Genomic DNA, 55,456 nt, shown 5'->3' with positions numbered 1-55,456 from the left:
GCAAGCTGCGCGGGACTCAGGACGGGCGTAACCCCGGCGTAGGTGAAGATGGTGACCAGCCGGCTGCGCAGAAAGCCCAGCTTGCGCGCAAAGGCGTTATTGGCCAGTACCACGTTGTCCGCGGTGAAATCGCCGCCGCGGGTGCGCACGGTGTACGGACCGGCGCCATTCACCGCCAGCACGGGGTTGTTTTCCATCAGCCAGACATTCTCGGGCAGCGTATCGGCCAAGCCTCGGATCAGCGCGGCCGGCTGCACGAAGACGTTGTTCATCGAGTGGTAGCCGAACTCGTAGTAACGGGTGCCCAGCTGTTCGTGCAGCGCGTCCTGGTCCAGTTCGGTATACGCGACGTCCCAGTCGCGGTATTGCGCCAACGATGCGCTCAGGGTGCTGCGCCCGAGCTTCGTTGCCGCGGCGTGATACTTGCCGGCAATGTCCCAGCCACAGTCGAAGCCCCCCCGTTCCGACAGTTCTGCCAGCCAGTCCAGCCCGGACTGGTACATCGCGATCTGTTTGCGCGCCACCTGCAGCGGGCTGTGATGGCCGCTCATGCGAGTGTTGTGCGGCAGGTTGATCAGGAAGCCGGAGTTTCGGCCCGCGGAACCTTCCCCGGCGGCAGTGGCGTCCAGCACCAGGATGCGCTCCTGCGGCTGCAACTCGGCCAGCCGGCGCGCGGCTGCCAGGCCCGTATAGCCGGCGCCGATGATCACGTGCTTGTAACGGGTGTGCGGCGGCGCGGCGGCGCGCGGAGCGCGTACGGGCAACATGGCGTTCCAGCCCGAGCCGCTCTGGTATTGAGGATAAGTCTGCGATTGCCCTGAGGGGTGAGACATGATGGGTTCAGTGTTGCGGTTGGCGAATCATTGGTCGGCGCGGGCCTGGAGGCTGCGCATGACTTCGTTCTGCACGATGCCCCAGATCTGCGACTTGAGCTCGATGTAGCGGGGCGAAAGCTGCACGTCGGCGTTGCGCGGATAGGGCAGGTCGTTGGGAATATCGCAAGCGACGCGGCCAGGCCGCGCGCTCATGATGACCATGCGGTTGGACAGCAGCAGCGCCTCGTCGATGGAGTGCGTGATGAAGATGATGGTCTTGCCGCTGCGTTCGTAGATGCGGGTGAGTTCTTCCTGCAGCACCTGGCGGGTCATCGCGTCCAGCGCGGCGAAAGGTTCGTCCAGCAGGATGACGTCCGGATCGTTGGCCAGCACGCGCGCGATGGACACGCGCTGGCGCATGCCGCCGGACAAGGCCTTGGGATAGGCTTCCTCGAAACCTTTCAGGCCGACCATCTCGATGAACTTCTGTGCGGTCGCGCGGCGTTCGGTGGCGGGCACGCCCTTGAGCGTCAGGCCGAAGGCCACGTTCTCCGCCACGGTCAGCCAGGGAAACAGCGCGTACTGCTGGAACACCATGCCGCAATGCGGATCCACGTCGCGCACTTCCCGGCCGTTGACCACGATGCGTCCGGCGCTGGGCTTTTCAAAGCCGGTGATCAGGTTGAGCAGCGTGGACTTGCCGCAACCCGAGGCGCCGAGCACCACCAGGAACTCGCCGCGCTTGACCTGCAGGTCCACGCCCTGCAGGGCATGAAAGGACCCGAAGGACTTGGAAATGCCTTCGATCGAGATCATCGTATCGTTCTCCGCGTGGTTTATCGCGACCATGCCAACACCCTGTTTTCAATGATTCGGAAGACCACGTCGGTCACCAGCACGGTGACGCTGATAAGCGCCATGCCCAGCACCACGGTGTCGGTCTGGAAGAATTCCTTGCCGTTCATGATGAGAAAACCCAGGCCTTCCTTGGCGGCGACCAGCTCGGCGGAGATGACGCAGGTCCACGACAGGCCCAGGATCACCTTGAAGCCGCTGAAGATCTGCGGCAGGCTCGCCGGAAGAATCACCATGCGCATGACTTGGGGGCCCGTGGCGCCCAGGTTGCGGGCGGCGCGAATCAGCAGCGGATCGATGTTGCGCGTGGCTTCAATGACGTAAAGCAGCGCGGGCGCGAAGGTGCCCATGAACACGATGCTGTACTTCTGCGTTTCGGTGATGCCGAACCACAGCAGCGACAACGGGATCCAGCTCATCGAAGGCAGCGGCCGCAGGAACGACAGGATGGGGTCGAAGGCCGCGCGGGCGCGCAGCGAGGTGCCCAGGAAAATTCCCAGCGGAATCGCCAGCGCCGTGGCGGCGGCAAAGCCCACCATGACCCGGCGCGCGGAGGCCAGGATGTGGTCCATCAACGCCCCCTGCTCCCACATGCCGGCCATGCGGGAGAAAACGGACGAGGGCGGCGGCAGGAACAGCGGATCCACCCATTGCAGGCGGCATACGCCTTCCCAGAACAGCAGCAACGCGATCACGGACACACTGCTGATCAGCAGCAGGTCCGGACGACGCTGACGTTGTGATGCATTCATCATTCAATTCCTGACAGAAAGTAGGGCGGGCGGTGCGCGCCCGCCGTTGACGTCCAGGCGTCTGGCGCCTTCCCGATTACAGATAGGCGGGATCGACCCAGTCGCGCACGGCCGGCGCCTTGTCGATCTGTCCGTAGCGCACCATCATTTCCGCCAGCTTCTGCAGGCCGTCGATGTACTTGCTGCCCGGCGCCAGCAGCTGCCCTTGCTCCGATGCGCCATACCAATCGGCGCCCTTGACCATTTCCAGCTGGTCCGCGGGCGCGAGCTTGGTCAGTTCCACCAAGGCGGCCACCGTGCTGTCGGGCTGTGCGCGCAACTGCTCGTTGGCGCGGAAGTACGCCTTGAGGAAGCGCTTGACGGCCTCGGGATGCTTTTCCAGGAAAGCGCGGCGCGCGACCAGCACGTCGGGCCCCGGCGTGACACCGTATTCCTTGTAGAGCGAGAACTGCGTGTCGTCTGCCAGCAGGCGCGCGCCCGGCATGCTGCGGATGGCGTTGAACTGTGGCGTCCAGGCTGCCGCGGCGTCGATCTGTCCCGCCTGGAAGGCCGCGGGCATTTCCGGCGCGGGCACGTTCAACACCGTCACGTCCTTGCCTGCCTTCAGGCCGGCTTCGTCCAACAGGTTCAGCACCAGCAGATGCGCGCTGGAGGCGAAGGTGACGCCGATCTTCTTGCCCTTCAGGTCCTGCAGGCTTTGCACCCCGTCGCGCACGATCAGCCCTTCGACGCGGCCGAAATTCTCGGGCACGCCGATGATGGCGAAGTGGCGCGAGCCGCGCGACATCACCGCCAGCGCGGCCGGCGCGGCGGTGACCGCCATGTCGATGTTGCCTGAGAGCAGGGCGCTGACGCGAGCCGACGTGGTGCCGAAAGACTCCCAACCCACGTCGAGCCCTTCATTCTTGAAGTAGCCGGCCTGGATCGCCAGCCACGCTGGATAGTGCCCCAGCCAGGCCGAGCCGCCGTAGCGCACGGCCTGGACGTCCGCTGCCCAGGCCCGTCCGGCCATCGGCAGCGCCAGTGCTGCGGCGCTCATGGCGGCGCCTTTGATGAATCTACGTCTGGTCTCCTGCATGTCCTTCTCCTTTTTTGTGATCAACAAAGCCGCATCTGCCGTCCGAGCCAGGGCAGATGCGCACTTACCTGCGGAAAGATCTCCGTCTCCAGCGCCTTGCGGCTGATTTGCCAGAACATGTCGGCCATCTCCTCGAACTCGTCCTGCCGCGACACCTGGTGCAGCGTGCGCGCCAGGCCCGGCCCCGGCAGCGGCAGCACCGCCACCTGGTCCAGCCAGGAGCGCCCCTGCAACAGGCACAGCGGCGTCATCAGCGCCCACCCCAGATTGGCCGCGATCATCGCCATGACCACGTCGCTGGTGTCTATTTCCAGGAACGGCGGCGCGGTGACGCTGCAGCGACGCAGGTGGCGCTCGATCATGGCGCCGAAATGCGAGCGGCCGCTAAAGCGGATGAAGGGCGCGGCCTGGGCAATCTGGCGCAGATCCATGCGCGCAAACTCGTCAGCTCGCGCGGCGGGCACCACCAGCGCAAAGGGCTCGGTCAGGATGGCGCGACGCGCCAGACCGTCCACGTCGTCCAGGGCGTCGGTAGTAACGATGATGTCGACCTGCCGGTTCAGCAGCGCCTGCGCGTGGCCATAGGCCAGCCCCGACCACACCAGCACCTGGCTCGCGCTCTGTGTCAGGCGCTTGACGATGGCCGGGCCGGTGGTCGCCGCGAAGGAATCGATCATGCCGATCCGGATCGCCGGCCGGTTCATCAGATCGGCCTCGCGCACCTGCGAGATCAGGCGGTCCACATCCTCGACGATCTGGCGCGACTGCCGGTGCAGCGTCACCCCGGCCGGTGTCAGCCGGTACGGCCTGCGCGACCGGTCCAGCACGCGCATGCCCAGCGTGCTTTCAATCTGCGAAATCGTCTGCGACACGGCCGACTGCGTGATGTTCAAGGCCTGCGCCGCCGCCGACAGGCTGTCGGCCGCCGCCACCGCGGCGAAGATGCGCAGCATGCGGATATCCAGGCTGGAATCGTTTTTTAGTGCGCCCATGTTGTCTCCTATCAGTGATGCTAAGAATGCTCGGAAGACCGGTCAAAGAACCGCCCGCACCTTAAGCAAATCTAATAGTCGACATTAGAGAGGATGAATTGCCCATGGCCTCCCAGCGTCGCCACGGCCACGCAGGCGTGCCCCTCGCGGCCCTACGCTACGCCGCCGGATATTATTGATACAATAAGAATCATTATCATTTAATTAAAGCCATGCCTATGCGTCCCGGACATTGAACCGGGCGCCGGACATCGACAGGGGCATCATGGGGGAGCGGTTCTTCGGCGTGATCGCCGAGGCATACAAGGCATGGAACGCGGAGCTGGTCGGTTTCCTGAACCGGCAGCTCAAGCGTTCGCCGGAGGCCGCCCAGGATCTGGCGCAGGAAACCTTCGCCAAATGGCTGGCGGCGCACAAGGGCGCCGAGCCGCCGGACAAGCCGCGCGCCTATCTGTATGAGATCGCGCGCAATCTGCTGCGCGACCACTGGCGCCGCGAGAACGTGCGCGACGGGCACGTGGTGGCCAGCCTGGACGACCAGGGCTTTGAGTCCACGGCCATCGGCCTGGCCGCCCCCGCCGGCCTGCAACCGGAAGTGCGCGCAGACGCCAGCCAGCGCCTGCGCCTGCTTCAGGCCGCCATCGACGAGATGCCGCCACGCCAACGCGAGGCCTTCCTGCTTTATCGGTATGATGAGCTGCGTTGCGAGGACATCGCGCAACGCATGGGCATTTCCGTGCGGGCGGTGGAAAAGCACCTGCAACTGGCGCTGGCGCATTGCAAGCGCCGCGTCCACGGCGAAACGCCATGACCCGATCCTCACCCTTGTCCGCTGTCGAAGAGGCCGCGAGCGCATGGTTCATGCGCCGCCGGGCGCGCGCATCCGACGCCAGCGCCGAACAGGCCTTCCAATCCTGGCTGCAAGCAGCGCCCGAGCACCGGCGGGAATACGAACGGCTGGAACAGGTCTGGGAAGACATGGCGGCCCTGCCGCGTCCAGCCGCCGCGCCTGCTCCCAAGCGGGAACCGGCTCAGGTCCGGACGCCTGCCCAACCCCGCCGCCCGGCCTTCCTGCGCTGGGGCGGCGCGCTGGCCGCCCTGGTGCTGACGGCCGCGGCCGCCTACCAGCACGTGCCTGTCAGCTACGAATCCGTGGCCAACGCGTCCACCCAGACGCGCAGCCTGGACCTGCCCGACGGCACCCGCCTGCATGCCAACGTAGGCACCCGCGTGAGCGTGCGCTACACCTTGGCCGAACGTCATATCCGCGTCGACGCCGGCGAGGTCTACATCGATGCCGCGCCCGACCGGCGGCCGCTGATCGTGGCCGCGGGCGAAGCGGAACTGCGCGACATCGGCACGGAATTCAATGTGCTGCTGCTGCCCGACGTGCTGCAGGTGGGGGTGCGCAGCGGCGAAGTCCGGCTGAACGCCCAGGGCGCAAACGCCCCGGCCGCGCAGACCCTGCGGGCCGGCGACACGGTATTGCTGTCGCGCGCGGATGCACGGCTCTTGCGGCGCCAGCAGGTGTCCGCCAGCGAGATCGGCGCCTGGCAGGGCGGCGTGGCGGTGATGCATGAGGCCACGCTGCAGCAACTGGCCGGCTACCTGGCCCTGTATCGAGATGCGCCGCTGCGCTTTGCCGACGAACGCGCCCGCGCGCTGCGCCTGTCCGGCACGCTGGACCTGCGCCAGCCCGACGCCGTCCTGGACATGCTGCCCGGCCTGCTGCCCGTGACGCTGACCCGACGGCCGGATGGCGCCGTGGTGATCGGCAGCCGCTGATCATCGAAATTAAGAATTATTTTTAATTCGACAGGTTCGGGTTTTGGCGACTGGCGCGTCTTCCCCGTTTGAAGATCCACTTCCAGACTGGGGAAAGTCCATGGCGCAGAGCCATTTCCATCGCCGGCTGAGCGCCGGCCGTTACGCGCTGCTGTGCGCGCTGTCCATGAGCGCCGCCTTGGCGGTCCAGGCGCTGGCGCCATCCGCCGCGCATGCGCAAGGCGCCGCCGCGCAAACCTTCGATCTGCCTGCCGGCAGCCTGGCCGACGCGCTGGTGGCGCTGGGCCGCCAAGCGCAACTGCAGGTGCTGTTCAGCCCCGACGCGGTGGCCGGCCTGAGCGCCCCCGCCGTGTCCGGCGCCATGACACCGCAGGCCGCGCTGAACCGCCTGCTGGCGCATAGCGGCCTGGTAGCCGTACAAAGCGGTTCGGGCTTCGTGGTGCGGCGGCCGGCCGGGCAATCGGCCACGGATGCCACCACCCTGGCGCCCGTGACGGTCACCGGCCGCGACCTCGCCGTGACCGAAGGCACGGGCTCGTACGCCGCGTCCGCCGTCACCATCGGCAAGAACGCGCAAAGCCTGCGCGAGATCCCGCAATCGGTCTCGGTGGTGACGCGCCAATTGCTGGACGACCAGAACCTGACCAATCTGGACGACGCCATGCGCACCGTCACCGGCATTACGGTGGAAGCGGGCAGCATCGGCGGCAACCATGGCAATTTCTACTCGCGCGGCTATGCGCTGGACACGATCCAGGTCGATGGCGTGAATACGCCGGCCAGCACCGGCAATGACCTGTCCTCGGGCTTTGGCCTGGCCATCTATGACCATATCGAAGTGCTGCGCGGACCGTCTGGCCTGTACCAGGGCGCGGGCGATCCCGGCGGCACGGTGAACCTGGTGCGCAAGCGCGCGCAGAAGGAATTCGCCTTCAGCGGCCAAGTCATGGCCGGTTCCTGGGACCGCTACTACACCGAAGCCGACATCACCGGCCCACTGGACAGCGACGGCCGCCTGCGCGGCCGCCTGGTCGCATCCTATGACGACCGCAAATCCTTCGTCGATGGCGTCTACACCGAGAAGCCGCTGTTCTACGGCACCCTGAGCTTCGACCTGACGCCCGACACGGTGCTTACCGCCGGCGCCACTTACCAGCAATACAAGGGCCGCCCCTTCTTCGGCCTGCCCGGCTACACCGACGGCCGATTGCTGGACGTGCGCCGGTCCACCAACCTGGACCCCAGCTGGAACCACATCACCGAAGAAATCACCGAGTACTTCGCGGACGTGGACCACCGCCTGGCCAATGGCGGACGCATCAAGATCAGCGGCGTCTACCGCGAACAGGACGAGCCCAGCCGCGAATTCGGCTGGTCCGATTGCGCCGTGGATCCGATCACCGGCGACACCTGCCTGGTCAGCTGGAAGTACCGCAGCCACTGGAAAACCTACGGCCTGGACGCCTTCGTGGCCACGCCGTTCGAAGCCTTTGGCCGTCAGCACGAGCTGACCGTGGGCGCCGACTACCGCAATGTCCACAAGAACTTCCAATACGGCGGCGGCGACAACGCCGACACCAATCTGTACCACCCCAACAACAACATCCCCAAGCCGGACTACCAGTTCACCAACGGCAACGACAGCAAGACCGACCAGTACGGCCTGTATGCGCGCACCAATCTGCGCGTGACCGACGCCGCCACCATCATCGCCGGCGGTCGCTTCACCTGGTGGGAAAACCGCACGCAGAACCGCAACGCCTACTTCAACCAATTCACCGACACCAGCGACAAGATCAATGGCAAGTTCACGCCCTACCTGGGCCTGGTGGTGGACCTGAACGAGCAGTTGTCGGCCTATGCCAGCTACACCAGCATCTTCACGCCGCAGACCACCACCGACGTCAATGGCCAGTTGCTGGCCCCGCGCACCGGCAAGCAGTTCGAAATCGGCCTGAAGGGCGAGTTCCTGGACAAGCGCCTGAACGGCCACGCCGCGCTGTTCCGCATGGAAGACGAGAACCGCGCCATGACGGACCCGGATAATCCGCTGTTCTCCATGGCGGCAGGCAAGATGCGCAGCCAGGGCTTCGAGGCCGAGATCAGCGGCAGCCCCGCGCCGGGCTGGGACATCACCGCGGGCTATGCCTACACCACCACCAAGACCCTGAAGGGCACGGAAGAGCAGAAGTCGCAGCAGTACGCCTTCATTACGCCGCGCCACACCTTCAATCTGTGGACCAAGTACACCTTCGCCACGGGGTCGCTGGAAGGCCTGTCGCTGGGCGCGGGCGTGCGCAGCGTCAGCAGCATGTACCGGCTGAACGGCCCGGTGAAGTTCGAGCAGCGTCCATACACTACCGTGTCCGCGCAAGCAGGCTACCGCTTCAACAAGCACCTGGAAGGCACGCTGACGGTGAACAACCTGTTCGACAAGGTCTACTACCAGCGCGTGTGGGCCGCCTATGGGTCGAACTACTATGGCGAGCCGCGCAGTGTGATGCTGAACCTGCGGGCGACGTACTGATGCGCGAAGGCGGGTTCTTGAAAGGGATGTCCGCCTTACTCGCGCGCCAGCACCCTCAGGAAACTCACCACGCACGCAACGCCCGCGATCAGCGCGCCTATCCATAGCGCGACGCCGGCGCCGCCATCGCCCGCAAGCGTGAAGCACGCGGCCACCAGCGCCGCCCCGCTTGCCTGGCCGATCAGGCGGGCGGTGGGGATGACGCCGCTGGCCGCACCGCTGCGCTCCGCGGGCGCGCTCATGGTCAGCGCCTTCAAATTGGGCGCCTGGAAAAACCCGAAGCCCGCGCCGCACAACGCCAGGCGCCAGATGATGTCTGCGTCCGACGCCTGCGCCGGCAGCAGCGCCACCAGGACCATGCCCAGGCACAGCACGAAAAGCCCGCCGCCGCCCAGCAGCGCCACAGAGCGCTTTTCCGACAGATAGCCGGCTATGGGCGCGACGAACGCCACGACGATGGGCCAGGGCGTAAGCAACAGGCCTGTCTCCACGTCCGTACGGCCCAGGCTCATCTGCAGCAGAAAAGGCAGCGCCACCAGCGCCAGTCCCTGCGACGCATACGACAGGATCGACGTCAGCACCGACATGGCGAAGAGCGGCCGGCGCAGGAGATCCAGCGGCAGCATGGGCGCGGGATGCGCGCGCTGCCGGCGCAAGAGCAGCGCGCAGCACAGCACCGCCGCGCCGGCCTCCAGCAGAACGCGCGGCCAGCCCGCAAGGTGCGCCGCATCGCCAAGCGCCAGCACGGCCAATGCAAAAGTCGCCCCCAGCAACAGCGCGGCCAGGCCATCGAAGCGCGAAGGCGTGCGGCGCGGCGCGTTGTACGGCAACGTGCGCCACGCCATCGCCATGCCCAGCACACCCAGCGGAATGTTGATCAGGAACAGCCAATGCCACGTGCTGACGGCAAGAATGGCCGACGCGACGGAAGGCCCGACGACATACGACACCGCCACCGTCAGCGCATTGAGCCCCTGGGCGCGGCCGATCTGGCTGCTGGGGAACGTCAGGCGTATCAGCGCGGCGCTGACGCCCAGAATGCCCGACGCGCCCACGCCCTGAAAGGCGCGGGCGGCGATCAGCATCGGCAGGGAATCCGCCAGCCCGCAGGCAACCGAAGCCAGCGTAAACACCAGCACCCCATAGAGATAGATGCGCCGATGCCCCACAATGTCGCCTAGCGCCGCAAAAGGCAGCAAAGTGGCTACCATGGCGATCTGATACGCGTTGATGATCCAGATCGAGTCATCGGGCGTGGCGCCCAGATCCGCCGCTATCGTCGGCAATGCGGTATTCGCAATGGAAGTGTCCAGCGTCGCGATCGCGCTGCCCAGAATCAATGTGGAGATCGCCCACAGGCGCTGCCGTACCGGCAGGCCATCGCCAAGCGAGGATGGGACGGTGGTGCTTTCAGCAAGCGATGGCATGCGGAACGGCTCCTGGGCGGCGTCCCGCGCCACGGCAAACGTTGCCGTGCGGGACTCGGGCGTGGCAATCTGCTGTAAGGCTGGACCAGAGCATAGCAAGGCGGGCGCCTTTGCAGTCCGACACAATTGGCAAATTGTTGTCCGATGCACGCAGCGGGAGCCCATTAGCATGACGCCGCGCACAGCGGCACGCCGTCATCAGGACCCACAACGAAAACATGAAAACCACTCTGAAAGCCAACTCCTCCTTCAGCACCCGCGGCCGCCTGCGCCGCACGGCCATGGCCTGCCTGCTGGCCAGCACCCTGGCGGCCGCGTTCGGCCCAGCCGCAACGGCCGCTGAACCGGCCGGCGCCGCCGCGCTGCCGCCCACCGCCAATGCCGCCGCCCTCGCCCCGCCCGATGTGTCCACGGTGATGTATTCCATCTACCAGATCGACGGCAAGGGCGCCGACTCCTACGAAGTCGCCAACGGCAGCATCGCCACCTTCTGGTTCGGCCACGCCTTCGAACTGGGCGGCACCCGCTACTACACCGGCTTCACCTGGGACACTCGCGAAAGATACGGCAAGCCCGGCGAAGACGAGGTCGGCCCCGGCACCCAGGTCAACCTGGCCGAAGCCACCTACACCCAGACGGGCTCCTCGCCCGAACGCCCCTGGCAGTTCCGCGGCATGAAGCACTCCGTCGGCGAATTCGGCGCCTACGAGAAACCCGAGGACCTGGACACCCGCCGCAAGCCGGTGGACTTCCGCACACCCGGCGGCAAGCTGCTGCTTGCCGTGCCCACCGAAGGCTTCGACAACGGCATCAGCTTTACCGGCTATGCCTTGCTGGTCTTCAATCCGGCGGGCCCGGACGAAGGCGCGGGCTGGACCTATGTGGGCAGCATCAATACCGGCGAAGACAATAGCGCGGCCTGCGCCGAAGGCGACGTCATGCCCTGCGTGGCCAGCTCGGGCGAACTGGTCTTTTCCGCGCATGGCGGCAGCGATATGCCTCGCGTGACGGTCAAGCGCAGCGGCACCGAGATCGCCGGGCCGGACAAGACCCGCCAGCTTGGCGCGGGCGATACGCTCACCTACGCCTACGACACGGCCACCAAGAAATACGTAGAAAAGTAGGGCTAGGTCAGGTTGAGTCCGCCATCGGAAAGCAGCACCTCGCCGGTCAGGTAGTCCGACACCAGGGCTTCGCCGGCGTCAACCGAGCGCCGTGAATGCACGAATACCGCATAGCCGTCCCGCGACAGACGGCGGGGGGGACTACAAATTACCACCGTCCTCCCGCGACGCGCTGGACATCGTTTCGCCGGTAACCGCCGTGGTAGAGTCGTGCGTCATTCCCGTCGCACCTCTATCCTTTTGCGGAGCGGAGCATGAACACCCAGACCCCGGCTATCACCCCGGCGCGTACCGCCTTGCTGGTCATGCACTACCAGACCGACATCATGGACCTGTTCCCGTCGGTCGCGCCCGGCTTGCTCAGCAACACGCAGCAACTGTGCAACGCCGCACGGCGCGCCGGCGTCAGCGTCTACTTCGCCAAGATCCACTTCAGCCCGGGCTACCCCGAAGTCAGCCTCCTGAACAAGAATGGCCAGGGCATCAAGCAGCTGGGCCTCTTTGTTCATGACCGCATCTCGCCCGAACTCGGCCGCCGCGAAGACGAACCCGTCATCATCGCCCACCGCGCCAGCGTGTTCTTCGGCACCGACCTGCAACCGCGGCTGTCGGCGCAAGGCATAGACACCCTGATCATGGTCGGCGTCGCCTCCACCGGCGTCATGCTGTCGTCCATCGCGCATGCCAGCGACGCGGACTACCGCCTCTTCACGGTCAAGGACTGCTGCTACGACCCGGACCCGGTCGTGCATGAACACCTGTTCGCCACCGCCTTCGAATCGCGCACCACTGTGCTGTCGCTGAACCAGGCCTTGTCCTTGCTGGCCTAGCGGACTGCCGGAAGCGTATTTCCCTCGGGAATCATAAAGACCAGCCCTCGCCGCAAATCATGCCGCTACCCACCATTCCCGCCGAGCCCTACGCCCCGCGCCGCATGGCGTTCCTTGATCAATGGAACGAAGACGGCCTGGCCATCAAGGCCTATGCGATACAGCGCAATCCGGATCCGACCGTGCCCCTGCTCTCGCCCGAGGTAGCCGCAGCCGCCCGCAAGACCGCAATGGCCACGCTAAAGCACAACGCCCGCGACGCGCGCGCCACGGGCCTGGGCTTTTGCATCGTCCACGTTGGCGAAGAAGCCGTCTGGCTGCTGGTGGACTGGTGGATTTCTGGCGGCATCCTGTGCCAACAGATGTATTCCGCAGCGCTGGACGAACCGGACCGGTTCCGGCCCGTGCAGGGGCCATTCATTGCATGCGTATGGGAACTGCAAGTGACCGCGCACGAGCGTGGGGCCTGGATGCGGCATGTGTTGCGCGAGGATCCGGATACCGCCGCCTATTTGACGGATGTGATGCCTGCGGGCAGTTATTGAAGTAGCTTCCCGCAGCGTGTCGCGGCGCTCATTTCCTGAAATAGGACTTTTTCCCGCTGTCGGTATAGCAAAAGGTTCCACCCCGTGGTCCGGTGCAATATTTGCCGTCACGGCAACTGCACGCGCCATCCGAACCGGAAGCCGAGGGCTTGGATAGGAGTGGCGACGCGCTGGCCTCCGAAGTGGAACAGACGCGTTTTGACGCGCTGATGGACCCGTCGCGGCACAGGAACTGTTCTCCAATGCAACGCTCCACACCGCCCTTCTTTCCGGAGCAGGGATAGTTCGCGGCATGAGCGGCCGTAGCGAACAACGCAACCACCAACAGCAAGCCAAGACGCATCGTCATTCCTATTGCAAGCCGACAAGGACAGTGCCGGGGGCCGGACGACAATCCGCCATCGCAACGGCCCGTGGGCGCAATGTTCTACAAAAATGGTGTCAGACTACACTTTCCCGGGCGCAATCATATTCCGACACCTGACCCATGAACAAAACCGAAGGCGCAACCTTTCTGATGGCGTACGACAAGGGCAACTCGCAGTTCAGCGATCTGCACTTTCACGACTGCGCCTTCGACAATTGCGCCCTGTCCATGGTGAAGTATCCCCAGCGCATGTCGCGGGTACGGAACGTGCGACTGTCCAAATGCCGCGCCGTGAACTCGATGATCCACCCCTGCCTCTTCGAAGACGTGCTGATAGAGGACCTATCCACCAACCCCATCCTGCTGGTGTGGGCCTCGTTCTTCCGGCGCGTCAAACTCACAGGCAAAATCGGCAAGCTCAACCTCAACCTGACGCCCACCGCGTTCTGCCAGGACGAACGCCTTCTCGAACAATTCGCAATCGCGCGCGCCGCCTTCTACGCTGAGACGGATTGGGCCCTGGACATCAGCGAAGCCAAGCTGCTGGGCCTGCGCTGCGAAGGCGTGCCCCTGCACCTGATCCGGCGCGATCCGCACACGCAAGTCATTGTCGACAAACAGGGCCGCTACCGCGGATACCAGACGCTGGGCGCGGACTTCGCCAAGGCATTCCCGGGCACCGCCAGCGTCCTGCAAAGCTTCGACGAATCTCCCCAGCAGTCCATCCTGCTCACGGCATCGCTGGCCGCGCCCAAGGCACGGCGGGACGAAGAGAAAGGCGCAATCACGGAACTCCGCGCGCTGGGATTCGTGGAAGAGGGCGCAACGCCGCCCGGCGCGTAGGCTGCAATCAGCGCGCTATCGAAAGTACGGCGCAAGCCAGAACCACGCCGCAATACTTATCCCCACCCAGAGCAACACGATCATCACCGCCCCGCCCAGGCTGCGCGGTCTCTTGCCCTGCGACTGCATCCAGGCATCCGCCTGGCTCCGGCATTCCTGCAACACGTCCGGCGGCAACAGCTTGATCGCCAGCCAAATCAGGCCGGGCAATAGCAACACGTCATCGACGTATCCCAGCACGGGGATGAAGTCGGGAATCAGGTCGATGGGACTGAGCGCGTAGGCCACCACGAACAGGCCCAGCGCCTTGGCGTACCAGGGCGTACGAGCGTGCTTGCCGGCAAACCATAGCGTCAGGCCGTCGCGCTTGATGCGTTTGGCCCAGGTTTTCAGGCGGTCGCTGAGGTTCATGCGGAAAGCGGGTGCTCGTACCCAATAGCCGTGAATGGGCGTAGTCTGACATACCTTTTCCGCTCATGTGGCGCGCTGCTTCAAGGCTTGCGGTCGATGACAATCCGGTCGCCATCCCGGCTGCACGTCAACGTCTCCCGATGCGCCGCGCATAGTTTGTCCACCAGCGCGGACCAGCAGGCGCCGCTGACCGGTTGAGAGATCACCACGGTCTCAGCTCCCCCCTTCAACAGGATATCGGCGCTGGAGTTCCGGCGTAGCCCTTCGGCGATGGAACCGAGTGTGCGGGGCGCCCCTGAGAATTCTTCCGCGTTGGCGGGGAATCTGCTGTTCAACTGCCAATAAAGCCCTCCAAACAGGGCGATAGACAGAAGTATCAAGAACACGCCGGCAGGCCCTTTCAAGCCATATTTGTCGATGGTCGTTTCCACCTCATGCTTGGTGTTTGGCGTGGGGGAGGGCCTGGGTCGAAGCAACAAGTAAATCCCAAGCACAAACAAGATCAGGCCCACCACCACGGCAACAAGCAGCACGGCCCAATCCAATCCGGGCAATTCTCGCATGCATGTCAAATCCATGGCTGATCACCGTTTCTCGTCGGAGAAGAACAACACTAGCAATTGCGACGCTTGCTTGTAATTCATCAGCACATAGCCTCGCCCGATCTCAAACTGGAAGTCCTCCGTCCATGTCACCGAAAGCGGCGGCCTTTTTCCTTGGAATACTTCCGCTATGACGTTGCTGTACTTCCTGGAGAAAACAACGATCTCGTTATCGATCTGCTTGACTGGCAACTCCGCGATGACGACGGCCTGTCGAAACAAGCTGCCTCGCGCCAGGACTGGCAGGGCACTCTCAATGAAGCCGCTCTCGCTCAAGGCCGACGTGTCTCCCGATTGCGCAAACGCCAGATAGCGGGGGAAGATCTGCGCCGCGGATTGCAGCTGCGCTTGGTACGCGTCCTGTCCAAGGATGGAAGTAAGAACCGCCGGATTGGCCCCGATACCCGAGAAACCATATTCGCACTTGCGTCCGCCGGCATAGCGTTGAACGGTGCATGTCCCGTTGACGCTATAGGCCTCGTATTGCCCGGATGAGAAGCGGCATTCGCAGTATTTCGCTGGCGCCAGCGGCGTTGGAACCGGGGCGTTCTGCCCAGTGCCTTGTGCTTGAGCGGTGGCGCCTAGCGCCATGAGCAAGGCTCCAGTGGTGGCCAAAGCGTGCTGGATGAATCGAGTGTGCGGCATAGGTACACCTCGCTTTATTCAACCACCTGAACGGGATAGTGGGGCTTGCCGCACATTTAATAACGAACCCGCGCGGTCTGGGCGAGGATTAATCCATCAGGAGTGAACCAAGGTGAGCCCCCTGCGCGCATAAGTCCCCCCTTTAGCTTTCCAGAACCCATCATGCAATAATTGATAACGATTCCTATTTATTCACAGCACAAGCCGTGGACTCAACGCGTGACACCTGCTTCTCCAGCATCTACAAAAGCGACCATCCCTGGCTGGAGCGCCGTCTCCAGAACGGCCTGCGCAATCGCGAGGATGCCGAGGATGTCGCCGGAGAGACCTTCACCCAGTTGCTCTGCCTCCCAGCACTGGAGCAATTGAACGAACCCCGCGCGATGCTCATCACCATTGCGCGGCGCATCACATGGCGGCTGTGGCGCCGGCGTGAACTCGAACAAGCGTGGCTGGAGATGCTGCGCTTGCAGCCCGAACCCCTGGAGCCCTCGGCCGAAGAGCGGGTGCAGACCCTGCAGTCCTTGCAGGCGCTCGACACGGCGCTGGACGGTCTTTCTTCCAAGGCCAGGATGGCTTTTCTCTACAGCCAGCTCGACGGCATGACGCATGTGGAGATCGCCGCAAGGCTGAAGGTTTCTCCCACCATGGTCCGCAAATACATCGTCCAGGCCCTGCGCCGTTGCTGCGAGGTGTTTGGCGTATGACACCCTTGGACATGCGCAGCCGCGAGGCCGCTATCGAATGGCAGGTCTGTCTGTCCAGCGGCCAAGCCAGCGATGCCGACCGCAGGGCCTTCGATCAGTGGCTGGCGGAAAACCCGAGCCACGGCGCGGCCTGGCAGCGGCTGAACGCGGCGCTGGACGGCACGCTGCATCGCCTGCGGCCCGGACTGCTGGCCGACGGCAACCCGCTACGGCGTTCGCTGGTCGGGCCGCAACTCGCGCAGCGCCGCAGGCTGGGCAAGCTCGTCCTGGCGGGCGGGACCGTGCTGCTCGGCGCCGGTGCCGCGGACCGCTATGTGCCGCTGCGGCATCTGACGGCGGGCTATGTGACCCGCACCGGTGAACGCCGGCGCGTGGCCTTGCCTGACGGCAACATGATGGAGCTGGACGCGCGCAGCGCCGCCACACTGGACGGGCAGTATGGCGTACAGGTGTCTTCTGGGGCCGCCATCTTTGAGGTGGCGGCAGGCCAGGGGCTGCAAGTGCATCTGCCCCATGGCGCAGTCCGCCTCGCCCAAGGCCGCGCCATGGTGCGCTGCGCGTCCGAACGCAGCTTCTGCCTGGCCCTGAGCGGAACGGCCCAGGTCTCCACACTTGCCGGTATCCACCGGCAATTGGCGCCTGGCCAGAGCGTCTGGTTCGACGCGCAGCAGATCGATGCGGTGCAGGACAACCAGGGATACGCCGCCGCCTGGAGCAACGGCGAGCTTGAAGTCCACGACGAACCGTTGCAGACCGTGATCGCTGCTCTGGCCCGCTATCGGCCGGGTTGGCTGCGAGCCTCACCCCAGGCGTCCCGCCTGCGCGTCACCGGCCTGTTCCCGCTGGACGATAGCGACCGCGCCCTGGCGGCGCTCACGCATACGCTGCCCATCCGGCTGCAACGTCTAAGCAGTTGGTACGTCATGATCGACCTTGCTTGAAAATTTTTCTGCGCCAGGTGTTTTTTTGCCAGCGCCGATGCACATACAGGGAACGCGTGCTCACGCATCCACGGAGTGTTCCATGCTTTCCCTGAGGTTTCCGGCCGCCTGCGTCATCGCAGCCGCCGCCTGCACCGCCCATGCCCAGGCGTTGCGCCAATACGATTTGCCCGCGGGCCGGCTGGATGTGGCGCTGACCCAGATCGCGCGCATCGCGGGCGCGGTGATCTCGTTTCGGGCGGATCTGGTGGCGGGCAAGTCCGCGCCGGCCGTCTCCGGCCAGTTGTCCCTGGAAGAAGCCACCGCTCGCGCCCTGGCCGGCAGCGGCCTGGAGCTGCGGCGCACGCCGGACGGCAGCCTGACGGTGGCGCCGGCCAGCACGACCACGCTGGCGCCGGTGACGGTCGAGGCGGCCACGCTGGGCGTGACGGAGGGCACCCATTCCTACACCACGCCGGTCATGTCCACGGCCACCAAGTTCGCGCTGTCTCCGCGCGAGACGCCGCAGTCGGTCAGCGTGGTGACGCGCCAGCAGATCGAGGACCGGGGGTTTCAGTCGCTGGACGATGTGGCGCGCGACACGACCGGGCTGACCACGCGCCAGATCGGCGGCGGGGAACGCACGCAGTTCTTCTCTCGCGGTTTCGAGATCAGTTCGTTCCTGGCTGACGGGGTGCCGCTGGGCTACGACTACGACACGCAGGGCGTGGCGACGCTGGCCATGTACGATCACGTCGAGGTGCTGCGCGGCGCGGCCGGGATGATGACGGGGGCCGGCAATCCCTCGGGCACGATCAACCTGGTGCGCAAGCGCGCCACGGCGGTGCCGCAGTTCTCGGTGACGGCCAGCGCCGGCAGTTGGGACAATTACCGGGGCGAAGTGGACGGCTCGGGCCCGCTGAACGAGGCCGGCACCTTGCGCGCCCGGGGCGTGGTGGCCTATCAGGATTCGAATACCTTCAAGAAGGCCTACGAGCACCAGCGCCAGCTTTTCTACGGCACCATCGAGGCCGATCTCACGGCCAACACCACGCTCAGCATCGGCGGCTATTACAACCGCGAAGACAATCCGGGCGCGGATTGGAATGGGCTGCCCACGCGCCGGGACGGCAGCTTCTACGACTTCAATCGCTCGATCCGCTTGTCGCCGGACTGGGCCTATTGGAACAAGGAAAACACCAGCTTCTTCGCCGAGCTCGATCACCGTTTCGAGAACGGTTGGTCCGGCAAGCTGACCGCCCGCACGTTGCGCGCCAAGATGAACATGCTGGGCAGCTATCTGTACCCCCTGGAAGACTCGACGTTCTTCGGGCAGGGCCTGGGTCAGTATGCCTATGACAAGACCCAGTACAGCGTGGATGGCTACCTGAGCGGCCCCTTCACGCTGCTGGGGCGCACGCATGAACTGGTGCTGGGCGGCAGCTTCCTGAAGAACGAGGACGACGACGGCCCCGGCGGCTGGCCCTTGGACTACAACATGACGGTCGACCCGGAACACTGGGACTCCAGCGCCGTGGAGAAGCCTGCGTTCGTCTACCCCTGGTCGCGCAAGGGATACCAGCGCCAGATGAGCGGCTACGCTACCACCCGCCTGAGCCTTGCCGATCCGCTGACGCTGATGCTGGGCGCGCGGCTGGACTGGTATGAATACGACATGACGCTGAAGTCCGGCGACTACGTCAGCCCGCCCGCGGCCTACAAGGTCAAGCACGAGCTGACACCCTACGCGGGCCTGATCTACGACCTGGACCGCCACCATTCCGTCTACACCAGCTGGACCAGCGTGTTCCAGCCGCAAAACTACCAATCAGCCAGCGGCGCCCCGCTGGATCCGGTCATCGGCACCAATCTGGAAGCAGGCATCAAAGGCGAGTATTACGACGGCCGGCTCAACGCCAGCGCGGCGGTGTTCCAGATCCGCCAACGCAACCGTCCGGTTGCGTTGGCCACGTCCGCGTGCGGCCCGGGGGTGATCGAATGCTATGCGCCGTCGGGCAAGGTGCAAAGCCGGGGGGTGGAGTTCGAAGTGGCGGGCGCGATCACGCCGGGCTGGCAGGTGTCAGCCGGCTATACGTACAACCAGTCCAAGTACCTGGAGGATTCGGGCAACCTGCGGGCGGGCGCGGCCTACGACACGCAAACCCCGCGCCATCTGTTCAAGCTCTCGACCATGTACACCTTGCCCGGCGCGCTGAATGCGTGGCGGGTAGGCGGGGCGGTGCGCGTGCAAAGCGCGATCAGCTTGCCCGCCTACAACGTGCGCCAGCCCGGCTACAGCGTGTGGGATGCGGTGGTGGCGTATCGGGCGTCGCCGAATCTGGATCTGCGCTTGAATGTGTACAACCTGTTCGACAAGTATTACTACCAGGCGATCGGCAGCAACCAGGACAATAATCACTTCGGCGCGCCGCGGTCGTTTTTGTTGACGGCGAAGTACGCGTTCTAAGCCTTGTTCAGGGACCCGGGATGCAGGTCCATTGCCCGGAAAGCACAAGGGCCGCATAGGCAGGCGGCCCTTGTTGCTACAAACCCCTCAATTCGGCTTCAAATCAATATCCCGAGCCACCTTCCCCAGAAGCTCGTAGTCCGTGCGAGCCCGTTCAGTGGCCTGCTGCGACGTATTCCCCACGATCACCCAGCCCAACTCCTTGAGCTTGCGCTGCATCTCGGCATCCTTAAGGCTCGCAACCACCGCCCCCTGTATCTTTTCAACGACCGCGGGCGGCGTATCCTTGGGCGCCGCCAGACCAAACCACCCGGTCGGAACCAGCCCCGTGATGCCCAGTTCCTTCGCAGTGGGCACCCGGGGATAACCGTCGAACCGATAATCGCTGGTGACGAACAACGCAGTCGTCTTGCCCGACGTGACGTACGGGATTTGCGAGGCGGCGTTGTCCATCATGGAATCCACGTGCCCGCCCAGGATGTCGTTGACGGCGGGCGCGGCTCCCTTGTAGCCCAGGATGCTCAGGTTCACCCCAGCCAGCTTGGCAAAAGCCGCCTGCGTCAGGTGCGCCTGGGTGCCGAGCCCGGCGTTCGCCGACGAGAGCCCGCCGGGCTTCGTGCTGCTTAACGCCTTGAATGCCGCGTAATCCTGCGCCGGGAAATTCTTGCCCACGACAAACACGAACGGGACTTCCACGGCGATCGAAATCTGCGCCAGGTCCTCAACGGGGTTGTAGCGCAGCTTGTAGATATGCGGATTGACGGCGACGGTGCCGCTTGCGCTGAGCAGCAGCGTATAGCCATCGGGTGCGGCGCGCACGACGTGCTCGGTGGCGATCGAGCCGCCCGCGCCGGGTTTGCCGTCGACGATCACGGGCTGCCCCAGGCGCTTGGACATCGCTTCTGCCAGCAGGCGGGTCATCGTGTCGGACGCCGACCCCGGCGCGTAGGGGTAGATTATCGTGATCGGTTTGGCGGGGTAGGCGTCCGCGGCATGAGCCGGTGTCAGCCCCACCGACAGCAGCAATGCGGTGATGGCGGTGCAAAGGCGTGTCATCGTTTTCTCTCCCTACGGGCGGGTGGTATGAATGATCTTTTGAATGAGGGGAATGGCCATCGCGGCGTACCCGCTCAGTTCCGGCAGCATGTCCTGGCGGTACCAGCCGGCCTCGTGCAGCAGGTTCAGCGATGCAATGGTCTGGCCGTCCCATCGGACCGGCACGTTCACGGCGCTCTCGCAGCCGAGTGAATGGATGAGCTCATTGTCTGGAAATGCGCGCGCGCATTCCGCGCGGTCGATGCAGATCCGCGCCTTTCCCTCAAGCACGACCGTGGCGTAGAACTCGCTGTTTTCGCGGATGGGCTTGGCGCCGCCTGGCGGGTAGGCCTCGGGTTGGCTTGAGAAATACCGCAGGCTCTGCTCCGCCTCTCGATCCAGCACCAACACCGTAAACAGCCGATAGCCGATCCGCGCGGCCAGCGCGCGGGCCAGCGCCTGCAGTCCGCATTCGGGTTGGGGCGCGGCGGCCAGGGCCTGCGCCATGTCGCTTAACGCCCGCGTCTGCGCCATGTTTTCTGTTGCGTTCGTCACCGCTTGCCTCGTCTATCGGGAAAGGCATTTTGGCTGCCAACGGCCATACGAGGCTAATGAATAAACCTGAGAGATCCATTACCATTTCCGCATGGACGCCACCTCGATCGACCCGCCCTGGACCCGCCGGCTCAAGCTTCGGCACTTGCAGGTGCTGGCCGCCCTGGAAACCGCGCGCAGCGTCACCGGCGCCGCCAAAGCCATGCACATGACGCAGCCCGCGCTGTCGCATTGGCTGAGCGACATGGAAGACCTGGTCGGCACACCGCTGTTCCTGCGCGGCCGGTCGCTTGAACTGACGGAAGCCGGGCGCGCGCTCTGGCGCTATGCGTGCCGCGTGCTGGGCGACACCGCGCGCACCGGCGAGGAGATCGAAGCGGTCAAGGGAGGGGTGGCCGGCCATCTGCATATCGGCACTATTCTTTCCGCGGCACCGGTCTTGTTGCCGCGCGCCATCGCCGCGCTGCACCAGCGTTCGCCGAACGTGCAGATCGAACTGGTCGAGGGCTTGCTCGAACCCCTGATTGAGCGCGTGGAACGCCGCGAGATCGACCTCATCATCGGGCCGTTGGACGTGCGCGCCAGCCGTTCCGGCCTGTGCACCGAATGGCTGATGACCGACACCTTCAGCGTGGTGGCCAGGCGCGGGCATCCGCTGGCGGAGCTGGATACGCCCTCCTGGGAGGACGCCCAGCGTTATCCGTGGATCTTGCCGCCGCTGGGCACGCTGTCGCGCGCACGGCTGGATCAGGCCGTGGTGGATGCGGGCATGCCGCCCCCGAAGCCTTCCGTCGAGACCAGTTCGCTGGTTGCGCTGTTGTCGATGCTGCAGGACCGCGACTACATCGCCACCTTGGCAAGTTCCGTCGCGCACATGTACGAACGGCTTCAGCTCATCAGCATCGTGCGCGCGCCGTCCCGCCTGGAGTTCGGTCCCATCGGCATGTTGTGGGCGGCCGACTCGCCCAGCATCGTGCTGCCGGCCTTGCGTGAAACGCTGCGCCAGGAGGCGCAGCGCACCTCCCAGGGCAGCGCCGCCAGCGACGCGGCTACTTGACGGTCGCGTACTCCAGCGTCTTGGGCGTGTGGGTCAGCACGCGTGGCGTGCTCCCGACCACGACCGTGTCGTCCAGGCGGAAGCCGCCGATGCCGTAGGCGTAGATGCCCGGCTCGGCCGAATACACCTCGTTCTCCAGCAAAGGACGTTGGTTGAAGGCCATGTCTTCCGGGTACTCGTGGTGAATGATGCCCACGGCATGTCCGGTGCGATGGCGGATGAAGTCCGCGTACCCGGCCTTCTCGATCTCGGCCTGCGCAGCAGCGTCGATCGCGCAAACGGGGTTGCCCGTGCGCGCTGCGGCGATGGCGGCCTCGTTGGCCGCCTTGGCCGCGGACCACAGCCGCACCTGCTCGGCCGAGGGCGTGCCGCAAAACCAGGTGCGTTCGTTCTCGATCGTCAGGCCGTTCAAGCGCGGAATGACGATGTTCACCAGCACGTCGCCTTCCTGGATCCGCGCGCCGCATGACGCGCCATCGCCATGCGGCGAGGCCGACGCGGGGCCGCTCAGGGTCCAGCAGCGGATCACCTCGAAGTGCTCGCCCGGAAAGCGCTCGGCGGCCTCCTGCACGAACAGCGACGCCATGGCGAAGTCCAGTTCCTGCACCAGCCGGCCGGGCCGGATGTTTTCGCGGTAGCGGTCCTGAATCCAATCGGAGATGGACGCGGCGGCCGCCATCACGGCAAGCTCTTCGTCATGCTTCTGCCAACGCAGGGCGCGGCACTCGGGTGTGGCGTTGCGCAAGACGAGGTCGGGCAGGAAGCGCGCCAACTGCGCCAGCACCGGGCTGCCGCCTTCGACAGCGATGCGCGATCGCGCCAGGCCTGCCGCCTTCAACCTGGCCGCCAGCACCTCGGGCAACTGCGTAATCAACGGCAGCCGGTTCTGCACGCGTGGATGCTCGGCGTAGTAGCTGATGTCGGTGATCCAGATCTTGCCCTGTTCCTGCGAGAACTGCATGTGATGCGTGGACAGCTCGTTCATCACCAGAAAGGGCGTGCCGTTGCGGGGCACGACGGCAAAGATCGGCCGTTCCCAGGGCAACACGTCGGTGTGGAAATTGGTGGCGAACTGGAAGAAGTCCGCCGACGTGAAGATGACGGCATCGACGGCGAGCTCGTCCATCATGGACGTCATCTTGTCGAACCGGTACTGCCAGACAGCCTGGGTGAGTTTGGGCATGGTGTGTCCTTTGTCGTGGTGTTCAGTCGTTGCTCAAGCCCAGCTGGCGAATCAGCGGGCCCCAGGTGGCGCTATCGCGCGCGGTCCATTCGGCTACGGTCTCGGGCGACGAGGGCAGGGGCTCAAGCTGAAGCTCCTGCAGACGCGCCTTGACCGCGGGATCGTCGAAGAAGCGCCGTGTCTCGGCGTTGAGGCGCGCAATGGCCTGCGGCGGCGTGCCCTTGGGCGCCACCAGCGCATACCAGCCCGGCATCGGAAAATCCTTGAAGCCAAGTTCGGCCAGCGTGGGCACGTCCGGCACGCTTGCCGCGCGCTTGTTGCCCACCACGGCCAAGGGCACCACCTTGCCCGCGTTGGCCTGCACGGCGCCCGTGTTCAGCACGTCGGCCATCACTTGGGTCTGGTTGGCCATCACGCTGGTCAGCCCGGCAGCCGCGCCGTTGTACGGAACATGCGTGAGTTTCATGCCCGTCTTCTGTGCCAGCATCTCAACGACCAGATGCGTGGAGTTGCCCTTGCCCGCCGACGCGAAATTCAGCGAATCGGGCTCGGCCTTGGCGCGAGCGACCAGTGCGTCCAACGACCGGATCCCCGTCTGCGTACCGGCGACCAGCAAGAAGGGCGTATTCACCAAGAGGCTGACACCGTCGAAATCCCGCGCCGGCTCATACGGCATGTTCTTGTACATGTGCGGATTGAAGGCCAGGTACGACACCCCGCTGACCAGCACCGTGTATCCGTCGGCCGGCTGTTTGGCGACGTAGCTGGATGCCAGGATGCCGTTGGCACCCGGCCGGTTCTCAACGACCACCGGCGTCTTGAGCTGCCGTGCAAGGTAGTCCGCCCACAAGCGGCCGATCACATCCGTGCCGCCGCCGGCGGCCTGCGGCACGACCAGCTTGATGGGCTTGTCCGGATACCCGGCCGCGGCGCCTGCGCTGACGCCTGCGAAAAGCAGGCACGCGATTCCTGCTGCGACGTCGCTGCGTCCCAGTAATGTCCTCAACATGTCATCCCCATGAATCATCAAATGCGTCGCGAATGGACGGCTGGCGTTTGAAGCCTGCGGGATGATTATGGGGAGATCGGGCATGTACGCCCAATGAATAAACCTGAGGTTTCTATAAGTGTTTTGACATGACGGGATAGCGACGGTTCGTCGTAATAATGGTGTCGGACTGGACTAACCCCGATTTCCCGGACACTTTGGTTAAGGCAGAGAGGCCCGGCGGGCCTCGGCTTGTTGGGCCGCCTAGGGTTTGGGCTTGGTTGAGACGGTTGGTAGAAGATTAGACTTCCGCCAGCCGCTCCACCGTGTCGGGAAATTTCGCCACCAGACGAATCAGCAGTGCGGCCTGGGCATTGGGCTTGGCACGGCCCTGCTCCCAATTTTCCACAGTGCGAGGATTGGTGCGCAGGTAGTGTGCAAACACTTGGCGTGACAGATGCAGCCGTTCACGTAGCGCGAGCAGCTCTTCGGCGGTTACTTCGGGGGCCGGCTTGACTTCCACTTTGTGCGTGCGCAGTGTCCGCTTGCCCTTGCGCGCGCTGGACAGTGCGTCAAAGCCCTCGGCAATCTCCGCATAAAGATTCCGTTTTTTCATCGTCTAGCCTCTCGTTCTGCTTCCAGCATATCCTTGAGCGCCTTCTTTTCCCTGGCGTTCAAATCCTGCATTTCATCCTTGTCATACAGGGTGAACAACCAAAACTGCGAGCCACCGTCCCACCAGTAATAGATCACCCGCAAACCACCGCGCTTGCCCTTGCCGCGGCGTGGATCGCCATAGCGCAATTTTCGTAGGCCGCCTGTGCCCTCGATCACGTCCCCAGCGCATGGGTACTTCATCATGGTGGTTTGCAAAACGCGAAAACCGTCGTCGTCGAGATACTCGGCCCGATAGCGGGCGAAGGCGGGTAGCTCTATGAACAGGGCTTCCATGAAATGTACGCAAGTAACGTATAAAAAACAACTGAGATAGAAGGTCGGTCGAGACACGGCAGGAAAGAACCGCCGAGTGGCACAGCACTCGTGCCAAACCAGCATCTGTTTTTCCCGCCCGTCATTGTGTCGAGACGCTCGACGTCCACGCACGAAACAGCATCGATATCAGACGACTGGCTGACAGTCCCAATAGATAAGGGCCGCATTACGCGGCCCTTATCGTCACTGCTTAACGTATCGCTTCGATTACGCCTTACGCACCTGCGCAATCAAGCCATCCAGCTGCGTCAGCATCGTGTCGATTTCCTCAGCCGTCACATTCAAGGCCGGCATGAAGCGCAGCAGGTTGCCGCGCGGCGCGTTCAGCAGCAGGCCGTTGGGCGACAGGTTGCGCGCAGCCTCGACGATGGCGGGGCCGTCGTCGCGGTCCATGACCAGCGCGCGCAGCAGGCCCATGCCGCGCTCGCCCTTCATGCCGTACTTGGCCGACAAGGCCAGCAGGCCTTCGGACAGTTGCTTGGCGCGGGCGTTGACGGATTCCATGAAGCCCGGCGCGGCCAGCGCGTCGAACACGGCGACGCCGACGGCTGCCATCAGCGGGTTGCCGTTGTACGTGCCGCCCTGGTCGCCGTGCGAGAACACGCAGACTTCCTGGCGCGCCAGGAGAGCAGCCAGCGGCACGCCGCCGCCGATGCCCTTGGCCAGCGTCATGATGTCCGGCACCACGTCGGATTGCTGGTAGGCGAACATGGTGCCCGTGCGGCCCATGCCGGTCTGCACTTCGTCGACGATGAAGAGCAGCTTGTGCTCGTCGGCCAGCTTGCGCAGGCCTTGCATGAATTCCTTGCTGGCGGGGATGACGCCCGCTTCGCCCTGAACGGGTTCGAGCATGATGGCGACGGTCTGGTCGTCGATCAGCTTGCGCACGGATTCCAGGTCGTTGATTTCGGCCTTGGGGAAGCCTTCGACTTGCGGGGCGAACATCTTGTCCCAGCCCGGCTTGCCAGACGCGGACATGGTTGCCAGCGTGCGGCCATGGAAGCCGTGGTTCATGGTGATGATCTTGTAGGCGCCCTTCTTGTTGACCTGGCCCCATTTGCGCGCCAGCTTGATGGCGCCTTCGTTGGCTTCGCCGCCGCTGTTGGCGAAGAACACGCGGTCAAACACCGAGGCGCCGGTGAGGCGCTCGGCCAGCTCGATGGAAGGCAGGTTGTAGAACGCCGGCGAGGGGTTCATCAGCAGCTTGGACTGTTCCAGCAGGGCCTTCTGCATTTCCGGGGCGCAGTGGCCCAGGGTGTTGACGGCCCAGCCCTGGACGAAGTCCAGGTATCGCTTGCCCGCGTGATCCTCCAGCCAGGATCCCTGGCCTCGCACGAACACGAGGTCCGGGCGGGAGGTGATCTCCATGAGGGCGTTGGTGTTGAACTGGCTGAATTCCATGGCGGTTCCTGCGGAATGAGAGAACAGGGGGTTAAAAGTGATTGGACGATGCCAATAGGCGAATTTAGCACCGACGGGGGAATGCTATCGTGACGCACCCCCTGCCGATCCGCCCCGGGCCGCCTCAAAAGGGCCGCCAGCGCGGGCGCTCTATTTTATGCAACAGGCGCGCCCCCGCGCGCAGCCCTTTGTCGCTTTTTACTGACCAATCATGAAACGTATTCTTTCCAGTCTTGCCGCCGGCCTGGCGCTGGCGGCGGCTACCGCCACCGCGCATGCCGATTACCCCGAGCGCCCCATCCGCCTGATCGTGCCGTTCCCGCCCGGACAGGCCACCGATATCTTTGCGCGCGCGCTGGCCGAAAAGCTGGGCGCGGCCGTGAAGCAGCCGATTGTGGTGGAGAACCGCGCGGGCGCGGGCAGCAACATCGGCATGGAACAAGCGGCGCGCGCAACGCCGGACGGCTACACCCTGGTGATCGCGGGCAGCGCGGCGGCCGTCAACCAGACGCTGTACAAGACCATCAACTACAGCCTGACCAAGGACTTTGCGCCGGTGTCCGGGGTGTTCTCGGTGCCGCTGATGTTCCTGGCAACGCCGGCTTCGGGCATTACCTCGCTCAAGCAACTGGTGACGCAGGCGCGCGCCAATCCGGGCGAGCTGGCCTACGCCAGCGCAGGCATCGGCGGCACGCAGCATTTGTCGGCCGAGATGTTCAAGGCAGCCGCGAATATCGACATCCGCCATATCCCGTACAAGGGCAGCGGCCCGGCGCAGGCGGATTTCCTGGGGCACCAGGTGCCGTTGATGGTGGATTCGGTGACCGCGGGCCTGCCGCATGTGCAGAACAAGAAGGCGGTGGCGCTGGCGGTCACGACGGCCAAGCGCCTGCCGCAGCTGCCGGACGTGCCGACCGTGGCGGAATCGGGTTATCCGGGTTTCGAGGCCATCGGCTGGGCAGCGGTGCTGGCACCGCGCGATACGCCGGCCGAGGTGACTGGCTACCTGAGCAAGCAGATCGGCCAGGTGCTTAATTCGCCGGACATGCAGAAGTTCTTCCGCGACCGCGGCGCCGAGCCGATGCCGCAGACGCCCGAAGCGACCGGCACTTTCATTGCGGGCGAAGTGAAGAAGTGGGGCGAAGCGGTGAAGCAGTCGGGCGCCCAGGTCGACTGATATAGACGCGCCAGGCGCCACAGCGGGCGCAGGCGCGGGTTGCCGGGCGCGGCGTGACGTAACCGCGCGCCGTGACCTCACGCGACCCAGTCGCATACCGGGGTCGGCCGCGCTCAATGCAGCGCAGCCGCCCCCGGCTCAGGCCGGATCGCCGGGTTGGCCCGGACGCCCGGGCTCACCGGGTTGCCTGGGGGTCTCTGACGGTTGGCCCGGATTGCCGGGCACTTCCGGCGGCGTGCGGCCGGGGTCGGGGTTGGGGTTGGGGTCGGTATCGTCCGGCCCGGGCTTGCCCGGCACCTGCCCGGGCGCCTGTTTTTCCGGCGCGTCGTTCGGTTCCTGGCCGGGACGCGGCGACGGGTCGATACCGGTCTGGGTGGCGGGATCGCCGGGATTCTGGTTCGGGTTCATGGATGTCTCCTGAAGATTCACGTGTAGCGCTACACGCGCAGCGGCACGCGTATCGTGCAGTTCCACAATAGAAGCCATGTTCGCACCCGCCCAGATCACGCGAGACGACTTTATCTAGTACTTTCTTCCTATCTCTTGCTGAACCAGGAGCCTGAATGAAGAAGACTGCAACGGCGTTCACGACGGAACGCCGCCATCTGCTTGAAATCATCGATGGCCTGATCGAAGGCATCATCCTGCTGGATCAGGACAAGCGTATTGTCTGGGCCAACGACACCGCGCTGGCCATGCACGGGGTGACGAATCTGGCTGCGCTGGGCGGCACCGCCGCCGGCTACCGGAAGGCATTTGCGCTGCGCTATCGCAACCATCGGGCGCTGCGCGCGGCGCAGTATCCACTGGACCGCGCGCTGGCGGGCGAAGCCTACAAGGATGTGGTGGTGGAGGTGACCAGCCGGCGCGATCCGGCGTTAACCCGCATGCATCAGGTGCGCAATCTGGTGCTGCGCGATGCGCAGGGCGCCACCGAAGGCATGGTGCTGGTGTTGTTGGACGTGACCGAGCAATTCAACGCGGAAGAGCGCTTCGAACGCACCTTCAACGCCAACCCCGCGCCCGCCGTGATCTGCTCGTTGGCGGACCTGCGCCACATCAAGGTCAATGACGGTTTTCTGGCCATGACCGGCTACACGCGCGAGCAAGTGCTGGGCAAGACGCTGCGCCAACTGGATGTGCTGGGCGATACGCCGCAGCGTGAAGACGCACTGCAGCGGCTGGCGGAAGGGGGGACCATTCCGCAGATGGAGAGCATCATCGCCGTGCGGGATGGCGGCACCAAGCTGGTGGTGGTGGCGGGCCAGCCCATCGAGGTCGCGGAGCAGCCCTGCATGCTCTTCACTTTCAATGACCTGGAAGCGCGCCGCAAGGCCGAAACCGCGCTGCGCGATAGCGAGCAGCGCTTCGCCACGGCGTTCCGGCTGGCGCCGGTGCCGATGACGCTGAGCACCACGGAAGGCGTCCTGCTGGAGGTCAACGACGCGTTCATCGCCACGACGGGCTATGACGCCAAGACATTGGCGCGCGACGAGGATGCGCTGGCGCAGCTGTGGACCGACCCGCAAGCCTACGACCGCGCCATGGGGTCGCTGGAACAGGGCGCCAGCGTGCGCAGCCAGGAAATGACGCTGCGCACGCGCGACGGTGCGCTGCTGGACTGCCTGGTGTCGGCCGCGCCGGTGTCCATCCAGAACCAGTCCTGCGTGCTGGCGGCGATCCAGGACATCACCGAACGCAAGCGCAGCGAGGTCGAGCTGATGGAGGCCATCGAAACGGTTATGCAGGACACCTCCTGGTTCAGCCGGACCGTCATCGAAAAGCTGGCGCAGATCCGCGCCCCGCAAGGCGCGCCGCAGGGGCAGGGCGAACTGGCCGACCTGACGCCGCGCGAGCGTGAGATTCTGGGCCTGATGTGCCAAGGCCATACGGACGCGGAAATCGCGTCCAGCCTGCATTTGTCGCGCAACACGGTGCGCAACCACGTGGCCGCGCTGTACAGCAAGCTGGACGTGCACCGGCGCAGCGCCGCGATCATCTGGGCGCGGCAGCGCGGCATCGTGGGGTACGAAAAACCAGCGCGCAAGCCGGCGCAGACACAGGCGCAAAAGCCCGCGCAGAAGCGAACGCCGCCCCGCAAGAACCGGTAGAAAAGTACCAGCCCATCTGATGCGCGCGCTTCTTACGCGCGCGCCATGCGCTTCCTATAGTGGTTTCGTCCGCCGCCGGAGCCCCAGGCCCCGCAGGCCTGTCCGGCGCGGTTTCACGCAACCTGAATCGAGGAGCGACACATGGACAACGACCGCATCAAGGGTGCTGCCAAGGAAGTCAAAGGCACCATCAAGGAAACGGCTGGCAAGCTGACCGGCAACCGCGACACGGAAGCCGAAGGCAAAGCCGAGAAAACCGTGGGCAAGGTGCAGCGTAACGTAGGCGAGGCCAAGGATCAGGCACGGGACTTGCTGAACAAGAAATAGCGCGGCTGCCTGTCGGCACCCCGCTATGCCCCTGATCGCCCTAAGGAGAAAAAAATGACTCGTCGAATCTGGCTTGCGCTGATGCTGGCGATAACCGCCATATCGGCTGGCTGCAACACGATGGAAGGCGCTGGCAAGGACATCGAACGTGGCGGGGAAAAGATCCAGCAGAAAGCCCAGTAAGTCCCGTTCCGGTAGCCTGCCTTGACGGCCGGCGCGCCGATGGCGCGCCAGCCGTTTTTGCGTCTGCGTTTTGCGTCTACGTTTTGCGTTTACTGCGCGCTTGCGGCCAGGCGGCCCAGCAAGGCCTCGAAACGACCCAGCCGCGCGTACCGGGTCTGACCGCCCACCACGACCTCGCCCCCGGGCAAGTCGATCCAACTTTGGATGCCGCTATCCAGATCCACCGCGCCGTAGCGGATTCGAAGCGTCTGGCCCGACGCCGGATGCCAAAGCTGACCCAGGTCCAAGCTGCGATGCGGCGCATGCCAGTGGCCCAGCAACAGCCAACCGCCTTGCAATGATTGCAACGTCATGCCGCCGGCCGGCAGATGCTGCACTTTGTGTTCGTGAACCATGCCTTCGTCCAGGTTCGCGTGGCAAAGCCTGTCGTCCTCCAGCCACGCAATGGCACTGTTGCCCAAGGCCGAGGGATGCGAGATGTCGCCCGACAATGGGGCGGAGTAAGTCAACGCCAAGAGCTGGAGGCGGCCCTCGCGGAACTCCAGCAGTTGGCCACGACACAGCACGCAACTGCGGCCGTCCGGCGTCTGGATGACGGCCGACCTGTCGCTGACGGGACGACGCTGCTGTGGCGCCGTGTGCAGCAGCGTCGGCTCCGCCGCGGCATCTCCTGCTTGCTGCGCGTAGCCCGGATAAAGAAAGACCATGCCGCGATCCACCAGCAGCAGATCGTCCCCCGCAAAACCCAGGCTGAACTCCGGCGTCCGGCGCTGCGCTTGCGCGGCACGCGGCGGCAATGGCGCGCCAGGTTGGTTTGAAGGCGGCAGGTTGACCTGGGCAGCATGCAATAGCCGCGCATAGGGTGTGCTGGACAGTCCGTCCGGGCCCTGCTCGATCCAGGCATGCGCGCCATCGGAATTGACGCACGAAGCCAGCAGGCCGCGCCGCGCCGGAAACTTGCCGGCGACCGCGCCCAGTACCGGCCATGCGCGCAGGTCGGTCAGCGTCGGAGTATCCCAGTCCGCCGTTATGGCGCAGGCCCATCCCGGCGCCACCACCACCGCATAGGGGATGTCCAGATAATCCTCAGGACCGCACAGGGGGCCCGCGGCCGGCTTGGGCAGAGCAGCCAGGACGCCTGGCGCTGCGCCTTCCTGGCGATGCGCGACGGCCTGCCAACCCAACGCATGTATCCGCGTCTTGATGCCGTCCGCCTCGGCCTGTGGCACGACCAGCAGACGAATGGCGTCGTCCTCTTCGCGCTGTTCGATGAGCGCCAGCCCCAACGCCTCCAGCTCCTGGCCCAGCACGGGCAGGAAGTCGTCGGCGCGGTCGTCGCGCATGGCGGAGCGCAACAGGTCCAGGCGCACGGACGCGAGCGCCGGATAGCGGGCCGAGTAGAGTTTCCTGAGCGTGCCCAGCACGTCAGACAGGGATATCTTCCAGTCGAAGGAGACGGGCTGCTGCATCACGGCTCAGCGCGAGAAACCGCGCGCGGAAATCTCCCAGATGTCCTGCACCACCCCGTCCTTGAACACCACCAGGCCGTCATGCAGATTGAAGGTGGGATCCACGTGCGCGGGTACCAGGCGCAGCACGCTGCCCAGGGCGGGTGCGGCGGCGCCGGCTTCCACGCGCACCACGCTGTGCTCGTCATTGATGGCGATGCAGGTCAGGCCGGATTCGCCGTAGACGGCGGGCGGGCCGCATTCAGCCGAGGCCGACTTCAGGCCGGCGTCCAGCACCACGCGGTCAGGCGTCGGCGTGCTCATCACGGTGGACAGCAGGAACAGGCTGTTCTGGAAATTGAGCGGACCGCCCCATTCGTTGGCGCCGTAATCGCCATCCATGAAGGCATAGGAACCCGCCTGCAATTCCGTATAGACGCCACTGGCCGCATCGAATTCCACGCTGCCCGTGCCGCCGCCGGTAATGGTGTCGCAGGCGATGCCGCTTTCGCGCAGCAGCTGTGCATAGGACGCGGCAATGCGCGCGGCCTGTCGGGATACCGTGGCGCGTTCTTCGCGCGTGCGGTAGTGCTGCACTGAACCGTGGTATGCCTGCAGCCCCGCGAAATTCAGGCCCGGCAAGGCGCGCGCCTGCTGCGCCAGCGCCAACACCGTGGCGTCGTCGGACACGCCGCAGCGGCCCTGGCCGACGTCCACTTCCACCAGCACGTCGATTTCAACGCCAGCCTGCACCATGGCGGCCGACAGTTGCGCCAGGTTCTGGGCGCTGTCCACGCAGACGCTGATCTTGGCGGCACGCGCCAGCTGACCCAGCAGCGTCATCTTGGCGGGGCCCACCACCTCGTTGCTGATATGGATGTCGCGGATGCCCGCGGCCACGAAAGGCAGGGCCTCGCTGACCTTCTGGCAGCAGATGCCGCGCGCGCCCAGGGCCACCTGCCGCAGCGCGATCTGCGGGCATTTGTGCGCCTTGGCGTGCGGCCGCAAGGCCACTTCGTGGCGGTCCGCCCAGGCTTGCATGGCGCGCAGATTGGCGTCGAAGGCCGTCAGGTCCAACGCCAGGCTGGGCGTATCGACGCGGGCGAGGGGATCGCCCGGCTGGGCGGCGGGGGGCAGCGCTATGCCGCGTATGACTTCCTGGGACATCTTGGCAACTCCGTTATCAGCACTGCAGGGATGTAACCGCACACATAACCAAAGCGGGACCACCCATAACCTTGGGCGATGTCACCCCCTGGAAAACGATAGCCCTGTAATCATTGGCTACAGGGGGTGGGCATGACAGAATTTCATCATAAAGAAAGCCCCCGAGGGGAGGCGCGTTTTTGCCGGTGCCGCGATGCGTTCCGGCAAAAACGAAACAACATTCATACCGTCAGCAAAATCACGGAGAAGCCCGCATGAAACTGAAGCACTGGATCACCACCCTGACCCTCGCGGTTGCCGCCGTCGGCGCCGTCGGCACTGCGCAGGCGCAGCAATTCTTCCGCATCGGCACCGGCGGCACGGCCGGCACTTACTACCCGATTGGCGGCATCATCGCCAACGCGGTGTCCCAACCGGGCAAGCTGGTCGCCACGGCGGTTGCCTCCAATGGGTCGGTGGCGAACATCAACGGCATCATGGGGGGCTCCTTCGAAGCCGGCTTCACGCAATCCGACGTGGCTTTCTGGGCCTACAGCGGCACCGGCACCTTCGAAGGCAAGCCCAAGGCCCAAGACCTGCGCCTGATCGCCACGCTGTACCCGGAAAGCATCCACTTGGTGGCGCGCAAAGGCGCGGGCATCAAGAGCGTGGCTGACCTGAAGGGCAAGCGCGTGTCCATGGACGAGCCGGGCTCCGGCACCCTGGTCGACGTGCGTCTGATCCTGGGCGCCTACGGCATGACCGACAAGGACATCAAGGCCGAATACCTGAAGCCTAACCAGGCGGGCGACAAGCTCAAGGATGGCGGACTGGATGCATTCTTCTTCGTGGGCGGCGCCCCGGCAGGCGCCATCGCCGAACTGGCGTCCAGCGGCGCCGGTATCGAAATCGTGCCGTTGGTTGGCCCCGAGATCGATGCGCTGCGCGCCAAACAGGAGTTCTTCACTCCCGACACCATCGCCGCCAACACCTATCAGAACGTGGGTGAAGTGAAGACCATTTCGGTCAACGCACAGATGGTCACCTCGGCCAAGCTGCCGGAACAAGTGGTGTACGACGTCACCAAGGCCCTGTACAGCGACGCCACCCGCAAAACCCTCGATAACGGCCACGCCAAGGGCAAACTCATTACCCGCGACAACGCGATCAAGGGCGCCGGCATTCCGTTCCACCCCGGCGCCGAGAAGTTCTACAAGGAAATTGGCTTGCTGAAGTAGGCCCACCCCCGAGGCGCCTGCGGCGCTCCCCCTCAAGGAGCGCCGTAGTGGACCGGCAGAGCCGGATCCACACGGCCGCGCTGGGGGCGATGAGGTAATGCGGCCGACGTGCCGCGTGGCGCGGGAGCCAAATTGAAGTGCGTATGCCTGCGCTGCAACTGAGTAGGGCCGCCATGAGCGGCCCTGCTTGTTGAATCATCCTGAGAATCACGGCGATGGAAATAGATCACGAAAAAACCCAGCAGTTGGCGGAGAAATACGACTCGGAAATCCGCTTCCGGCCGCTGGACAAGACGGCTACCTGGATCGTCTCCGGCCTCTTGGTCACGCTTTCGATCTTCCACTACTACACGGCTGGCTTCGGCCTGCTGCGCGAGGCCACGCACCGGGGGGTCCACCTGGCCTTCGTGCTGAGCCTGATATTCCTGGTCTTTGGTTTTTCCAAGTCGCATTACACGCACGAGCCTAAGTCCACCTGGTACGCACCCGGCGGCATTCCGCTATATGACTGGATCATCGCGATCGCACTGGCCCTATCGGTGCTGTATATCCCGTACATCTTCGAGGATCTGGCCTTCCGCGTCGGCAATCCGCTGCCCATTGACGTGTTCATGGGCTCGATCCTGCTGATCGGCCTGCTGGAAGCGACGCGGCGCGCCATGGGCTGGCCGTTGCCCATCATTGCGCTGGTATTCATGGCCTACGCCATGTTCGGTCCGTATTTCCCCGGACTGCTGCAACACGCGGGTAATAACTGGTCCCAGATCGTCAACCACATGTACCTGACCAGCCAAGGCGTGTATGGCGTCGCGGTGGGGGTGGTGGCGACCTATGTGTTCCACTTCGTGCTGTTCGGCGTGCTCGCGACCCGAATTGGCCTGGGCCAGCTGTTCCTGGACGTCGCTTCCACCATCGCCGGACGCTATGCCGGCGGCCCGGCCAAGGTATCGGTGTTCGGCTCGGCCATGTTCGGCATGCTGTCGGGCTCGTCGGTAGCCAACGCCGTCACGGTGGGTTCGCTGACCATCCCCGCCATGATCCGCATCGGCTACCCGCGACACTTCGCTGCTGGCGTGGAAGCCGCCAGCAGCACGGGCGGGCAGATCACCCCGCCCATCATGGGCGCCGCGGCCTTCCTGATGATCGAATTCCTGGGCATTCCGTACCAGCAGATCGCGATCGCGGGCATCTTCCCGGCCTTCCTGTATTTCTTCGGCATGTTCATGCAGGTGCACTTCGAGGCCAAGCGCGAGGGCCTGCGCGGGCTGACCGAAGAAGAAATGCCCAAGCTCAAGCAATCGTTCAAGATGCGCTGGCCCACGCTGATCCCGCTGATCCTGCTGATCGGCGTGCTGGCCAGCGGCCGCACACCCTACCTGGCGGCGTTTGCCGGCATCACGGGCTGCATCATCGTGGGCCTGCTGAATCCGTTCCAGCGGCTGCGCTGGCGCGACCTGTACGAAGCCTTCGAAACCGGAGCCAAGTACGCATTGGCGGTGGGCGCGGCGGCGGGCACGGTAGGCATCGTGATCGGCGTGGTGACGCTGACGGGCGTGGGCTTCAAGATCTCGTACATCGTGATCTCGGCCGCCCAGGCAATCGCCGGCGGCGCGGCAGCGGTGATTCCGGACACCATCGCCAATATGCAGACGCTCACGCTGATCGCGGCGCTCATCATGACCGGCATCGTCTGCATCCTGATGGGCTGCGGGATTCCCACCACTGCCAACTACCTGATCATGGTGGCCGTGGCCGCCCCCACGCTGGTCCAGCTGGGGGTGCAGCCCATCGCGGCGCACTTCTTCGTGTTCTATTTCGGCATCCTGGCGGACATCACGCCACCCGTGGCGCTGGCGGCCTATGCGGCGGCCGGCATGGCGGGCAGCGATCCGTTCAAGACGGGCAACACGGCCTTCAGGCTGGGCATCACCAAGCTGATCGTGCCCTTCGTGTTCGTGTTTTCGCCGTCATTGCTGATTTCGGTGCAGGGCTTCACCTGGTACGACTTCTTCGTCACGCTGTTTGGCTGCATGGTCGGCCTGGTGCTGCTGTCGGCGGCGTTCTCGCGCTACATGCTGGTGGGCATGAAGAGCTGGGAGCGCTGGCTGTGCACCATCGGCGCCTTGCTGACGATCCTGCCGGGGCTGACCAGCGGCCTGGTCGGGCTGGCGATCTGCATCCCGGTCTTCATGCGCCAGCTGGCGCAACTGAAGCTGGAGAACGCGCCCAAGACCGCTTGACGAATCCAGCCGCATAAAAAAGGGGCGGACCCCAAAAGTCCGCCCCTTTTTATGTTGAATCATGAATATTGGCAGCATTTAGGGCGAAAATGCGGACCTGTTGCGGCGGGGTGACGCCATACAACATTCCACCTTACGGCCGGTTGCCCGGCCCTATAAATCAGCGTAAAGTAAAATTCATGTTTGCTGGTCTGCCGATATGCGGGCCGACTGTGCAAACAGGCACAAAACTGCGCCATATGTTCGATATCCTGGTTTATCTGTACGAGAATTACTACACGCCGCAAGCCTGTCCTGCGGCCGACGTGCTCGCAAAGCGGCTTGCCGCCGCCGGTTTCGAGCACGAAGACATCGACGACGCGCTCGGCTGGCTGTATGGCCTGGCCGAAACCACCGAACGTTGCGTCGATCTCGCCCAGGCTCCCGCCACTGGCACCCGGATCTACACCGACAACGAATATCAGCAGCTCGGCACCGAATCCATCGGCTTCATCGCCTTCCTGGAATCGGCGGGCGTGCTGCCCGCGCCGCTGCGCGAGATCGTCATCGACCGGGGCTTGGCTTCGCCCGAAACGCCCGTGCCGCTGTCCAAGATCAAGATCATCGCCCTCATGGTTCTCTGGAGCCAGGAAGCCGAGATCGACAATCTGGTCCTGGAAGAGCTGCTGGACGAAGACGGCACGCGCTTGCTGCACTGACCGGCATCTCCGTCGCTTGATGCCGCTTGCCCATACCCGCGCGCGATGCCGCGCGGGCGTCCCATCGTGATTTACGTCGGCCGCTTTGCCCCCAGCCCCAGCGGCCCGCTGCATGCGGGCTCGCTGGTTGCCGCGCTGGCCAGTTGGCTGGACGCGCGCGCCCAGGGCGGACGCTGGCTGCTGCGCATCGAAGACGTGGACACGCCGCGCACGGTGCCGGGCGCGGCCGAGGTCATCATGGGCCAGTTGAACGCGCTGGGCCTGGCCTGGGACGGCGAAATCATGTGGCAGTCGCGCCGCGGCGATGCCTACCAGGCCGCCTTCGACTCCCTGATGGCGCAGGGCCTGATCTACGGCTGCGGCTGCACCCGGCGCGAAATCGCCGATTCGGCACTGCGCGGCCAGACCTCCCCCGGCGCCGACGGCGAGCGCCCGTATCCCGGCACCTGCCGCCACGGCCTGCCGGAAGGGCGCCAGGCCCGAGCCTGGCGCGTGATCATGCCGGACGGCGTGGAACATTTCGTGGACCGCTGGCTGGGCCCGCAGGAACAGAACGTGGCGCAGGCCGTGGGCGACATCGCCTTGCGGCGGGCCGACGGCCTGTGGGCCTACCAGTTGGCGGTGGTGGTGGACGACGCCGCGCAAGGCGTGACCGATGTGGTGCGCGGCGCGGATCTGCTGAGTTCCACCGCGCGCCAGCGCGTGCTGGGCCGGCTGCTGGGGCTGCCGCCCGTGCGCTACCTGCATGTGCCGCTGATCCTGGACCCGGCCAGCGGCCTGAAACTGTCCAAGCAGAACGGCGCCCCGCCCATCGACACCAGCGCGCCCCTGGCGGCGCTGATGGCCGCCTGGCGTGCCCTGGGCTTCGGCGCCATCGACACCTCGGACGCCGGCCATTTCCTGCGCGAAGCCACCGCGCAATGGGCGCGGCGCTTCCCGCTGTCCGCCGCTACAGCGGCTTGAGGTCTTGGTCCAGCATCCGGACGAGCAGCGCCTCGCCGTTTTCCGCCACGCGCAACTCGCCGTATTTGGCGACCTGATAACGCTCGGCCTGGCCTTCCGGGAAGAAATAGGCGTTGGTCACGATGCGCACACTGTTGTCACGGATGCGGTAACGCAACGGCACTTCCGTCTCGGTATGCGGATGCGTGTCCGGCTGAATGCGTAGGGGCTGGCCCACGCCGCGTGCGTCAGTCACCAGCATCACGTAGCCATCCGGCTCGTAGCCCATGACCGATTCCTCGGCCTGGGGACGTTCGCCCCCCAGCCGCAAGCGCGTGACTTCCCGGCTGGCCGCGAAGTTCAGCGCCATGTAGTCCCCCTGCATGAGCGACCGGGGATCCACGGGCGCCAGTTCCAGAATGACCACCTTGCCCGAGGCCAGCAGTTTTTCGCGCTGCCAGATGCCGCCGTTGGCGACCGCGAGCACCAGCGCCAGACCGCCCAGGATGGCCAGCGTGCGCCAGCGCAACGGAGCCGACACCGGCGGCAATGGCGCGCGCCGGCTGGGCGGCAAGGTGCGCATCAGGCGCGGCACCAGCCACACCATCGCGCGCAGCACGAAGAGCAGCAACGCGGCGCCGCCCAGCCACAAAGCCTTTTGCAGCAGCGGCACGTCCAGCTGGTAATAATAGACACCCAGATAAGCCAGCAGGCTGACCACCCCGAAAACGACCACGCGCGACTGGTTCAAGCCAAAGCCCAGCAGCAGCCAGGCCAGCGCAAAGCCGACGCCGGGACTGGGCAGCCAGAACAAAGACAGGATCAGCAGGCCGATCGGAACGCCCCAGGTGACGCCCGGCGTCAGCATGTGGCGGCGCGGCCAGAGCACCGCGAAGGCAGCCGCCACGGGCAGCAGCGCGCCAGCCGCGACCAGCACGGCCGTATGTGGATTCAGCTGCCACATGGCGGGCAGTTGCTTGATGGAGATACCGCTAGCCAGCCACACCATGCCTTGCACCGAGAGCAGGAACGCCCAGCCCAGCGGTTGCAGCGCATGCGCGCGCTTGCCGCCCAGGCGGTGGCTGACGGTAAAGATGACTGCGGTGGCCCAGGCCCCGGTCACGGCGATCGGCAGCCACAGGAAGGTGGCGCGCAAGGCATCGAAGGCCATCCAGGCGTCCAACAGGTCCTCCTGCCCCAAGTCGGGCGACAGGACGCGCCAGATCAGGCCCGCCCCCGCCGCGGCGATCAGCAGGCCGCTCAGGAAGCGCAGGATGACGTCGGGTCCCACGGCGTAGATCGTGGCGGCCATCAGCAGCACGAAGACGCAGGCACTGGCGAACGAGGTCGAACTGGACAGCCCGAAGATGATGAGGATCTGCCCGGCGAAGGCCATGGCCGTGCCGCACTGGCGCCAGAACGGGCCGGCGTCGCTGCGCAGCACCGCCACGCCGGCCGCGCATAGCACCAACCCGGCGACCAGCGCGCCGCCTTCCGTGGTGATGAAGCCCGAAAAAGCGATGAACACCAGCAGCAGCAAGGTCGACAGCCAGGCGCTCAGGCCCAGCAGGCATTGCACATACCAGGGGGGATCCGACTGCGGCGTCGGCGTGGGGGCAAGTTGCGCCACGGGCGCACCGGTATCCGCCGGGTCCACCGCATTGCCGGCCGAAGCCGCGGCGGGCTCTGCGTCCGCGACGGGCGCCACGGCCGCCTGCGGATCGCCGGCCAGCCGGCGCAGCCAGCGCGCGGCCCAGACGGCTTCGGCCATGAGCAGCGCCGCCAGCGGCAACGCAGCCCACACGCCGGGTTCCAGGCGCAGCAGCCATTCGCCCGCCACCCGCAGCGACACGCAGATGACGCCGGCGGCCAGCATGGCCAGGATGACCAGGTCGCGCCGGCCCTTCTGATAATAGAAGCCCAAGCCCAGGGTCACCGCGACCCAGGCGATGCCGTTATAGAGGCCCAGGCCGCGGCCCAGGAAGTCGCCAAGCATCTGGGTCACCACCAGCGCGCTGATCGCCAGGGCGGCCAGGACCCGCGGCCCGACCAGGGTGCTGGCGCGCCAGCGGCGGGCAGCCAACTCCCAGCCCAGCAGCAGCACCAGGTTCAAGCCGGCCATCATCAGGCCGGGCACGCCCGGGCCGCCCAATATCAGCATCCAGGAGAACACCCGCTCGCCCAGCCACAAGGCCACGGCCACATTCAGCACCAGCGCCCACAGCAGCCAGACAGCCTGGCTGCCGGCGGCCAGCGCCCAGGGCAGCAGCAAAAGCGCCCACCAGGCGAACAGCTCCCAGGTATCGGCGCCGGTCTGGTAAGTTTGGCCTAGTAAAGCGAGAAGTGCGCCGAGCAGAATCCCGGCCAGGGCAAGCAGGGCGCCTGGTATGGTGCGCCGCACGCCGGGACTGGCCCGCAGGCGCAATCCGGCCCAGGCGGCGGCCAGCGCGCAAACCGCCAGCAGGCCCTGAACGCCGGCGAAGCGCTGCACTTTTGTCATGTCCTGCCAGTTGGCGGCAACCCAGCAAACCGCGGCGCTGCCCAGCAGCAAAACGCCTAGCCAGAGGGTGCTGCGCGCCAGAAATTGACGCCAAGCGTGTAGTTCGGATCCCGCTTGTCTTTCAGTGCCGACTTGCATCTGGCGAATCTCCGATCTTATTATCCGCGCTACTACGGCGGGACTGCCGCCACTGGATACACATGAATAAAACGCTGATTATTGCCGAGAAGCCCTCGGTAGCCCTCGATATATCACGCGCCTTGGGAGGCTTTGCGCGCGAGGGCGACTATTTTGAAAGCGAACGTTACGTACTTGCGTCGAGCATCGGCCATTTGCTCAGCTTGGTCGCGCCCAACGATCCGGTCAAGGGGAAGTGGAGCTTCACGCATCTGCCCGTGATTCCGCCTGAGTTCGAACTGGGGCCCACCGACAAGAAATCCGCCGAACGCCTTAAGCTCCTGGTCCGCCTGGCCAAGCGCAAGGACGTCGACGCCATCATCAACGCCTGTGACGCCGGGCGCGAAGGCGAACTGATCTTCCGCTACATCATTCAGTATGCGGGCGTGAAAAAGCCGATCCAGCGCCTCTGGCTGCAGTCGATGACCCAGGCCGCCATCCGCGAAGCCTTCGCCAACCTGCGCGACGACGTGCAGCTCAAGCCGCTGGAGGCGGCCGCGCGTTCGCGCGCAGAGGCCGACTGGCTGGTGGGCATCAACGGCACGCGCGCCATGACCGCCTTCAACAGCAAGGACGGCGGCTTCTTCAAGACCCCGGTCGGCCGGGTGCAGACGCCCACGCTGGCCATCGTGGCCGAGCGCGAGGAACGCATCCGCCGCTTCGTGCCGCGCGATTACTGGGAAGTACGCGCCCAATTCGTGGCGGCCGCCGGCCTGTACGAAGGCCGCTGGATCGACCCGGACTTCAAGAAAGACGAACGCGACCCCGAAAAGCGAGAATCCCGCCTGTGGTCGCAGGCCGCCGCCCAGAGCGTGGTCGCCGCCTGCCGCGACCAGCCGGGCCACGTCACCGAGGAATCCAAGCCGTCGACCCAGATGTCGCCGGCCCTGTACGACCTGACCTCGCTGCAGCGCGAAGCCAACGGCCGCTTCGGCTTTTCGGCCAAGACCACGCTGGCGCTGGCACAGACGCTGTACGAACGCCACAAGGCGCTGACCTACCCGCGTACCGACTCGCGCTACCTGCCCGAGGACTACATCAACACCGTCAAGGAAACCATGCGCGCCCTGGCGCAAGGCGGCTCCAACGCGGTGGGCGGCCTGGCCCGCCACGCCGGCACGGTGGTGAGCGAAAACTGGGTCAAGCCCAACCGCCGCATCTTCGACAACAAGAAGGTGTCGGACCACTTTGCCATCATTCCCACGCTGCAGATCCCGCACGACCTGAGCGAAGCCGAGGCCAAGCTGTACGACCTGGTGCTCAAGCGCTTCCTGGCGGTGTTCTTCCCCGCCGCGGAATACCGCGTCACCACGCGCATGACCGAAGTGCAGGGGCACCGCTTCCGCACGGATGGCAAGGTGCTGGTCAACCCCGGTTGGCTGACCGTCTACGGCAAGGAAGCCCAGGGCGAAGACGCCAACCTCGTGCCCGTGGCGGACGGCGAGACCGTGCGCACCGAGGACGTGGAGGCCGTCGGCCTCACCACCAAGCCGCCGGCGCGCTTCAACGAAGGCACGCTGCTGTCGGCCATGGAAGGCGCGGGCAAGCTGGTGGACGACGAGGAGTTGCGCGAAGCCATGTCCGAGCGCGGCCTGGGCACGCCTGCCACGCGCGCCGCCATCATCGAAGGCCTGCTCAACGAAAGCTACCTGCGCCGCGAAGGCCGCGACCTGGTGCCTACCGCCAAGGCCCGCCAGCTGATGACGCTGCTGTCCGGCCTGGACGTGACCGAACTGACCTCGCCGGAACTGACGGGCGAATGGGAACACAAGCTCAAGCAGATCGAGCAGGGCGGTCTGGGCCGCGAGGCCTTCATGCGCGAAATCGCGCAGATGACCCAAGTCATCGTCAAGCGCGCCAAGGAATACGAGCGCGACACGGTGCCGGGCGACTACGCCACGCTGCAAACTCCTTGCCCCAAGTGCGGCGCCGTGGTGAAGGAGAACTATCGCCGCTTCGCCTGCACCGCCTGCGATTTCTCCATCGGTAAACACCCGGGCGGCCGCACCTTCGAGCTCCCGGAAGTGGAAGAACTGCTGGCCAAGCGCGAAATCGGTCCGCTGCAAGGCTTCATCAGCAAGATGGGCCGTCCCTTCGCCGCCATCCTGCGCATCAGCGACGAATACAAGCTGGAGTTCGACTTCGGCCAGAACGACGAAGACGACACCGAGGCCGTGGACTTCTCGGGCCACACGCCGGTGGGCAAATGCCCGAAGTGCCAGTCGCGCGTGTTCGAGCACGGCATGAGCTACGTCTGCGAGAAATCCGTCGGTCCCGAAAAGACCTGCGATTTCCGTTCGGGCAAGGTCATCCTGCAGCAGGAAATCTCGCGCGAGCAAATGGAAAAGCTGCTGACCGATGGCCGCACCGACTTGCTCGACGGCTTTGTGTCCAGCCGCACGAACCGCAAGTTCAAGGCCTTCCTCGTCCGCCAGCCGGACGGCAAGATCGGTTTCGAATTTGAGCCGCGCCCTGAAAAGCCAGGCCGCGCGCCGGCTAAATCGGCGGCGAAAACCGCGACCAAGACCGCCGCCAAGAAGGCGCCGGCCAAAAAGGCCGCAGTGAAGAAAACCGCAACCAAGACCGCCACCAAGACGGCCACGAAAACGGCCGCCAAGAAAGCTGTGAAAAAGGCTGCGCCTAAGAAGACCGCCGCATAACGCGCGAGCGGCGCCTTGCGCGCCGGCTCCCGTCAATCGCGCACAACGCCCGGGCAACCGGGCGTTTTCCATTGTTGGACGCCAGTTGCTGGGGTATTGTCTACGCCAAACAGCTGCAACCAGACCTATCCCGAGGATGACATGAGCAACAGCCCCGACTTCACCACCCGCCGCCGTGTGCTGGCCGCCGCAGGCGCCCTGGCCGGCATCAGCCTGGTCAATGGCCGCGTCGCGTTCGCGCAACCCAAGCTGGGCCGCGTCGTCTATGGCCAGGGCAGCATCGACCCGTTCTTCGCCGCCGGCTATGTCGCGCTGAAGAAGGGCTATTTCGGTGAAGGCGGGCTGGAAGTCGAATACCTGAATTCGCAGAGCGGTCCGCGCACCAACCAGTTGCTGGCCGCGGGCCAGATCGTGTTCGGCGCCACCGCCGCCACGGCCGCTCCCGCGCTGACCCTCGCGGGCAAGCCCGCCACGCTGGTGTTCGGTTTTGACCGCAAGCTCACCTATGCCAACGTCATCGTGCGCCGCGAGGACTTCGAAAGCGGCAAGATCAAATCCCTGAAGGACCTGGCGGGCAAGCGCGTCGGCGCCACGCAGCCGCAGTCCAGCACCTGGCTGATGGCGTTGTACCTGATGCAGAAGGCTGGCGTGGCCGACAAGGTGGACATCCGCCCGCTCGGCGACCTGGCCACCATGCTGGGCGCGCTCAAGACAGGTTCCGTGTCTGCCAGCATGGCCACGATGTCCATGATGGAACAGGCCAAGCAGGAAGGCTGGGGCGTACCCATCTTCGATGCCACCACCGAAAGCTCGTGGAACGAGTTCATGGGCGGGGACGTGCCCGGTATCGCGGCCCTGACCTTGCAGGACACCATCCAGAAGCGCCCCGAAGTGGTGCAGGCTTTCGTGACCGCCCTGGTCCGGGCCCAGGACTTCATCAGCGCCAACAGCGCGGCCGCCGTCACCGACGCCATCTACGACGACTATCTGAACGCCTTCCCGCGCGCGGCCATCGAAAAGACGCTGGGCGTCTACAAGGAAACGGTGTTCCTGAAGGACAACATCATCACCCAGGACGCCTATGACCGCATGACGGCCATCATGGGCGACGGCCGGCAATTCTCCAACGATGAGCTCAAGACCGTGCCCTACGACCGTTGCGTGAACATGAGCTTCGTGCGCCGCGCCCGGGGCCTCTGATGATCACGCTGGACAAGGTGGGCAAGGCCTACCAGACGCGCCAGGCCACCACCCACGCGGTGGGCGAGGTCAGCCTGACGATCCCGGAAGGCGAGTTCGTTTCCATCGTGGGGCCGTCAGGCTGCGGCAAGAGCACGCTGCTGAACATGATCGCGGGTTTCCTGCGTCCCACCACGGGCACGATCCGCGTGGACGGCAATATCGTAGATGGGCAGGTGCCGCCGGCCCTGGGCTATATCTTCCAGAAGGACACCCTGCTCCCCTGGTTCAGCGTAAGGAAAAATGTGGCGCTGGGCCTGAAGTTCCAGGGTGTGTCCGCCGACAAGATCGAGCGCCGCGTGGCCGAGCTGCTGGAAATGGGCCACCTAAGCCAGTTCGCCGACGCCTTTCCGCATCAGCTGTCCGGCGGCATGCGGCGCCGCGTGGCCCTGCTGATGAGCCTCGCGGTGGAACCGCGCATCCTGCTGCTGGATGAGCCCTTCGGCGCGCTGGACACGCACACCAAGACGCATCTGCACCGCGAACTCATCGAGATCTGGCGCAAGCTGGGCCAGACCATCGTCATGGTCACGCACGACCTGGACGAAGCCATCCTGCTGTCGGACCGCGTGGTGGTGCTTTCCGGGCCGCCCAGCCGCGTGCTGCTGGACGAGCGCATCGAGATCCCGCATCCCCGCGACGTCTTCACGCTGCGCGAAACGCCGCAGTTCGTGACTCACGTGCAAAGCCTCTGGAGTGTGCTGGGACAGCAGTTCCGCGCCGCCGCCTGAACCGATACGCGTCATGACCCCGACTTATTCCGCCGACTCCCTGCAGGACCAGCTGCGGCTGGACCGCCGCGCAAGCATTGCGCGCCGGCTGCGCATCACGCTGTGGCAAGTGCTGATTCTTGCCTTCATCCTGGGTTCCTGGGAAATACTCACGCGCATCCCCTGGTTCGCCCAGAACACGCTGTTCGATCCGTTTTTCATCAGCCAGCCCTCGCGCGTGGCGGTCAGGCTATGGGAATGGCTGCAGCCCGGCCCGCGCTCGGTCTGGCCGCACCTGTGGCTGACCCTGCAGGCCACCATGGTGGGGCTGCTGGTGGGCGTGGGCAGCGGCTTCGTGGTGGGCATGACGCTCAGCCGCAGCCGCTTCCTGGCAGACGTGTTCAACCCATTCATCGTGGCGTTCAACTCGATGCCGCGCATCGCCTTCGTGCCGCTCATCACGATGTTCTTCGGGCTGGGGCTGGCCTCCAAGGTGGTGACGTCGTGGTTCGTGGTGTTCTTCCTGGTGTTTTTCAATACCTACAAGGGCGGGCGCAGTGTGGAACGCGAACTGGTGGATTTCTGCCGGACGCTGGGCGGTTCGCCGCGCCAGATCCTGTGGCGGGTCCGCATCCCGACCGCGGCCGCGTGGACCTTCGCCGCCTTGCCGAACGCCATCAGTTTCGCGTTGATCGGCGTGGTGCTGGCGGAGTTCGTTGGGTCGACCACGGGCATGGGCTACCTGATGATTACGGCACTGGCGACCCTGAACGCCACCGACATGTTCGCGGCGGTAACGCTGCTGTCCATCGTGGGCATCGCGCTGGTGTATTGCGTGACCTGGCTGGAGCGCCGGCTGCTGCACTGGGCGCCCGAGTTCCGAGAAGGCTGAGGACCACTGACATGAACACGCTACCGTATCTGCGCAACTTCGACCTGACGGGGCAAGTCGCCCTGGTGACCGGCTCGGCCCGCGGGCTGGGTTTCTGCATTGCGCGCGCGCTGGCCGGCTGCGGCGCGCGCGTGCTGATCAATGGCCGCAACACCGAGGCCGTCGCCGCGGCGGCGAGCGAGCTGGTGGAGGCAGGCCTGGACGCGCATCCGCTGCCCTTCGACATCAGCGACGATGCCGAAATGGAGCGCGCCTTCCAACACATAGACCGCGAGCACCGTCGCCTGGACATCCTCGTGAACAATGTCGGCGCACGCAATCGGAAGACCTTGCGCGACACCAGCCCCGCCGAGATCCGCGAACTGATCGACACCGACCTGGTCGCCGGCATGCTGCTCGCCAAATTCGCTGCCGAGCGCATGATGCGGCAGGGCAACGGCCGCCTGATCGCGATCACGTCGGTGGTGGGCGAGTTGGCGCGCTCGGGCGATGCGGTCTATCCGGCGGCCAAGCAAGGCCTGACTGGCATGATGCGCGCGCTGGCGGCGGAGTTCGGCCCGCATGGCATCACCAGCAATGCCATCGCCCCGGGCACCTTCGCCACGGAAACCAACGCGGCTATGGTCGCGGACCCGACAGTCGGGCCGCGCGTCGCTACGCGCAATCCGCTGGGCCGCTGGGGCGAACCGGAAGAAATCGCCGGGGCCGCCGTGTTCCTGGCCTCGCCCGCGGCGTCGTACGTGAACGGTCACGTGCTGGTGGTGGATGGCGGGCTGTCCATCCAGTTCTAGGGCATTTCTGCTTGGATTGTTGACCTGTGGTGTTGTGAGGTCGGGGTTCTCAGGCCGCCGGCGTCCGGACTGCGGGATTCCGATGCTCGCCCCAGGGGGGCTGCGCTTCGGATCCCTCCGACCGGCCTCCGGCTCACGGCATCTGCCCCATGAGCGAGCTTCAAGGCCATCGGCATCTGCCCATGAGTCGGGGGCAAAACAATGGCATGAGGCCGCTGTCAGCCGAGGACCCCGGAGCCATCCGAAGCGCAGCCCCAGGGGGGCGAGCATCGGAATGGCGCAGGGCAGCCTCGGCGGCTAAGAACCCCGGACAGAAACAACCCAGACACCCCACCGCACCGTCTGATCAGGTCGTTTCGTCCTGGTACCAGACGCCTTCGGCCAGCATCATCTTCTGATGCCCATGCCCGGCGGGCATCATCGGGAAGCAGTTCTCCTGCGCGGTGACCGCCACGTCCAGGAAGTAAGGGCCGTCGTGCGCCAGGCACTCGGCCAGCGCCTCGTCCAGCTTGGCGGGGTCGTCCACTCGGGCAGCGCCCCAGCCGAACGCTTTCGCCAGCGCCACAAAATCGGGCAGCGACGCGTTGTAGCTGTGGCTGTAGCGGCCGCCATGGATCAGTTCCTGCCACTGCCGCACCATGCCCATGTAGCCGTTGTTGCACAGTACGACCTTGACGGGGGTCTGGTGCTGCATGGCGGTGGACAGTTCCTGGATGTTCATCAGCACAGAGGCGTCGCCGCTGACGCACACCACGGTCTTGTCCGGATGGGCGACCTGCGCACCGATGGCAGCAGGCACGCCATAGCCCATGGTGCCGGCGCCGCCCGACGTCAACCAGCGGTTGGGTTTGTCGAAGCGCAGGTATTGAGCGGCCCACATCTGATGCTGGCCCACGTCTGTGGAAACGATGGCGTCCCGGTCCGACAGCGCGGCATTCAGGCGCGACATCAGGTGCTGCGGCAGGATCGCATCGGCCGCCGGGGTATAGCCCAGGCAGTCCTGGGCGCGCCAGGCGTCGATGCGCTTGTACCAGGGCGCCAGGCGCGCCGCGTCCAGGGGCTCGTCGCCCAGCTCTGCCCGCAACGCGCGCACCAGCGGCAGGCAATCGCCCACCAGCGCCACATCCACGCGCACCACCTTATTGATGGAGGCGGGATCGATGTCGATGTGGATCTTGCGCGCATGCGGGCAGAATTCCGACAGCTTGCCCGTGATGCGGTCGTCGAAGCGGGCGCCGATGCAGACCACCAGGTCCGCGTTGTGCATGGCCAGATTGGCTTCAACCGTGCCGTGCATGCCGAGCATGCCGACGAACTGCGGGTTGGACGCGGGAAAGGCGCCCAGGCCCATCAAGGTCAGGGTGCAAGGCGCGCCGGTGTGGCGCACCAGGTCGGTAAAGGCCTCGCAGGCTTCGGGGCCGGCGTTCACCAGGCCGCCCCCGCCGTAGAAAATGGGCCGCTTGGCCTGGGCAATCAGTGCGGCGGCGCGGCGCACGGCCGATTGCGGCAACTTGGGAGCCAGCTTGCCAGCTTGGCGGCGCGCGCGCAGCGCGGCCAACTTCTGCTGCGAAGGCAAGGCCAGCGCATCGTCGTCCGCGTCGCGCGGCACGGCCAGCTGCACATCCTTGGGGAAATCCACCAATACAGGGCCGGGGCGGCCCTGGCGGGTCAGTTCGAAGGCGCGCGCCACCACGCTGGCCACGTCATCCACCGAGCGGACCTGGGTATTCCACTTGGTCACCGAACGCGAGATGCCGATGGCGTCGCATTCCTGGAAGGCGTCGGTGCCGATGGCCGCCGTGGCGACCTGGCCGCTGATGCAAAGCACCGGGATCGAATCGCACATGGCGTCAAGCAGGCCGGAGGTGGTGTTGGCCATGCCGGGACCCGACGTAACGAAGACCACGCCCGGGCGACCGGTGCTGCGCGCATATCCTTCAGCGGCATGGACTGCGGCCTGTTCGTGGCGAACCAGCACGTGGCGCAGGCGCGGCTCGGCGTAGAGCGCGTCGTACAGCGGCAGCACCGCGCCGCCGGGATACCCGAAAATGGTATCCACACCGCACGCAATCAGCGTATCGAGCAGAATTTTCGCCCCGTTGTCGGCGGGGCGTTCAGTAGCGGCAAGCGCGGCGGCGGCGGTGGGGTGCAGGCGATCGTTCATGCTATCTATCTTATTCGTAGATCGGAAGAATATTTATCTTCTTTTCCACGAATAACCGATAGACGGAGTAAATTTATCTTTGATTTTAAGGAATCAAAGAAAATGAACCTGGACAAGTTTGATCTCGCCATACTCAAGGTGCTGCAGGACAACGCGCGCGCCAGCCTGAACGACATCGGCGCGGCCGTCGGCCTGTCGTCCACGCCCTGCTGGAACCGCATCAAACGCATGGAAAGCGCCGGCGTGATCCGCGGCTATACCGTAGACATCGACCCGGCCAGCCTGGGCTTCATGGACACGGTAATCGTCCACGTCACCCTGGAGAGCCACAGCGAGGAGACGCTGTACGAGTTTGGCCGGGCGCTGGCGCAGATTCCCGAGGTCCTGGAAGCCTTTCTGGTCTCGGGCGACTATGACTATTACATCCGTATCGCCGTGCGCGACACCCGCGACTACGAGCGGCTGTTGCGAGAACAGCTCTACCGCATTCCGGGGATTCGCCACAGCAAATCCTGCTTCGTATTGCGCCGGTTGAAGGAAACCAAGCTGCCGTTGACGGGTCTGGCGGAATAAGCGTCCTTCAGCGCAGCACGAAATCCACCGGGACGGCGGGCTCGGGCAGGGGCCGCACGCCCAGGCCTTCCAGCAGGTCGATTTCAATAACACGGGCCAGCGCCGACAGCGGCAGGTCGTTTTCGTCGTTACCGAACGGGTCTTCCAGTTCGTCGCCCACCGCATCCAAACCGAAGAAGGTGTAGGCAACGATGGTGACCGCCGCCGGCATCATGTAGTCCAGCGTGCCCACCAGGCCAAAGGGCAGCAGCAGGCAGAACAGCCAGGCCGTGCGATGCAGCAGCAGCGAATAGGCAAAGGGAGAAGGCGTGAACTTGATCCGCTCGCAGGCGGCCTGGATCGCGGCGCAGGCGGCCACGCGCTGGGTCAGGGCCTGGTACAGGATGTCGGTCAGCTCGCCGCGCCGCAGACAGGCCGCCAGGTCGCGGTTGATGGCCATGAGCAGGGCGTCGGGCACGTTGCGGCAACCGGCCAGGGCCTCGGCCTCGTCCTGCTGCACCCAGGGCCGCGCCGCGACGGCCATATCCTCTTGCCGCAGCCGCGCCGCCAGCGCATAGCCGAAGCCGATGCAACGGCGCACGATGCGCTCCTGCACCGGATTGGCGGTGCTGGCCGCCAGCAGCACCGCGCTTTCTCGCGCCAGGCTGCGCGCCTGCACGATCAATTCTCCCCATTGCTTGCGCGCTTCCCACCAGCGGTCGTAACAGACGTTGTTGCGAAAGCCCATGAACACGGACAGGGCCAGACCGAACAACGAAAACGGCACCGCCGACAAGTGGGCGGGCGAGAACCATTCCCGGTGGAACATCCACACCACGAAGCACGACAGCGCGGTGATGACCAGGATGCGGCTGAGGATTCGCGGGACGATGGAGCCGCGCAAGATAAAGAACAAAGCCAGCGCGGAAGGACGCGGACGGACAATCATGGTGTTAACCAGGAGGAACAAGGCGGCGCACACTATACGCCTATCAAACCGTCAAATAGGCGTCGATATAATTCTGTTTCGTCTCACCGCCACTTCCATCGAGCAATGACCAACGAAGACACCCCGATCAAGCCCTGGTATGTTGTCCGCCGCTCCAAGCTGCACGGCAACGGCGTCTTCGCCGCGCGCAAGATTCCCGCGGGTACGCGCATCATCGAGTACGGCGGCGAGCGCATCAGCGCCAAGGAAGCCGACCGCCGTCACCCGACCAATCCGGACGACCCCTTCCATACCTTCTTCTTCGCGCTCAGTACCGGCCGCGTGATCGACGGCGGCGACAACGGCAACGACGCCCGCTGGATCAACCATTCCTGCCAACCCAACTGCGAAGCGCAGGAAGGCAAGCACGGCAAGCGGGTCTACATCGTCGCGCTGCAGGACATCCCGCGCGGCACCGAATTGTCGTACGACTACGGCCTGGTGCTGGACGGCCGCATCACCAAGAAGCTGAAGGAAGGCTACCGCTGCCTCTGTGGCACGCCGCCGTGCCGGGGCACCATGCTGGCGCTGCCGGCCAAAAAGAAGAAGAAAGAAAAGGCCGACAAGCCCGAAGACGCAGCAACCGCCGAAGCCATCGCCTGATCGGTGCGGGGTCGGACCCCGCCACCGCTGAAAACCCCAGGCGCAGCACGCGTATTGCCGGCTCCGCTCCAGACAGGCGTACAATTCCGCAGGTCGTTAACACGACATGCAGTACGTCTTCAGGGCGGGGCGAAATTCCCCACCGGCGGTATGCCATGCAATGTGGCGAGCCCGCGAGCGCCCGGCGTCCTTTATGGATACCGGGGTCAGCAGATCTGGTGAGATGCCAGGGCCGACGGTCATAGTCCGGATGAGAGAAGATGTGCCGGCACAACCCCGGTAGCACCGGGCGCCTTTGCGCCTGGACTGCCGTATTGCGTTCGGCTGTCGAGTAGCCCTGAAACGTTTTTCGCCCCTATTAACTTGCGAGAGCGTTTCAAATGTCCAACGTTACCCTTACCCCGCAGTCTCCCATCCCCAGCCTGGCTTCGCAGCCCTTTGCCGCCCGCTTGCAGCGCGCCCTGCATCATCTGCGCCTGGGCCGCCCGATCATCCTCATGGACGACTTCGACCGCGAGAATGAAGCCGACCTGATCGTGGCCGCCGACAAGCTGACCGTGCCCGTCATGGCTCAGCTGATCCGCGACGGCAGCGGCATCGTCTGCCTGTGTCTGCCCGGCGAAACCCTGGACCGGCTGGAACTGCCACCCATGGTCCAGCGTAACCAGAGCCGCTTTGCCACCGCGTTCACCGTGTCCATCGAGGCGCGCGAGGGTGTCAGCACCGGCGTGTCGGCCGTGGACCGGGTCACGACCATCCGCGCCGCCATCTCGCCCACGGCGCAAAGCGACGACATCGTCAGCCCGGGCCATGTGTTCCCGCTGCGCGCCCAGCCGGGCGGCGTGCTGACCCGCCGCGGCCACACCGAAGGCTCGGTGGACCTGGCGGTGCTGGCAGGCCTGCGCCCGGCCGGCGTGCTGTGCGAACTGATGAATGCCGATGGCACGATGATGCGCGGCGCGGCCCTGGAGCGCTATGCCGCCCAGCACGGGCTGGTGGCGTTGACCATCGCCGAACTGGCCGACCATCTGCAACAGCTGAAGGACGGCCAGGCCGAAGCCATCGACGACGAAGTGCTGGAGATGGCCGCGACGGTCTGATCCGCGGGCAGGCGGCGCCGAGTCTGCGCCGCCTTGGGTATCAACGCCGTCCCTTGAGCGCCATGGCCACGACCATTGCCGCCAGCGCGCACGCGCCGCCCAACGCATACACCGCGCCGTAGCCTTGCGCCCCGGCCAACCAACCGGCCGCAGGGCTGCTCAGCCCCAAAGCGATATCCAGGAAAGCCACGTATGCGCCCATGGCAGTGCCACGGCTTGCCGCGGGCACACGGCGCACCGCTTCCACGCCAAAGGCCGGGAATGCCAACGAGTAGCCCGCGCCCGTCAATAGCGCGCCTGCATAGGCCCAGGCGGGCGTGGAGCCGGTCCAGATCAGCCATTGTCCCGCCGCCTCGATCAGCACGCAGATCAGCGCCACGCGCGCGCCGCCCAGTTTGTCGGGCAGGCCCGCGAAGAACACACGCGCCAGGATGAAGCCCGCGCCGAAGGCGGTAAACATCCATGCTGCGCCCTCCCAGCCCCGCTGCGAGAACAGCAGGCTCACAAACGCGGTGATCACCCCGAAGCCGACGCTGGCCAGGGCCAGCCCCGCGCCGGGCAGAAGCACCAGTCCCAGCACGCGATAGAAGGGCGTGCGCGCGCCTCCGGCGGCACGCACTCCTCGCAGGGGCAGCACCAGGGCCAGAGCCACCAGTGGAATCAACGCGGTGGCCCAGGCGATACCGGCGAAACCGGTGGCGCCATATAGCTGCATGCCGGCCGGCGCGCCCAGCGCGTAGGCGGCATAGATCGCCACGCCGACCCAGGCCATCACGCGGCCCGCATTCTGGGGGCCCACACGGCCCACGCCCCAGCTCAGGGCGCCGGTAACGATGAGGCTTTCAGCGCAGCCCATCAGCGCGCGTCCCGCCAAGAGCGCGGCCAGCGCCGCCTGCGGCCTGGCCGACAGGTCATCGGCCAGCAGATAGCACAGCCCCGCGACCGAGCCCAGCGCGAAACCACCCACTACCGCGCGCTTGGCGCCGCGGCGGTCGGCCAGCGAGCCCGCATAGGCGCGCGACAACAAGGCAGCGGCAAATTGCAGGCCCGCCACCACGCCGACGACCAGCGCGCCCAACGCCAATGTGCCGTCCACGTACAGTGGCAGCACCGGCATCGGCAGACCGATCATGAAGAACCCGACGAATACCGCCAGTGCCAGCGGCAGCACTTGCGCGAACACGGAGCGCACGGGCCCCTGGGCCGCGGGCATGGCCCCGGCCGTCGATGAATGCGACATTGAATTTCCTTAAGTGAGAGATGCGCAATCCGGAACCAGTTAGAAAACCGCCGATGGCATAATCGCCGTGTGCGGGCGATGAACCGGATTGCCTGCCGGAAATTTTATGAGCCATTGCTCATATTCGATACTCGCCTTTCACAGTACCCATGACCGCCATCCCCCAGCCCCGGAAATCGCCACGCCAGCTCAGGTCCCAGCACACCGTAGAGACGATTCTTCAAGCCACGGCTCGCGTTTTGGCCACGCACGGCTATGCGGGCACCAACACCAACCTGATCGCGGAGACCGCCGGCGTCAGCGTCGGTTCGCTGTATCAGTACTTTCCCAACAAGAATGCCCTGATCGCGGCGCTGCATAACCGCCACGACAACCAGATGCTGGATGTCATCGACGCGGTCCTGGACAGCAATCCCGCCGCCACGTTGCGCGAGCGCGTCGCCGCCATCGTCGAAGCGATGCTGCACGCCCACCTGCTGGAGCCCGCGTTGCACCGCGTGCTGGAACGGGAGTTTCCACTGTTCGACCAGTCGCATGAGCACAGCCGCGCGGACCAGGATATCCACAGGCGCATGCGCCATCTTCTGGAACTGCATCGCGCCGAAATCGCGCAGCAGGACCGCGATCTGGCGACCTATGTCGTCTTGCGCATCATGGAGTCACTGGTGCACGCGGCGGCGTTGGAACCGCCCGCGGGATTCTCGACACAGCAGCTGGAACAGGCGGTGGTCGATGCGGTGATGGGATACCTGGGCGAACCCGCCCCGCGCGCCGCACCGCGCAAGACGGCAAAGGCCCGCGGCTAGCCGCCACCGTGCACGGGCACGGGGCCTAGCGCCCTGGCGCCCGGGCCATCTGCGCCAGGCAGTCGGCGGCGCCGCCCGTGACAATGCGGGCGCTGCACGCCAACATGAGATTCAGGTTCAGGCCGAAGTCTTCCACGGTGTAGCCGTGCGCATCGACCATGCGCGACACGCCATCGTCGGCCGCCGCCCCCACCGCAACCTGGTCTATCAGCGTGCCCGCTTGGCCGGTATAGCCCCACACGGGCTTGCCGCAGGCAATCGCGTAACCGACTTCAAATGCGGTGCCGGAATCAGGCTCCGCGCCGCGGAACGGATTCAGGTTCGCCATCACCATATCCGCGCGCCGGATCAGGGCGACGTTCTCGCGATAGATCCATTGCGCCAACGCCAGCCCGGACAGATCCTGCGGCGCCTCGTTGTCCAACGGAAACAGGCCTTCGAACCCATAGGTGGCGCAAAGCGCCTTCAAACGCGTTCCGTGCGCCGCCGCATCGGGCAGGAACACGTCGAAACCCGCCAGATACACGCTGCGCATGACGATTACTCCGGATCGGAAACGTTAAAGGCTTCGCCGGTGGCGAAGAAAGAGCCACCCGCCACGTAGTGCACGGAACGGCGCT

General features: G+C 65.3%; 54 protein-coding genes and 1 riboswitch (2 of these 55 cut by a window edge). Of the genes, 28 read left to right on the top strand and 26 right to left on the bottom strand.

The annotated features are described in order from the left end of the window. The 5 genes from VCS63_RS03515 to VCS63_RS03495 form a co-directional block, all read right to left on the bottom strand. Window positions 1-833, bottom strand: partial view of an FAD-binding oxidoreductase gene (locus VCS63_RS03515; protein WP_323878446.1) — the 5' portion only. Its footprint begins 484 nt before the window's first position; 833 of the gene's 1,317 nt are visible here — the first part of the coding sequence; it begins with the start codon at window positions 831-833; its stop codon lies beyond the left edge, outside the window. 27 nt (window positions 834-860) lie between these two features. After that, window positions 861-1,631 carry an ABC transporter ATP-binding protein gene (locus VCS63_RS03510; protein WP_372341639.1) on the bottom strand — a complete coding sequence of 257 codons (771 nt, stop codon included), beginning with the start codon at window positions 1,629-1,631 and terminating at the stop codon, window positions 861-863. A 20-nt stretch (window positions 1,632-1,651) separates the two neighbouring features. Beyond that, on the bottom strand, window positions 1,652-2,422 hold the full coding sequence (locus tag VCS63_RS03505; protein WP_063639175.1) for an ABC transporter permease: 771 nt from the start codon (window positions 2,420-2,422) through the stop codon (window positions 1,652-1,654). Between the two features lie 76 nt (window positions 2,423-2,498). Then, a complete protein-coding gene (locus tag VCS63_RS03500; RefSeq protein ID WP_164794268.1) occupies window positions 2,499-3,500 on the bottom strand; it encodes an ABC transporter substrate-binding protein in 1,002 nt (333 codons plus the stop codon). A 20-nt stretch (window positions 3,501-3,520) separates the two neighbouring features. Next, window positions 3,521-4,492 (bottom strand): LysR family transcriptional regulator, encoded by a 972-nt coding sequence (locus tag VCS63_RS03495; protein WP_042795781.1) that lies wholly within the window; start codon window positions 4,490-4,492, stop codon window positions 3,521-3,523. A 265-nt stretch (window positions 4,493-4,757) separates the two neighbouring features. Here VCS63_RS03495 and VCS63_RS03490 point away from each other — a divergent pair, with 265 nt between their 5' ends. From VCS63_RS03490 to VCS63_RS03480, 3 genes are all read left to right on the top strand, one after another. Next, window positions 4,758-5,303: an RNA polymerase sigma factor gene (locus VCS63_RS03490; protein ID WP_323878443.1), complete on the top strand. Its 546-nt coding sequence runs from the start codon at window positions 4,758-4,760 to the stop codon at window positions 5,301-5,303. Further along, window positions 5,300-6,277, top strand: coding sequence for a FecR family protein (locus tag VCS63_RS03485; RefSeq protein WP_238913141.1), 978 nt, complete (start codon window positions 5,300-5,302; stop codon window positions 6,275-6,277). The genes VCS63_RS03490 and VCS63_RS03485 overlap by 4 nt, the downstream gene beginning before the upstream one ends. A 100-nt stretch (window positions 6,278-6,377) precedes the next feature. Further along, window positions 6,378-8,804 carry a TonB-dependent siderophore receptor gene (locus VCS63_RS03480; protein WP_323878442.1) on the top strand — a complete coding sequence of 809 codons (2,427 nt, stop codon included), beginning with the start codon at window positions 6,378-6,380 and terminating at the stop codon, window positions 8,802-8,804. Window positions 8,805-8,839: 35 nt separating this feature from the next. Here VCS63_RS03480 and VCS63_RS03475 read toward each other — a convergent pair whose 3' ends face one another. Beyond that, window positions 8,840-10,231, bottom strand: a complete 1,392-nt coding sequence (locus VCS63_RS03475; protein ID WP_076816941.1) for an MFS transporter — start codon at window positions 10,229-10,231, stop codon at window positions 8,840-8,842. 218 nt (window positions 10,232-10,449) lie between these two features. Between VCS63_RS03475 and VCS63_RS03470 the strand changes: the two genes are divergently transcribed. Next, a complete protein-coding gene (locus VCS63_RS03470) occupies window positions 10,450-11,355 on the top strand; it encodes a hypothetical protein (protein ID WP_323878438.1) in 906 nt (301 codons plus the stop codon). Window positions 11,356-11,357: 2 nt separating this feature from the next. Here the strand turns inward: VCS63_RS03470 and VCS63_RS03465 are convergent, their stop codons facing one another. Beyond that, window positions 11,358-11,456 (bottom strand): short-chain dehydrogenase/reductase SDR, encoded by a 99-nt coding sequence (locus VCS63_RS03465; RefSeq protein WP_238913143.1) that lies wholly within the window; start codon window positions 11,454-11,456, stop codon window positions 11,358-11,360. A 153-nt stretch (window positions 11,457-11,609) separates the two neighbouring features. Here VCS63_RS03465 and VCS63_RS03460 point away from each other — a divergent pair, with 153 nt between their 5' ends. From VCS63_RS03460 to VCS63_RS03450, 3 genes are all read left to right on the top strand, one after another. Continuing rightward, a complete protein-coding gene (locus VCS63_RS03460) occupies window positions 11,610-12,185 on the top strand; it encodes an isochorismatase family cysteine hydrolase (RefSeq protein WP_308022948.1) in 576 nt (191 codons plus the stop codon). A 59-nt stretch (window positions 12,186-12,244) separates the two neighbouring features. After that, window positions 12,245-12,730, top strand: a complete 486-nt coding sequence (locus VCS63_RS03455; RefSeq protein ID WP_232033777.1) for a hypothetical protein — start codon at window positions 12,245-12,247, stop codon at window positions 12,728-12,730. Between the two features lie 487 nt (window positions 12,731-13,217). Further along, a complete protein-coding gene (locus tag VCS63_RS03450; RefSeq protein ID WP_063639169.1) occupies window positions 13,218-13,940 on the top strand; it encodes a hypothetical protein in 723 nt (240 codons plus the stop codon). A 15-nt stretch (window positions 13,941-13,955) separates the two neighbouring features. On the opposite strand, the gene VCS63_RS03445 is transcribed toward VCS63_RS03450, so the two are convergent. From VCS63_RS03445 to VCS63_RS03435, 3 genes are all read right to left on the bottom strand, one after another. Then, entirely contained in the window at window positions 13,956-14,351 is a 396-nt protein-coding gene (locus VCS63_RS03445) for a YkvA family protein (RefSeq protein WP_042795787.1), read from the bottom strand. Window positions 14,352-14,431: 80 nt separating this feature from the next. Next, window positions 14,432-14,914, bottom strand: a complete 483-nt coding sequence (locus VCS63_RS03440) for a hypothetical protein (RefSeq protein ID WP_323878433.1) — start codon at window positions 14,912-14,914, stop codon at window positions 14,432-14,434. A gap of 21 nt (window positions 14,915-14,935) precedes the next feature. After that, on the bottom strand, window positions 14,936-15,544 hold the full coding sequence (locus tag VCS63_RS03435) for a hypothetical protein (RefSeq protein ID WP_242663523.1): 609 nt from the start codon (window positions 15,542-15,544) through the stop codon (window positions 14,936-14,938). Window positions 15,545-15,804: 260 nt separating this feature from the next. Between VCS63_RS03435 and VCS63_RS03430 the strand changes: the two genes are divergently transcribed. From VCS63_RS03430 to VCS63_RS03420, 3 genes are all read left to right on the top strand, one after another. After that, window positions 15,805-16,305: a sigma-70 family RNA polymerase sigma factor gene (locus VCS63_RS03430; RefSeq protein WP_042795790.1), complete on the top strand. Its 501-nt coding sequence runs from the start codon at window positions 15,805-15,807 to the stop codon at window positions 16,303-16,305. Next, a complete protein-coding gene (locus tag VCS63_RS03425; protein ID WP_149063445.1) occupies window positions 16,302-17,246 on the top strand; it encodes a FecR family protein in 945 nt (314 codons plus the stop codon). The genes VCS63_RS03430 and VCS63_RS03425 overlap by 4 nt, the downstream gene beginning before the upstream one ends. An 82-nt stretch (window positions 17,247-17,328) precedes the next feature. Beyond that, a complete protein-coding gene (locus VCS63_RS03420; protein WP_323878430.1) occupies window positions 17,329-19,692 on the top strand; it encodes a TonB-dependent siderophore receptor in 2,364 nt (787 codons plus the stop codon). 87 nt (window positions 19,693-19,779) lie between these two features. On the opposite strand, the gene VCS63_RS03415 is transcribed toward VCS63_RS03420, so the two are convergent. Together VCS63_RS03415 and VCS63_RS03410 are read right to left on the bottom strand one after the other, a co-directional pair. Beyond that, the gene (locus tag VCS63_RS03415; protein ID WP_323878426.1) at window positions 19,780-20,748 is read right to left on the bottom strand and encodes a tripartite tricarboxylate transporter substrate binding protein; all 969 of its coding nucleotides are present in this window, start codon (window positions 20,746-20,748) and stop codon (window positions 19,780-19,782) included. Window positions 20,749-20,760: 12 nt separating this feature from the next. Then, on the bottom strand, window positions 20,761-21,261 hold the full coding sequence (locus VCS63_RS03410) for a GAF domain-containing protein (protein ID WP_280133254.1): 501 nt from the start codon (window positions 21,259-21,261) through the stop codon (window positions 20,761-20,763). A gap of 112 nt (window positions 21,262-21,373) precedes the next feature. On the opposite strand from VCS63_RS03410, the gene VCS63_RS03405 reads away from it, so the two are divergent. Further along, complete coding sequence (locus VCS63_RS03405; RefSeq protein ID WP_042795796.1) at window positions 21,374-22,339, top strand: LysR substrate-binding domain-containing protein; 966 nt, start codon at window positions 21,374-21,376, stop codon at window positions 22,337-22,339. Here VCS63_RS03405 and VCS63_RS03400 read toward each other — a convergent pair. The 5 genes from VCS63_RS03400 to VCS63_RS03380 all read right to left on the bottom strand — a co-directional run bounded on the left by VCS63_RS03400 (window position 22,332) and on the right by VCS63_RS03380 (window position 26,904). Further along, on the bottom strand, window positions 22,332-23,522 hold the full coding sequence (locus VCS63_RS03400; protein WP_323878422.1) for a Xaa-Pro peptidase family protein: 1,191 nt from the start codon (window positions 23,520-23,522) through the stop codon (window positions 22,332-22,334). The two genes, VCS63_RS03405 and VCS63_RS03400, sit on opposite strands and share 8 nt — an antisense overlap. A gap of 22 nt (window positions 23,523-23,544) precedes the next feature. After that, window positions 23,545-24,531, bottom strand: a complete 987-nt coding sequence (locus VCS63_RS03395) for a Bug family tripartite tricarboxylate transporter substrate binding protein (RefSeq protein WP_042795798.1) — start codon at window positions 24,529-24,531, stop codon at window positions 23,545-23,547. A 280-nt stretch (window positions 24,532-24,811) separates the two neighbouring features. Beyond that, window positions 24,812-25,126, bottom strand: a complete 315-nt coding sequence (locus VCS63_RS03390) for a helix-turn-helix domain-containing protein (protein ID WP_063962564.1) — start codon at window positions 25,124-25,126, stop codon at window positions 24,812-24,814. Next, window positions 25,123-25,461: a toxin gene (locus VCS63_RS03385; protein ID WP_323878420.1), complete on the bottom strand. Its 339-nt coding sequence runs from the start codon at window positions 25,459-25,461 to the stop codon at window positions 25,123-25,125. Before VCS63_RS03385 ends, VCS63_RS03390 begins: the two co-directional genes overlap by 4 nt. A gap of 249 nt (window positions 25,462-25,710) precedes the next feature. Further along, window positions 25,711-26,904: an acetylornithine transaminase gene (locus VCS63_RS03380; protein WP_063962565.1), complete on the bottom strand. Its 1,194-nt coding sequence runs from the start codon at window positions 26,902-26,904 to the stop codon at window positions 25,711-25,713. A gap of 211 nt (window positions 26,905-27,115) precedes the next feature. Between VCS63_RS03380 and VCS63_RS03375 the strand changes: the two genes are divergently transcribed. After that, window positions 27,116-28,081, top strand: a complete 966-nt coding sequence (locus VCS63_RS03375; RefSeq protein ID WP_042795801.1) for a Bug family tripartite tricarboxylate transporter substrate binding protein — start codon at window positions 27,116-27,118, stop codon at window positions 28,079-28,081. 138 nt (window positions 28,082-28,219) lie between these two features. Here the strand turns inward: VCS63_RS03375 and VCS63_RS03370 are convergent, their stop codons facing one another. Next, entirely contained in the window at window positions 28,220-28,489 is a 270-nt protein-coding gene (locus VCS63_RS03370; RefSeq protein ID WP_323878417.1) for a hypothetical protein, read from the bottom strand. Window positions 28,490-28,644: 155 nt separating this feature from the next. Here VCS63_RS03370 and VCS63_RS03365 point away from each other — a divergent pair, with 155 nt between their 5' ends. The 3 genes from VCS63_RS03365 (at window position 28,645) to VCS63_RS03355 (ending at window position 30,702) form a co-directional block, all read left to right on the top strand. Continuing rightward, entirely contained in the window at window positions 28,645-30,192 is a 1,548-nt protein-coding gene (locus VCS63_RS03365; RefSeq protein ID WP_063639158.1) for a helix-turn-helix transcriptional regulator, read from the top strand. A gap of 141 nt (window positions 30,193-30,333) precedes the next feature. Next, window positions 30,334-30,519, top strand: coding sequence for a CsbD family protein (locus VCS63_RS03360; protein WP_042795802.1), 186 nt, complete (start codon window positions 30,334-30,336; stop codon window positions 30,517-30,519). 54 nt (window positions 30,520-30,573) lie between these two features. Continuing rightward, a complete protein-coding gene (locus tag VCS63_RS03355; RefSeq protein WP_042795803.1) occupies window positions 30,574-30,702 on the top strand; it encodes an entericidin A/B family lipoprotein in 129 nt (42 codons plus the stop codon). 89 nt (window positions 30,703-30,791) lie between these two features. Here VCS63_RS03355 and VCS63_RS03350 read toward each other — a convergent pair whose 3' ends face one another. Next, window positions 30,792-32,171, bottom strand: coding sequence for a DUF6630 family protein (locus VCS63_RS03350; protein WP_323878413.1), 1,380 nt, complete (start codon window positions 32,169-32,171; stop codon window positions 30,792-30,794). A gap of 6 nt (window positions 32,172-32,177) precedes the next feature. After that, a complete protein-coding gene (locus tag VCS63_RS03345; protein ID WP_063639156.1) occupies window positions 32,178-33,317 on the bottom strand; it encodes a DSD1 family PLP-dependent enzyme in 1,140 nt (379 codons plus the stop codon). Between the two features lie 254 nt (window positions 33,318-33,571). Between VCS63_RS03345 and VCS63_RS03340 the strand changes: the two genes are divergently transcribed. The 4 genes from VCS63_RS03340 (at window position 33,572) to gluQRS (ending at window position 38,435) form a co-directional block, all read left to right on the top strand. Continuing rightward, window positions 33,572-34,534 carry a TAXI family TRAP transporter solute-binding subunit gene (locus VCS63_RS03340; protein WP_063961590.1) on the top strand — a complete coding sequence of 321 codons (963 nt, stop codon included), beginning with the start codon at window positions 33,572-33,574 and terminating at the stop codon, window positions 34,532-34,534. A 215-nt stretch (window positions 34,535-34,749) separates the two neighbouring features. Next, window positions 34,750-36,774 (top strand): TRAP transporter permease, encoded by a 2,025-nt coding sequence (locus tag VCS63_RS03335; RefSeq protein WP_323878411.1) that lies wholly within the window; start codon window positions 34,750-34,752, stop codon window positions 36,772-36,774. Window positions 36,775-37,013: 239 nt separating this feature from the next. Next, a complete protein-coding gene (locus VCS63_RS03330) occupies window positions 37,014-37,472 on the top strand; it encodes a DUF494 family protein (protein ID WP_042795808.1) in 459 nt (152 codons plus the stop codon). 45 nt (window positions 37,473-37,517) lie between these two features. After that, entirely contained in the window at window positions 37,518-38,435 is a 918-nt protein-coding gene (gene gluQRS, locus VCS63_RS03325; RefSeq protein ID WP_323878407.1) for a tRNA glutamyl-Q(34) synthetase GluQRS, read from the top strand. Here the strand turns inward: gluQRS and VCS63_RS03320 are convergent. Further along, a complete protein-coding gene (locus VCS63_RS03320) occupies window positions 38,422-41,052 on the bottom strand; it encodes a GDYXXLXY domain-containing protein (RefSeq protein ID WP_323878405.1) in 2,631 nt (876 codons plus the stop codon). The two genes, gluQRS and VCS63_RS03320, sit on opposite strands and share 14 nt — an antisense overlap. Window positions 41,053-41,114: 62 nt before the next feature. Here VCS63_RS03320 and VCS63_RS03315 point away from each other — a divergent pair, with 62 nt between their 5' ends. The 5 genes from VCS63_RS03315 to VCS63_RS03295 all read left to right on the top strand — a co-directional run bounded on the left by VCS63_RS03315 (window position 41,115) and on the right by VCS63_RS03295 (window position 47,383). Then, a complete protein-coding gene (locus VCS63_RS03315; protein WP_063639152.1) occupies window positions 41,115-43,751 on the top strand; it encodes a DNA topoisomerase III in 2,637 nt (878 codons plus the stop codon). A gap of 141 nt (window positions 43,752-43,892) precedes the next feature. Beyond that, window positions 43,893-44,951 carry an ABC transporter substrate-binding protein gene (locus VCS63_RS03310; protein ID WP_042795812.1) on the top strand — a complete coding sequence of 353 codons (1,059 nt, stop codon included), beginning with the start codon at window positions 43,893-43,895 and terminating at the stop codon, window positions 44,949-44,951. Beyond that, on the top strand, window positions 44,951-45,721 hold the full coding sequence (locus VCS63_RS03305; RefSeq protein ID WP_042795813.1) for an ABC transporter ATP-binding protein: 771 nt from the start codon (window positions 44,951-44,953) through the stop codon (window positions 45,719-45,721). The genes VCS63_RS03310 and VCS63_RS03305 overlap by 1 nt, the downstream gene beginning before the upstream one ends. 13 nt (window positions 45,722-45,734) lie before the next feature. Further along, on the top strand, window positions 45,735-46,592 hold the full coding sequence (locus VCS63_RS03300) for an ABC transporter permease (protein ID WP_042795814.1): 858 nt from the start codon (window positions 45,735-45,737) through the stop codon (window positions 46,590-46,592). An 11-nt stretch (window positions 46,593-46,603) separates the two neighbouring features. Continuing rightward, window positions 46,604-47,383 carry an SDR family oxidoreductase gene (locus tag VCS63_RS03295; RefSeq protein ID WP_042795815.1) on the top strand — a complete coding sequence of 260 codons (780 nt, stop codon included), beginning with the start codon at window positions 46,604-46,606 and terminating at the stop codon, window positions 47,381-47,383. Window positions 47,384-47,729: 346 nt separating this feature from the next. On the opposite strand, the gene ilvB is transcribed toward VCS63_RS03295, so the two are convergent. Continuing rightward, complete coding sequence (gene ilvB / locus VCS63_RS03290; RefSeq protein ID WP_088607614.1) at window positions 47,730-49,556, bottom strand: biosynthetic-type acetolactate synthase large subunit; 1,827 nt, start codon at window positions 49,554-49,556, stop codon at window positions 47,730-47,732. Window positions 49,557-49,649: 93 nt separating this feature from the next. On the opposite strand from ilvB, the gene VCS63_RS03285 reads away from it, so the two are divergent. Then, window positions 49,650-50,120, top strand: a complete 471-nt coding sequence (locus VCS63_RS03285) for an Lrp/AsnC family transcriptional regulator (protein ID WP_013390823.1) — start codon at window positions 49,650-49,652, stop codon at window positions 50,118-50,120. Between the two features lie 7 nt (window positions 50,121-50,127). On the opposite strand, the gene VCS63_RS03280 is transcribed toward VCS63_RS03285, so the two are convergent. Further along, entirely contained in the window at window positions 50,128-51,048 is a 921-nt protein-coding gene (locus VCS63_RS03280) for a bestrophin family protein (RefSeq protein WP_042797469.1), read from the bottom strand. Window positions 51,049-51,153: 105 nt separating this feature from the next. Between VCS63_RS03280 and VCS63_RS03275 the strand changes: the two genes are divergently transcribed. Then, a complete protein-coding gene (locus VCS63_RS03275; RefSeq protein WP_063961594.1) occupies window positions 51,154-51,690 on the top strand; it encodes an SET domain-containing protein in 537 nt (178 codons plus the stop codon). 111 nt (window positions 51,691-51,801) lie between these two features. Then, window positions 51,802-51,956, top strand: a riboswitch (FMN riboswitch). A 114-nt stretch (window positions 51,957-52,070) separates the two neighbouring features. Next, window positions 52,071-52,790, top strand: coding sequence for a 3,4-dihydroxy-2-butanone-4-phosphate synthase (gene ribB / locus VCS63_RS03270; RefSeq protein ID WP_063961595.1), 720 nt, complete (start codon window positions 52,071-52,073; stop codon window positions 52,788-52,790). Between the two features lie 40 nt (window positions 52,791-52,830). On the opposite strand, the gene VCS63_RS03265 is transcribed toward ribB, so the two are convergent. Next, the gene (locus VCS63_RS03265) at window positions 52,831-54,030 is read right to left on the bottom strand and encodes an arabinose transporter (RefSeq protein ID WP_076816894.1); all 1,200 of its coding nucleotides are present in this window, start codon (window positions 54,028-54,030) and stop codon (window positions 52,831-52,833) included. 149 nt (window positions 54,031-54,179) lie between these two features. Here VCS63_RS03265 and VCS63_RS03260 point away from each other — a divergent pair, with 149 nt between their 5' ends. Further along, complete coding sequence (locus VCS63_RS03260) at window positions 54,180-54,836, top strand: TetR/AcrR family transcriptional regulator (protein WP_323878401.1); 657 nt, start codon at window positions 54,180-54,182, stop codon at window positions 54,834-54,836. A gap of 25 nt (window positions 54,837-54,861) precedes the next feature. Here the strand turns inward: VCS63_RS03260 and VCS63_RS03255 are convergent, their stop codons facing one another. Together VCS63_RS03255 and VCS63_RS03250 are read right to left on the bottom strand one after the other, a co-directional pair. Continuing rightward, window positions 54,862-55,371: a nucleoside 2-deoxyribosyltransferase gene (locus tag VCS63_RS03255; protein ID WP_042795820.1), complete on the bottom strand. Its 510-nt coding sequence runs from the start codon at window positions 55,369-55,371 to the stop codon at window positions 54,862-54,864. A gap of 5 nt (window positions 55,372-55,376) precedes the next feature. After that, window positions 55,377-55,456: the final stretch of a flavin reductase family protein gene (locus tag VCS63_RS03250; protein WP_063639145.1), read on the bottom strand. It continues 490 nt past the right edge of the window; only the last 80 of its 570 coding nucleotides appear in the window; its start codon lies off the right edge, out of view; the stop codon is at window positions 55,377-55,379.

This window comes from Achromobacter sp. D10 (genome assembly GCF_035282245.1).
Classification (GTDB): domain Bacteria; phylum Pseudomonadota; class Gammaproteobacteria; order Burkholderiales; family Burkholderiaceae_B; genus Achromobacter; species Achromobacter insolitus.
Note: the sequence above shows the minus strand (reverse complement) of the source record. Positions and strands in the feature narration are given on the sequence as shown.

Excerpts from the sequence above, each read along its gene's own strand:
- VCS63_RS03510 (WP_372341639.1), bottom strand. The coding sequence starts at position 1,631 with ATGATCTCGATCGAAGGCATTTCCAAGTCCTTCGGGTCCTTTCATGCC.
- VCS63_RS03505 (WP_063639175.1), bottom strand. The coding sequence starts at position 2,422 with ATGAATGCATCACAACGTCAGCGTCGTCCGGACCTGCTGCTGATCAGC.
- VCS63_RS03500 (WP_164794268.1), bottom strand. The coding sequence starts at position 3,500 with ATGCAGGAGACCAGACGTAGATTCATCAAAGGCGCCGCCATGAGCGCC.
- VCS63_RS03495 (WP_042795781.1), bottom strand. The coding sequence starts at position 4,492 with ATGGGCGCACTAAAAAACGATTCCAGCCTGGATATCCGCATGCTGCGC.
- VCS63_RS03490 (WP_323878443.1), top strand. The coding sequence starts at position 4,758 with ATGGGGGAGCGGTTCTTCGGCGTGATCGCCGAGGCATACAAGGCATGG.
- VCS63_RS03485 (WP_238913141.1), top strand. The coding sequence starts at position 5,300 with ATGACCCGATCCTCACCCTTGTCCGCTGTCGAAGAGGCCGCGAGCGCA.
- VCS63_RS03480 (WP_323878442.1), top strand. The coding sequence starts at position 6,378 with ATGGCGCAGAGCCATTTCCATCGCCGGCTGAGCGCCGGCCGTTACGCG.
- VCS63_RS03475 (WP_076816941.1), bottom strand. The coding sequence starts at position 10,231 with ATGCCATCGCTTGCTGAAAGCACCACCGTCCCATCCTCGCTTGGCGAT.
- VCS63_RS03470 (WP_323878438.1), top strand. The coding sequence starts at position 10,450 with ATGAAAACCACTCTGAAAGCCAACTCCTCCTTCAGCACCCGCGGCCGC.
- VCS63_RS03460 (WP_308022948.1), top strand. The coding sequence starts at position 11,610 with ATGAACACCCAGACCCCGGCTATCACCCCGGCGCGTACCGCCTTGCTG.
- VCS63_RS03455 (WP_232033777.1), top strand. The coding sequence starts at position 12,245 with ATGCCGCTACCCACCATTCCCGCCGAGCCCTACGCCCCGCGCCGCATG.
- VCS63_RS03450 (WP_063639169.1), top strand. The coding sequence starts at position 13,218 with ATGAACAAAACCGAAGGCGCAACCTTTCTGATGGCGTACGACAAGGGC.
- VCS63_RS03445 (WP_042795787.1), bottom strand. The coding sequence starts at position 14,351 with ATGAACCTCAGCGACCGCCTGAAAACCTGGGCCAAACGCATCAAGCGC.
- VCS63_RS03440 (WP_323878433.1), bottom strand. The coding sequence starts at position 14,914 with ATGCGAGAATTGCCCGGATTGGATTGGGCCGTGCTGCTTGTTGCCGTG.
- VCS63_RS03435 (WP_242663523.1), bottom strand. The coding sequence starts at position 15,544 with ATGGCGCTAGGCGCCACCGCTCAAGCACAAGGCACTGGGCAGAACGCC.
- VCS63_RS03425 (WP_149063445.1), top strand. The coding sequence starts at position 16,302 with ATGACACCCTTGGACATGCGCAGCCGCGAGGCCGCTATCGAATGGCAG.
- VCS63_RS03420 (WP_323878430.1), top strand. The coding sequence starts at position 17,329 with ATGCTTTCCCTGAGGTTTCCGGCCGCCTGCGTCATCGCAGCCGCCGCC.
- VCS63_RS03415 (WP_323878426.1), bottom strand. The coding sequence starts at position 20,748 with ATGACACGCCTTTGCACCGCCATCACCGCATTGCTGCTGTCGGTGGGG.
- VCS63_RS03410 (WP_280133254.1), bottom strand. The coding sequence starts at position 21,261 with ATGGCGCAGACGCGGGCGTTAAGCGACATGGCGCAGGCCCTGGCCGCC.
- VCS63_RS03405 (WP_042795796.1), top strand. The coding sequence starts at position 21,374 with ATGGACGCCACCTCGATCGACCCGCCCTGGACCCGCCGGCTCAAGCTT.
- VCS63_RS03400 (WP_323878422.1), bottom strand. The coding sequence starts at position 23,522 with ATGCCCAAACTCACCCAGGCTGTCTGGCAGTACCGGTTCGACAAGATG.
- VCS63_RS03395 (WP_042795798.1), bottom strand. The coding sequence starts at position 24,531 with ATGTTGAGGACATTACTGGGACGCAGCGACGTCGCAGCAGGAATCGCG.
- VCS63_RS03390 (WP_063962564.1), bottom strand. The coding sequence starts at position 25,126 with ATGAAAAAACGGAATCTTTATGCGGAGATTGCCGAGGGCTTTGACGCA.
- VCS63_RS03385 (WP_323878420.1), bottom strand. The coding sequence starts at position 25,461 with ATGGAAGCCCTGTTCATAGAGCTACCCGCCTTCGCCCGCTATCGGGCC.
- VCS63_RS03380 (WP_063962565.1), bottom strand. The coding sequence starts at position 26,904 with ATGGAATTCAGCCAGTTCAACACCAACGCCCTCATGGAGATCACCTCC.
- VCS63_RS03375 (WP_042795801.1), top strand. The coding sequence starts at position 27,116 with ATGAAACGTATTCTTTCCAGTCTTGCCGCCGGCCTGGCGCTGGCGGCG.
- VCS63_RS03370 (WP_323878417.1), bottom strand. The coding sequence starts at position 28,489 with ATGAACCCGAACCAGAATCCCGGCGATCCCGCCACCCAGACCGGTATC.
- VCS63_RS03365 (WP_063639158.1), top strand. The coding sequence starts at position 28,645 with ATGAAGAAGACTGCAACGGCGTTCACGACGGAACGCCGCCATCTGCTT.
- VCS63_RS03360 (WP_042795802.1), top strand. The coding sequence starts at position 30,334 with ATGGACAACGACCGCATCAAGGGTGCTGCCAAGGAAGTCAAAGGCACC.
- VCS63_RS03355 (WP_042795803.1), top strand. The coding sequence starts at position 30,574 with ATGACTCGTCGAATCTGGCTTGCGCTGATGCTGGCGATAACCGCCATA.
- VCS63_RS03350 (WP_323878413.1), bottom strand. The coding sequence starts at position 32,171 with ATGCAGCAGCCCGTCTCCTTCGACTGGAAGATATCCCTGTCTGACGTG.
- VCS63_RS03345 (WP_063639156.1), bottom strand. The coding sequence starts at position 33,317 with ATGTCCCAGGAAGTCATACGCGGCATAGCGCTGCCCCCCGCCGCCCAG.
- VCS63_RS03340 (WP_063961590.1), top strand. The coding sequence starts at position 33,572 with ATGAAACTGAAGCACTGGATCACCACCCTGACCCTCGCGGTTGCCGCC.
- VCS63_RS03335 (WP_323878411.1), top strand. The coding sequence starts at position 34,750 with ATGGAAATAGATCACGAAAAAACCCAGCAGTTGGCGGAGAAATACGAC.
- VCS63_RS03330 (WP_042795808.1), top strand. The coding sequence starts at position 37,014 with ATGTTCGATATCCTGGTTTATCTGTACGAGAATTACTACACGCCGCAA.
- gluQRS (WP_323878407.1), top strand. The coding sequence starts at position 37,518 with ATGCCGCGCGGGCGTCCCATCGTGATTTACGTCGGCCGCTTTGCCCCC.
- VCS63_RS03320 (WP_323878405.1), bottom strand. The coding sequence starts at position 41,052 with ATGCAAGTCGGCACTGAAAGACAAGCGGGATCCGAACTACACGCTTGG.
- VCS63_RS03315 (WP_063639152.1), top strand. The coding sequence starts at position 41,115 with ATGAATAAAACGCTGATTATTGCCGAGAAGCCCTCGGTAGCCCTCGAT.
- VCS63_RS03310 (WP_042795812.1), top strand. The coding sequence starts at position 43,893 with ATGAGCAACAGCCCCGACTTCACCACCCGCCGCCGTGTGCTGGCCGCC.
- VCS63_RS03305 (WP_042795813.1), top strand. The coding sequence starts at position 44,951 with ATGATCACGCTGGACAAGGTGGGCAAGGCCTACCAGACGCGCCAGGCC.
- VCS63_RS03300 (WP_042795814.1), top strand. The coding sequence starts at position 45,735 with ATGACCCCGACTTATTCCGCCGACTCCCTGCAGGACCAGCTGCGGCTG.
- VCS63_RS03295 (WP_042795815.1), top strand. The coding sequence starts at position 46,604 with ATGAACACGCTACCGTATCTGCGCAACTTCGACCTGACGGGGCAAGTC.
- VCS63_RS03285 (WP_013390823.1), top strand. The coding sequence starts at position 49,650 with ATGAACCTGGACAAGTTTGATCTCGCCATACTCAAGGTGCTGCAGGAC.
- VCS63_RS03280 (WP_042797469.1), bottom strand. The coding sequence starts at position 51,048 with ATGATTGTCCGTCCGCGTCCTTCCGCGCTGGCTTTGTTCTTTATCTTG.
- VCS63_RS03275 (WP_063961594.1), top strand. The coding sequence starts at position 51,154 with ATGACCAACGAAGACACCCCGATCAAGCCCTGGTATGTTGTCCGCCGC.
- ribB (WP_063961595.1), top strand. The coding sequence starts at position 52,071 with ATGTCCAACGTTACCCTTACCCCGCAGTCTCCCATCCCCAGCCTGGCT.
- VCS63_RS03265 (WP_076816894.1), bottom strand. The coding sequence starts at position 54,030 with ATGTCGCATTCATCGACGGCCGGGGCCATGCCCGCGGCCCAGGGGCCC.
- VCS63_RS03260 (WP_323878401.1), top strand. The coding sequence starts at position 54,180 with ATGACCGCCATCCCCCAGCCCCGGAAATCGCCACGCCAGCTCAGGTCC.
- VCS63_RS03255 (WP_042795820.1), bottom strand. The coding sequence starts at position 55,371 with ATGCGCAGCGTGTATCTGGCGGGTTTCGACGTGTTCCTGCCCGATGCG.